General features: G+C 64.6%; 54 protein-coding genes, 4 tRNA genes and 2 pseudogenes (2 of these 60 running past the window's edge). 43 read left to right on the plus strand and 17 right to left on the minus strand.

Annotated elements, in window-relative coordinates; all coding sequences use genetic code 11:
- The 3 genes from ACTIEW_RS05515 to ACTIEW_RS05525 form a co-directional block, all read left to right on the plus strand.
- Positions 1-377, plus strand: the 3' portion of a protein-coding gene (locus tag ACTIEW_RS05515; RefSeq protein WP_439476911.1) for a hypothetical protein. The gene continues 1,114 nt to the left of window position 1, outside the view; only the last 377 of its 1,491 coding nucleotides appear in the window; its start codon lies beyond the left edge, outside the window; the stop codon is at positions 375-377.
- A gap of 198 nt (positions 378-575) precedes the next feature.
- The gene (gene msrB / locus ACTIEW_RS05520; protein WP_439476994.1) at positions 576-1,067 is read left to right on the plus strand and encodes a peptide-methionine (R)-S-oxide reductase MsrB; all 492 of its coding nucleotides are present in this window, start codon (positions 576-578) and stop codon (positions 1,065-1,067) included.
- A 49-nt stretch (positions 1,068-1,116) separates the two neighbouring features.
- Positions 1,117-1,668, plus strand: a complete 552-nt coding sequence (locus ACTIEW_RS05525; RefSeq protein WP_439476912.1) for a hypothetical protein — start codon at positions 1,117-1,119, stop codon at positions 1,666-1,668.
- 324 nt (positions 1,669-1,992) lie between these two features.
- On the opposite strand, the gene ACTIEW_RS05530 is transcribed toward ACTIEW_RS05525, so the two are convergent.
- Positions 1,993-2,067: transfer RNA gene (locus tag ACTIEW_RS05530), tRNA-Thr, on the minus strand.
- A 381-nt stretch (positions 2,068-2,448) separates the two neighbouring features.
- Between ACTIEW_RS05530 and murA the strand changes: the two genes are divergently transcribed.
- The 13 genes and pseudogenes from murA to ACTIEW_RS05595 form a co-directional block, all read left to right on the plus strand.
- On the plus strand, positions 2,449-3,738 hold the full coding sequence (murA, locus tag ACTIEW_RS05535; protein WP_439476913.1) for a UDP-N-acetylglucosamine 1-carboxyvinyltransferase: 1,290 nt from the start codon (positions 2,449-2,451) through the stop codon (positions 3,736-3,738).
- Positions 3,728-4,207, plus strand: coding sequence for a DUF2948 family protein (locus ACTIEW_RS05540; protein ID WP_439476914.1), 480 nt, complete (start codon positions 3,728-3,730; stop codon positions 4,205-4,207). The genes murA and ACTIEW_RS05540 overlap by 11 nt, the downstream gene beginning before the upstream one ends.
- Positions 4,204-4,683, plus strand: coding sequence for a UPF0262 family protein (locus ACTIEW_RS05545; RefSeq protein WP_439476915.1), 480 nt, complete (start codon positions 4,204-4,206; stop codon positions 4,681-4,683). Before ACTIEW_RS05540 ends, ACTIEW_RS05545 begins: the two co-directional genes overlap by 4 nt.
- Before the next feature lie 229 nt (positions 4,684-4,912).
- The gene (infA, locus tag ACTIEW_RS05550) at positions 4,913-5,134 is read left to right on the plus strand and encodes a translation initiation factor IF-1 (RefSeq protein ID WP_013269122.1); all 222 of its coding nucleotides are present in this window, start codon (positions 4,913-4,915) and stop codon (positions 5,132-5,134) included.
- 10 nt (positions 5,135-5,144) lie between these two features.
- Positions 5,145-5,720 (plus strand): Maf family protein, encoded by a 576-nt coding sequence (locus ACTIEW_RS05555; protein ID WP_439476916.1) that lies wholly within the window; start codon positions 5,145-5,147, stop codon positions 5,718-5,720.
- Positions 5,717-6,748 (plus strand): hypothetical protein, encoded by a 1,032-nt coding sequence (locus tag ACTIEW_RS05560; RefSeq protein WP_439476917.1) that lies wholly within the window; start codon positions 5,717-5,719, stop codon positions 6,746-6,748. Before ACTIEW_RS05555 ends, ACTIEW_RS05560 begins: the two co-directional genes overlap by 4 nt.
- Entirely contained in the window at positions 6,748-6,915 is a 168-nt protein-coding gene (locus ACTIEW_RS05565; protein WP_439476995.1) for a DNA gyrase inhibitor YacG, read from the plus strand. The genes ACTIEW_RS05560 and ACTIEW_RS05565 overlap by 1 nt, the downstream gene beginning before the upstream one ends.
- A gap of 63 nt (positions 6,916-6,978) precedes the next feature.
- Positions 6,979-7,054 (plus strand) — tRNA-Phe (locus ACTIEW_RS05570).
- 382 nt (positions 7,055-7,436) lie between these two features.
- Positions 7,437-8,333: a tonB-system energizer ExbB gene (exbB, locus tag ACTIEW_RS05575; RefSeq protein ID WP_439476918.1), complete on the plus strand. Its 897-nt coding sequence runs from the start codon at positions 7,437-7,439 to the stop codon at positions 8,331-8,333.
- A 5-nt stretch (positions 8,334-8,338) separates the two neighbouring features.
- Entirely contained in the window at positions 8,339-8,776 is a 438-nt protein-coding gene (locus ACTIEW_RS05580) for a biopolymer transporter ExbD (protein WP_439476919.1), read from the plus strand.
- 14 nt (positions 8,777-8,790) lie between these two features.
- A complete protein-coding gene (locus ACTIEW_RS05585; RefSeq protein ID WP_439476920.1) occupies positions 8,791-9,510 on the plus strand; it encodes a TonB family protein in 720 nt (239 codons plus the stop codon).
- 403 nt (positions 9,511-9,913) lie between these two features.
- A tRNA-His gene (locus tag ACTIEW_RS05590) sits at positions 9,914-9,990 on the plus strand.
- 167 nt (positions 9,991-10,157) lie between these two features.
- A pseudogene (locus ACTIEW_RS05595) lies at positions 10,158-10,583 on the plus strand (class I SAM-dependent methyltransferase); the annotation flags it as partial.
- A gap of 238 nt (positions 10,584-10,821) precedes the next feature.
- On the opposite strand, the gene ACTIEW_RS05600 reads toward ACTIEW_RS05595, so the two are convergent.
- Both ACTIEW_RS05600 and ACTIEW_RS05605 read right to left on the minus strand, forming a co-directional pair.
- Positions 10,822-12,672 carry a patatin-like phospholipase family protein gene (locus ACTIEW_RS05600; RefSeq protein WP_439476921.1) on the minus strand — a complete coding sequence of 617 codons (1,851 nt, stop codon included), beginning with the start codon at positions 12,670-12,672 and terminating at the stop codon, positions 10,822-10,824.
- 96 nt (positions 12,673-12,768) lie between these two features.
- Complete coding sequence (locus tag ACTIEW_RS05605; RefSeq protein ID WP_439476922.1) at positions 12,769-13,167, minus strand: DUF1489 family protein; 399 nt, start codon at positions 13,165-13,167, stop codon at positions 12,769-12,771.
- A 69-nt stretch (positions 13,168-13,236) separates the two neighbouring features.
- On the opposite strand from ACTIEW_RS05605, the gene ACTIEW_RS05610 reads away from it, so the two are divergent.
- Positions 13,237-13,530: a putative quinol monooxygenase gene (locus tag ACTIEW_RS05610; RefSeq protein WP_439476923.1), complete on the plus strand. Its 294-nt coding sequence runs from the start codon at positions 13,237-13,239 to the stop codon at positions 13,528-13,530.
- Positions 13,531-13,537: 7 nt separating this feature from the next.
- Here the strand turns inward: ACTIEW_RS05610 and ACTIEW_RS05615 are convergent, their stop codons facing one another.
- Positions 13,538-15,574, minus strand: a complete 2,037-nt coding sequence (locus ACTIEW_RS05615) for an acetyl/propionyl/methylcrotonyl-CoA carboxylase subunit alpha (protein WP_439476924.1) — start codon at positions 15,572-15,574, stop codon at positions 13,538-13,540.
- 97 nt (positions 15,575-15,671) lie between these two features.
- Positions 15,672-16,571 (minus strand): enoyl-CoA hydratase-related protein, encoded by a 900-nt coding sequence (locus ACTIEW_RS05620; RefSeq protein WP_439476925.1) that lies wholly within the window; start codon positions 16,569-16,571, stop codon positions 15,672-15,674.
- Positions 16,572-16,723: 152 nt separating this feature from the next.
- Here ACTIEW_RS05620 and ACTIEW_RS05625 point away from each other — a divergent pair, with 152 nt between their 5' ends.
- Positions 16,724-17,047, plus strand: a complete 324-nt coding sequence (locus ACTIEW_RS05625; RefSeq protein WP_439476926.1) for a hypothetical protein — start codon at positions 16,724-16,726, stop codon at positions 17,045-17,047.
- Here the strand turns inward: ACTIEW_RS05625 and ACTIEW_RS05630 are convergent.
- On the minus strand, positions 17,037-18,644 hold the full coding sequence (locus ACTIEW_RS05630; RefSeq protein ID WP_439476927.1) for a carboxyl transferase domain-containing protein: 1,608 nt from the start codon (positions 18,642-18,644) through the stop codon (positions 17,037-17,039). The genes ACTIEW_RS05625 and ACTIEW_RS05630 overlap by 11 nt on opposite strands.
- 256 nt (positions 18,645-18,900) lie before the next feature.
- Here ACTIEW_RS05630 and ACTIEW_RS05635 point away from each other — a divergent pair, with 256 nt between their 5' ends.
- Together ACTIEW_RS05635 and metG are read left to right on the plus strand one after the other, a co-directional pair.
- The gene (locus tag ACTIEW_RS05635) at positions 18,901-20,247 is read left to right on the plus strand and encodes an MATE family efflux transporter (protein ID WP_439476928.1); all 1,347 of its coding nucleotides are present in this window, start codon (positions 18,901-18,903) and stop codon (positions 20,245-20,247) included.
- A 102-nt stretch (positions 20,248-20,349) separates the two neighbouring features.
- The gene (gene metG / locus ACTIEW_RS05640; RefSeq protein WP_439476929.1) at positions 20,350-22,056 is read left to right on the plus strand and encodes a methionine--tRNA ligase; all 1,707 of its coding nucleotides are present in this window, start codon (positions 20,350-20,352) and stop codon (positions 22,054-22,056) included.
- Here metG and ACTIEW_RS05645 read toward each other — a convergent pair.
- The 3 genes from ACTIEW_RS05645 to rlmB form a co-directional block, all read right to left on the minus strand.
- Positions 22,053-22,283 carry a type II toxin-antitoxin system HicB family antitoxin gene (locus ACTIEW_RS05645; protein WP_439476930.1) on the minus strand — a complete coding sequence of 77 codons (231 nt, stop codon included), beginning with the start codon at positions 22,281-22,283 and terminating at the stop codon, positions 22,053-22,055. The two genes, metG and ACTIEW_RS05645, sit on opposite strands and share 4 nt — an antisense overlap.
- A 328-nt stretch (positions 22,284-22,611) precedes the next feature.
- The gene (locus tag ACTIEW_RS05650) at positions 22,612-23,445 is read right to left on the minus strand and encodes a TerC family protein (protein ID WP_439476931.1); all 834 of its coding nucleotides are present in this window, start codon (positions 23,443-23,445) and stop codon (positions 22,612-22,614) included.
- Between the two features lie 194 nt (positions 23,446-23,639).
- A complete protein-coding gene (rlmB, locus tag ACTIEW_RS05655; protein ID WP_439476932.1) occupies positions 23,640-24,557 on the minus strand; it encodes a 23S rRNA (guanosine(2251)-2'-O)-methyltransferase RlmB in 918 nt (305 codons plus the stop codon).
- Positions 24,558-24,703: 146 nt separating this feature from the next.
- Here rlmB and ACTIEW_RS05660 point away from each other — a divergent pair.
- The 6 genes from ACTIEW_RS05660 (at position 24,704) to ACTIEW_RS05685 (ending at position 30,517) form a co-directional block, all read left to right on the plus strand.
- Positions 24,704-24,787, plus strand: a tRNA-Tyr gene (locus ACTIEW_RS05660).
- Positions 24,788-25,046: 259 nt separating this feature from the next.
- Positions 25,047-26,156 carry a tyrosine-type recombinase/integrase gene (locus tag ACTIEW_RS05665; protein WP_439476933.1) on the plus strand — a complete coding sequence of 370 codons (1,110 nt, stop codon included), beginning with the start codon at positions 25,047-25,049 and terminating at the stop codon, positions 26,154-26,156.
- Between the two features lie 32 nt (positions 26,157-26,188).
- On the plus strand, positions 26,189-26,383 hold the full coding sequence (locus ACTIEW_RS05670) for a helix-turn-helix transcriptional regulator (protein ID WP_439476934.1): 195 nt from the start codon (positions 26,189-26,191) through the stop codon (positions 26,381-26,383).
- A gap of 365 nt (positions 26,384-26,748) precedes the next feature.
- A complete protein-coding gene (locus ACTIEW_RS05675; protein WP_439476935.1) occupies positions 26,749-27,486 on the plus strand; it encodes a hypothetical protein in 738 nt (245 codons plus the stop codon).
- The gene (locus tag ACTIEW_RS05680) at positions 27,486-29,465 is read left to right on the plus strand and encodes a type IV secretory system conjugative DNA transfer family protein (RefSeq protein ID WP_439476936.1); all 1,980 of its coding nucleotides are present in this window, start codon (positions 27,486-27,488) and stop codon (positions 29,463-29,465) included. The genes ACTIEW_RS05675 and ACTIEW_RS05680 overlap by 1 nt, the downstream gene beginning before the upstream one ends.
- Positions 29,466-29,566: 101 nt before the next feature.
- Complete coding sequence (locus ACTIEW_RS05685) at positions 29,567-30,517, plus strand: replication-relaxation family protein (protein ID WP_439476937.1); 951 nt, start codon at positions 29,567-29,569, stop codon at positions 30,515-30,517.
- 89 nt (positions 30,518-30,606) lie between these two features.
- Here ACTIEW_RS05685 and ACTIEW_RS05690 read toward each other — a convergent pair whose 3' ends face one another.
- Positions 30,607-31,785, minus strand: coding sequence for a type IV secretory system conjugative DNA transfer family protein (locus ACTIEW_RS05690; protein WP_439476938.1), 1,179 nt, complete (start codon positions 31,783-31,785; stop codon positions 30,607-30,609).
- A gap of 105 nt (positions 31,786-31,890) precedes the next feature.
- Positions 31,891-32,790, minus strand: coding sequence for an ArdC family protein (locus ACTIEW_RS05695; protein ID WP_439476939.1), 900 nt, complete (start codon positions 32,788-32,790; stop codon positions 31,891-31,893).
- Positions 32,791-32,986: 196 nt separating this feature from the next.
- On the opposite strand from ACTIEW_RS05695, the gene ACTIEW_RS05700 reads away from it, so the two are divergent.
- The 10 genes and pseudogenes from ACTIEW_RS05700 (at position 32,987) to ACTIEW_RS05745 (ending at position 41,857) form a co-directional block, all read left to right on the plus strand.
- Positions 32,987-33,214, plus strand: a complete 228-nt coding sequence (locus ACTIEW_RS05700) for a hypothetical protein (protein WP_439476940.1) — start codon at positions 32,987-32,989, stop codon at positions 33,212-33,214.
- Positions 33,215-33,421: 207 nt separating this feature from the next.
- The gene (locus ACTIEW_RS05705) at positions 33,422-34,465 is read left to right on the plus strand and encodes a radical SAM protein (RefSeq protein WP_439476941.1); all 1,044 of its coding nucleotides are present in this window, start codon (positions 33,422-33,424) and stop codon (positions 34,463-34,465) included.
- A gap of 1 nt (position 34,466) precedes the next feature.
- Positions 34,467-35,810, plus strand: coding sequence for a B12-binding domain-containing radical SAM protein (locus tag ACTIEW_RS05710; protein ID WP_439476942.1), 1,344 nt, complete (start codon positions 34,467-34,469; stop codon positions 35,808-35,810).
- 20 nt (positions 35,811-35,830) lie between these two features.
- Entirely contained in the window at positions 35,831-36,829 is a 999-nt protein-coding gene (locus ACTIEW_RS05715; protein ID WP_439476943.1) for an amino acid--tRNA ligase-related protein, read from the plus strand.
- Positions 36,830-36,898: 69 nt separating this feature from the next.
- Positions 36,899-37,786 carry a S66 peptidase family protein gene (locus ACTIEW_RS05720; protein WP_439476944.1) on the plus strand — a complete coding sequence of 296 codons (888 nt, stop codon included), beginning with the start codon at positions 36,899-36,901 and terminating at the stop codon, positions 37,784-37,786.
- A 20-nt stretch (positions 37,787-37,806) separates the two neighbouring features.
- Positions 37,807-38,850 (plus strand): helix-turn-helix transcriptional regulator, encoded by a 1,044-nt coding sequence (locus ACTIEW_RS05725; protein WP_439476945.1) that lies wholly within the window; start codon positions 37,807-37,809, stop codon positions 38,848-38,850.
- Positions 38,851-39,049: 199 nt separating this feature from the next.
- The gene (locus ACTIEW_RS05730) at positions 39,050-39,805 is read left to right on the plus strand and encodes a DNA-3-methyladenine glycosylase family protein (protein ID WP_439476946.1); all 756 of its coding nucleotides are present in this window, start codon (positions 39,050-39,052) and stop codon (positions 39,803-39,805) included.
- On the plus strand, positions 39,802-40,176 hold the full coding sequence (locus ACTIEW_RS05735; RefSeq protein ID WP_439476947.1) for a hypothetical protein: 375 nt from the start codon (positions 39,802-39,804) through the stop codon (positions 40,174-40,176). The genes ACTIEW_RS05730 and ACTIEW_RS05735 overlap by 4 nt, the downstream gene beginning before the upstream one ends.
- A 963-nt stretch (positions 40,177-41,139) precedes the next feature.
- Positions 41,140-41,490: pseudogene (locus tag ACTIEW_RS05740) on the plus strand (IS1 family transposase); the annotation flags it as partial.
- On the plus strand, positions 41,468-41,857 hold the full coding sequence (locus ACTIEW_RS05745) for a hypothetical protein (RefSeq protein WP_439476948.1): 390 nt from the start codon (positions 41,468-41,470) through the stop codon (positions 41,855-41,857). The pseudogene ACTIEW_RS05740 and the gene ACTIEW_RS05745, both read left to right, overlap by 23 nt.
- 100 nt (positions 41,858-41,957) lie before the next feature.
- Here ACTIEW_RS05745 and ACTIEW_RS05750 read toward each other — a convergent pair whose 3' ends face one another.
- Positions 41,958-42,158 (minus strand): hypothetical protein, encoded by a 201-nt coding sequence (locus ACTIEW_RS05750; protein WP_439476949.1) that lies wholly within the window; start codon positions 42,156-42,158, stop codon positions 41,958-41,960.
- A gap of 104 nt (positions 42,159-42,262) precedes the next feature.
- Here ACTIEW_RS05750 and ACTIEW_RS05755 point away from each other — a divergent pair, with 104 nt between their 5' ends.
- From ACTIEW_RS05755 to ACTIEW_RS05765, 3 genes are all read left to right on the plus strand, one after another.
- A complete protein-coding gene (locus tag ACTIEW_RS05755; protein ID WP_439476950.1) occupies positions 42,263-42,736 on the plus strand; it encodes a DUF1353 domain-containing protein in 474 nt (157 codons plus the stop codon).
- 66 nt (positions 42,737-42,802) lie between these two features.
- Complete coding sequence (locus ACTIEW_RS05760; RefSeq protein ID WP_439476951.1) at positions 42,803-43,789, plus strand: DNA/RNA non-specific endonuclease; 987 nt, start codon at positions 42,803-42,805, stop codon at positions 43,787-43,789.
- A 78-nt stretch (positions 43,790-43,867) separates the two neighbouring features.
- Positions 43,868-44,065, plus strand: a complete 198-nt coding sequence (locus tag ACTIEW_RS05765) for a hypothetical protein (RefSeq protein ID WP_439476952.1) — start codon at positions 43,868-43,870, stop codon at positions 44,063-44,065.
- Between the two features lie 452 nt (positions 44,066-44,517).
- On the opposite strand, the gene ACTIEW_RS05770 is transcribed toward ACTIEW_RS05765, so the two are convergent.
- A complete protein-coding gene (locus ACTIEW_RS05770; RefSeq protein WP_439476953.1) occupies positions 44,518-45,069 on the minus strand; it encodes a hypothetical protein in 552 nt (183 codons plus the stop codon).
- A gap of 354 nt (positions 45,070-45,423) precedes the next feature.
- Here ACTIEW_RS05770 and ACTIEW_RS05775 point away from each other — a divergent pair, with 354 nt between their 5' ends.
- The 3 genes from ACTIEW_RS05775 (at position 45,424) to ACTIEW_RS05785 (ending at position 46,818) form a co-directional block, all read left to right on the plus strand.
- Complete coding sequence (locus ACTIEW_RS05775) at positions 45,424-45,744, plus strand: helix-turn-helix domain-containing protein (RefSeq protein ID WP_439476954.1); 321 nt, start codon at positions 45,424-45,426, stop codon at positions 45,742-45,744.
- A gap of 270 nt (positions 45,745-46,014) precedes the next feature.
- Positions 46,015-46,143, plus strand: a complete 129-nt coding sequence (locus tag ACTIEW_RS05780; RefSeq protein ID WP_439476955.1) for a hypothetical protein — start codon at positions 46,015-46,017, stop codon at positions 46,141-46,143.
- A 492-nt stretch (positions 46,144-46,635) separates the two neighbouring features.
- Positions 46,636-46,818 carry an excalibur calcium-binding domain-containing protein gene (locus ACTIEW_RS05785; protein WP_439476956.1) on the plus strand — a complete coding sequence of 61 codons (183 nt, stop codon included), beginning with the start codon at positions 46,636-46,638 and terminating at the stop codon, positions 46,816-46,818.
- 11 nt (positions 46,819-46,829) lie between these two features.
- Here the strand turns inward: ACTIEW_RS05785 and ACTIEW_RS05790 are convergent, their stop codons facing one another.
- From ACTIEW_RS05790 to ACTIEW_RS05805, 4 genes are all read right to left on the minus strand, one after another.
- On the minus strand, positions 46,830-47,102 hold the full coding sequence (locus ACTIEW_RS05790) for a hypothetical protein (protein WP_439476957.1): 273 nt from the start codon (positions 47,100-47,102) through the stop codon (positions 46,830-46,832).
- A gap of 143 nt (positions 47,103-47,245) precedes the next feature.
- Positions 47,246-47,644, minus strand: coding sequence for a hypothetical protein (locus ACTIEW_RS05795; protein ID WP_439476958.1), 399 nt, complete (start codon positions 47,642-47,644; stop codon positions 47,246-47,248).
- Between the two features lie 62 nt (positions 47,645-47,706).
- On the minus strand, positions 47,707-49,113 hold the full coding sequence (locus ACTIEW_RS05800) for a hypothetical protein (protein ID WP_439476959.1): 1,407 nt from the start codon (positions 49,111-49,113) through the stop codon (positions 47,707-47,709).
- Complete coding sequence (locus ACTIEW_RS05805; RefSeq protein WP_439476960.1) at positions 49,104-53,456, minus strand: ATP-binding protein; 4,353 nt, start codon at positions 53,454-53,456, stop codon at positions 49,104-49,106. Before ACTIEW_RS05805 ends, ACTIEW_RS05800 begins: the two co-directional genes overlap by 10 nt.
- Positions 53,457-53,763: 307 nt before the next feature.
- Here ACTIEW_RS05805 and ACTIEW_RS05810 point away from each other — a divergent pair, with 307 nt between their 5' ends.
- Positions 53,764-55,095 carry the 5' portion of a KAP family P-loop NTPase fold protein gene (locus tag ACTIEW_RS05810; protein WP_439476961.1) on the plus strand. Its footprint extends 426 nt past the window's final position, so only the first 1,332 of its 1,758 coding nucleotides appear in the window; the start codon lies at positions 53,764-53,766; its stop codon lies beyond the right edge, outside the window.

A 55,095-nucleotide genomic window follows, 5' to 3' on the forward strand; every position in this document is an offset into this window, starting at 1 on the left:
CCGGTCGGCCGACTTTCGCCCTGGCCGGTCGCGCCGCGGTGCCGGATACGGGCGCGCCGAACCCGGTGCAGGGACCGGTGATCGTCCTGGTTGACGCCGGCTGCTCGGGCGGCTGCCTCGATACGCTGGACCTGCTGTCCAAACTGCCGAACGTGCGTATCGCCGGTTCGACCACGGCCACCGACACGATCTTCGTCGAGCCAACCGTGCTGCGGCTGCCGTCGAACTATTCGGACCTCAGCTATGGCCACAAGGCCTGGACCTCGCGTCCGCGCGCCAACAACCAGCCCTATGCGCCCGCGCAGGGTCTGACCTACACCGGCAACCCCGTCGATGAGACGGCGGTCCGGGCCTGGGTCGGGACGCTGTTCCAGTAGGCCAAAGTGCGGTCTCCCTCCCCTTCATGGGGAGGGATGTCGGCGCATAGCGACGACAGGGTGGGGAATCCCAAAGCCGGGCGCAGTCCGTTCGGGACTGGCGTACCCCACCCGGGCTCGGCTGCGCCTCGCCGTCCCTCCCCATGAAGGGGAGGGAGAAGGGTGGAACCCCCGCCCGGCCCTTCCTATTTCAGCCTCATGACCAACCCCGACACCGCCCCGACCCTGCGTTCCGCGTCCGGCTATGACCTGACGCCGCCCGACGAGAATCAGCGCGCAGCGCTGGAGGCGGACCTGTCCGCCGAGGAAAAGCGCGTGTTGCTGGCCCACGGCACCGAGGCGCCGTTCTGCGGCACGCTGCTGGGCGAGAAGCGGGCGGGGGTGTTCTGCTGCCGGGAGTGCGGCCTGCCCCTGTTCCGAACCGGGACCAAGTTCGAAAGCGGCACCGGCTGGCCCAGTTTCACCGAGCCGGTCGATCCGGCGCATGTGAAAGCGATCACCGACCGCTCCTACGGCATGAGCCGCACCGAGACCCGTTGCGCCCGATGCGACAGCCATCAGGGCCATGTCTTCCCGGACGGACCGGGACCGGACGGCCTGCGCTACTGCATCAACTCCGTGGCCCTGACCTTCGTGCCGGAAGGTGGGCGGCTGCCCGACCCCCTCGGACGCGGCGACGGAACGGCCTGACCTTGGCCTTATTTGGGGCTAGGGTGTTGTTTCGAGTGGAGTCCGTTGCATGGCCGTTTTCGCATTGATCCTGGTCACGGCGCTGCTGGCGTCGGACCCTGATGGCGTCGTCGTCACCGCTCCCGCCACCACCGTCGATCTCGACGCTGTCGCCCAGCCGCTCGCCGCCTCGACCGAAGGGGCGACCCAGAGCGCGGTGCCCCACGGCCTGTCGACCGATCAGCAGATCGACCGCTGGATCGCCGGCCGCTCGACCGCTGACAAGCCCTGGGCCGAGGCGGCGAACGAGCCTGCCGACGACCGCAAGATGCATGGCGAGGTCAGTTTCGGCATCGGCACCGGCGGCTATCGCGACTATGGCGTGGCGGTCTCCCTGCCGGTCGGCGAGCATGGCCGGCTGGATCTCAGCTACCGGCAGGTTGAGAACGGCTATCCCTACGGGGGCTACGGGTTTGATCACCCGTACTACGACGACAGCGGCTATGCCTTCCCCGGTTATCAGCCCAATGCCGCCGCTGAATACGAGAGCCGGCTCATGCGGCCGAATGGCCCGCCGCGTCGCTATCCGCTGCTCCAGCCGAATCGCGCCGATATGGACTGACAGGCCGGACCACTTGTCATCCCGGACGCCGCGCAGCGGCGATCCGGGACGGAGTGCGCCCTTTGCCGGGCCTCCCGGAAATCGCCACGCGATGGTCCGGGAGACAGGTCGCCGCCACTGTCTGTCCTGACGTGTCGCCCGGATAGCCGCTGACGCAGCTTCCGGGCGGAGGGACGTTTGTGCTCATGCGTCCCGGATCGCCGCTTTGCGGCGTCCGGGATGACAAGGTTCGGACCTTGACCAATGTGGGCGGCGTCTTGCTGACGGCCCAGGAACGGAAAAGGGCGGAGCTTGCGAAAGCTCCGCCCTTTCTGTCTTCAGAGGTGGTGCCGCCGGGGGGAATCGAACCCACGACCTCAGCCTTACCAAGGATGCGCTCTACCACTGAGCTACGGCGGCCTGATCTGAGGAAGCGGCCCTATAGCCAACCGGGGACAATGGGGAAAGCCCAGAATGCACCTGCTTGCGGAAAACTTCGGCGCGGGGTCTCATCGACCCATGGATGAGTCGAAGACCGCGTCGCCCCGACCCGACCTGCCGGCGACCCTGCCGGACCCCCTGGCGCCGGCGAAAACGCCAGCGACAGCGCGGGCCCAGCGGCTGGCCACGGCCCTGCGGGACAATCTGAAACGGCGCCGGGCGGCAGCGCGGTCCGGGAAGCCCGCAAAGCCGAGCAACTGAATGTCATCGGCGGGACCGATGTCGGCCTTTCGCAACGGTAGCCGTCCGCGCTAGAGAACCGATCCCCCTTGCGCCCTGCACGGGGTCGCAAGAGACGACATGGACAGCATCGCCATCACCGGCGGCGCCCGTCTGAACGGAACCATTCCGATCAGCGGCGCCAAGAACTCCGCCCTCAAGCTGATGGCCGCATCGATCCTGACCGATCAGCCGTTGCTGCTGACCAACATGCCACGCCTCGCGGATACGAAATTCCTCGGCCGCCTGCTGCAGGAACTCGGCGTCGAGGTTTCCGAACGCGAGGGCGCGACGGGGCAGGAGACCCTGTTCCACGCCGCCGCCCTGACCTCGACCTTCGCGCCGTATGATCTGGTCCGGCAGATGCGGGCCTCGTTCAATGTGCTGGGGCCTCTGCTGGCCCGCACCGGCGAGGCCAAGGTGTCGCTGCCCGGCGGCTGCACCATTGGCGCGCGACCGGTCGATCTGCATCTGCAGGCCCTGACGGCCATGGGCGCCGAGATCGAGCTGGACGAGGGCTATGTCATCGCCCGCACGCCCAAGGGGCTGAAGGGGGCGGAGATCGAATTTCCCTTCGTCTCGGTCGGCGCGACCGAACACGCCCTGCTGGCCGCCGTACTGGCTGACGGCGTGACCGTATTGCGCAAGGCCGCTCGTGAGCCCGAGATCGGCGACCTGGCGCGCTGCCTGACCGCCATGGGCGCGCGGATCGAGGGGATCGACACCGATGTCCTGACCATCACCGGCGTGTCATCGCTGGGCGGGGCCAGCTGGTCGGTGATCCCGGACCGGATCGAGATGGGCTCCTACGCCGTGGCCGCGGCCATGACGGGCGGCGAGGTCCGGCTGACGAAGACCCGGCCGGAGCTGATGACGGCCCTCAGCGACAAGATGATCGAGGCCGGGGTCGAGGTGACGCCGACGTCTGACGGTGTGATCGTGAAGCGTGATCCGGCCGTGCGGCTGAAGGCGGTCAATGTGGCGACCGAGGTCTATCCGGGCTTCGCCACCGACCTCCAGGCCCAGTTCATGGCCCTGATGACCACGGCCGAGGGCGACAGCGTCATCCACGAGAACATCTTCGAGAACCGCTTCATGCACGCGCCGGAGCTGGCGCGGCTTGGGGCGGACATCCATGTCCATGTCGGCGAGGCGGTGGTGAAGGGCGTGCCGATGCTGCACGGCGCCCAGGTCATGGCCACCGACCTGCGGGCCTCGGTCAGCCTTGTCATCGCCGGCATGGCGGCCCAGGGCGAGACCACGGTCGGGCGCGTGTATCACCTCGATCGCGGGTTTGAACGGCTGGAAGAAAAGTTGAGCGCATGTGGTGCCGAGATCCGCCGCGTCCGGGACGACGCCCATGAGCACTGAGGCCCGCGAAGTCGAGGCGGACACGGCGGCGCCCGCGCCGATCGAGCCTCTGCGCCTGCTGGCCGAGGACGCCGACGACCTGCACATCATCTCGGCGGCGCTGCAGGACGCCATCCTGCGGCCCGTCGACATCGTCTGGGAGCCGTCCTCGCAGAGGGTGACGCTGAAGCTCAGCCGCTTCTGCTGGGAGTGCGGCGGTGCGCGGGTAATGGCGGCCATGCAGTTCGGCGACGTCATCGCGGTCAAGAGCCGCCGCCTCCCGCGGCTGCCCGAGAGCGCGCTGGAGCTGCTGGCCATGGAGTTCGCGCCGGGCGAGGCGCCGGGCGGCCGGGTCATCCTGATGTTCGCGGGCGGGGGCGACCTGCGGATCGACGTGGAATGCCTTGACGCCGTCCTGACCGACCTGTCGGAACGTTGGCCCGCCAGACTGGCTCCGACCCACCTCGACCCACCGGCGGATCCGGCGTGAGCGAGCCCGATCCCCTCAACCACCGCCTGTCATCGGTCGATCTGGACGCCGCCACCCTGTCGGCCGCGACGGCCGAGATCGAGCACGAGCGTCGGGTCGCCATCTTCGACCTGGTGGAGAAGAACAGTTTCGAACCCGCCGGCGCCGCGGGCGGGCCCTATCGGCTGAAGCTGTCCCTGGTGGATTCGAAGCTGGTGTTCGACATCGAGGGCCCGGATTTCTCGCGCGCCCACGGCCTGTCGCTGACGCCGCTGAAGGGCGTGATCCGCGACTACATCCTGATCTGCGACAGCTATTATGAGGCCCTGCGAGGCACCTCCCCGGCCCAGATCGAGGCCGTCGACATGGGCCGGCGCGGCCTGCACAACGAAGGCGCCGACCTGCTCAAGGCCCGGCTGGACGGCAAGATCGCTATCGACCACGAGACGGCGCGGCGGCTGTTCACGCTGGTGACGGCGTTGTACCGGCGGGGGTGAGGCGGAGTGATTAGTGGTTAGTGATTAGTGGTTGCCGGCTCGAACAGGGGCGGTCGATCAACGAGCGCCGTCGTTTGCATCAGCCAACCACTATCACTAACCACTAATCACTCTCATGCCCCCCTGCCTCGACTATCCCGCCGTTTTCAGGCATACGCCCGCTCCTTAACGACGCGCGCTTTCGCCCGGCGCGCGTCCAGACTCGTATTCACAGGGCGCGAGAGGCCGCATGGCTAAGGAAGAACTGCTCGAGTTTCCCGGCGTCGTCAGCGAACTGCTGCCGAACGCGACGTTCCGCGTGCTGCTCGAGGGGAACGACCACGAGATCATCGCCCACACCGCCGGCAAGATGCGCAAGAACCGCATCCGCGTGCTGGCCGGCGACAAGGTTCTGGTCGAGATGACGCCCTATGACCTGACCAAGGGCCGCATCACCTATCGCTTCAAGTAAGGGGGCGCGCTTGTCGCGTCCTGAACTCGTGCTGGCCTCGGCCAGCCCGCGCCGCATCGAACTGCTGGCGCTGGTCGGCATCACGCCCGACCGGGTCGACCCCGCCGACATCGACGAGACCCCACTGAAGGACGAGACTCCGTCGCGCCTCGCCGCGCGTCTGGCCGTCTCCAAGGCCGAGGCCATCGCGGCCGGGGCGCCCGACGCGGTCGTGCTGGCCGCCGACACCGTGGTGGCCGTCGGCCGCCGACTGTTGGAAAAGCCCGCCGACGAAGCCGAGGCCGTCCGGTTCCTGAAGTTGCTTTCGGGCCGTAACCACCGGGTCTTCACCGGTGTGGCGGTGACGGCGGGCGTGCGGACCACGCACCGGGTCGTCGACACCCGCGTCAGCTTCAAGGTCCTGTCCGACCCCGAGATCGCCGCCTATGTCGCCTCGGGCGAATGGCGTGGCAAGGCCGGCGGCTATGGCATCCAGGGCCGGGCCGGGGCCTTCGTGACCCGGCTGGTCGGCAGCTACCCGGCGGTCATGGGCCTGCCGCTGTTTGAGACCGTAAACCTGCTGAACGGCGCGGGCTGGCGGCCGTGAGCATCGAGGTCTTCCTCGACGACACGCCCGGCGAGGTCCGCGGCGTGGTCGCTCGGGACGGCCGGTTCGAACATCTGCTGATCCAGCGCGAGGACGGAGTGGCCGAACATCGTCTCGGCGCGCGCTGCGTCGGACGAATCGCCGAGGTCCATCCGGGGCTGAAGGGCGCCTTCGTCGATCTGGGGCCGATCGTGCACGGCTTCCTGCCGTTCCGCGGGCAGGACCGCCTGGCTGTCGGCCAGAAGGTCGAGGTCGAGGTCACGGCCGAGCCGCGCGAGGGCAAGGGGCCGACCCTGCGCCTGATCGGGGCGTGGGAGGGCGCGCCGCGCCTGCTCGCGCCCGGCCCGACGGCGGCCGAGATCCTCAGCCGGCTGGCCCCCGGCGTGGAGCCCGTCACCGGCCTCGCCGCCATTCAGGCCGGTTGGGATGCGGAAGAAGAGGCGGGCTGGCCCGGCGAACTGTTCCCCGACACGGGCCTCGACCTGATGGTCCAGCGCACCCGGGCCCTTATCGCGGTCGATCTGGATCTGGCGCCCGCGCCGGGCGTGTCCTTCGGCGCGCCCGCACGAACGCGCGCGAATCGGCAGGGTCTGCACGCGGCGGCCCGCCTGATCCGGCTGAAAAGCTGGGGCGGCCTCGTGGCCATCGACCTGATCGGAACGGGCCAGGATGGCGACGTGGTCATGGCGGCCGCAAAACAGGCGTTTGGCGGTGATCCGGACGCCGTCTTCGGGCCGGTCAACCGGTTCGGCGTGCTGCAACTGGCGCTGCCATGGCGTCGGACTCCCCTGGAAGAGGTTCTGAACGGTCCCGACAGGCTGAGACGGCCCGGGCAGCGGGCGCAGGACATCGTGCGCGGTTTGAGATTCGCCCTGCTGTCCGACACGACGATCCCCCGTATCACCGCGCGGGCGGCGTCCGCAGACGTCGCGCTGGCTGCGCCGCTGGTGGCGCGTCTGGGTCCGCGGGCCCATCTGGAGGGCGATCCGGCGATGGCGCCGGGCGCGTTTGTGATCGAGGATCGGTGATCATGGCCCTCTGCCCGACCTGTCGCCGCCAGCCGGCCGACGCCAAATACAAACCCTTCTGCTCCAAGCGCTGCGCCGACGTCGATCTGCAACGCTGGTTCACCGGCGGATACGTCATCCCTGAAAGCGTCGACGACGTCTCGACAGGCGACCCGAACGAAGACTGATCTGACGGCTGGACACCCCCGAACGGCTCGCCTATAGACCGCCCTCCCGCGAGCGGATGCCTCGCCTGGGTAGCTCAGTTGGTAGAGCAGCGGATTGAAAATCCGCGTGTCGGTGGTTCGAATCCGCCCCCAGGCACCATCGCTTTTTCCCGATCGAGGAAAGCGGCGCGGTCCCATCATCAAAATGTCGCTTTCCACCGGAATCTTCGGCTTCGGGCTTGCTGGCTCCCTTGCGAGGGGAAAAGCACCGTCCCGCACTTGACGCTCTGGTATGCGTTCGCCAAAGGAGCTTGACCGCGTTCCTTTGCGGGCAGTTGATGGGGGCGGGGAAAACGGTTTCCCCAAGACCGTCGGCGCCGCGCCGGAAGCCATCAGGCAACCGGAAGCGTCAGAAGGCGTTCCAAGGATCGGGGGATTTCCCTCCGCATCGGCGGACTAGAATTTCATCGAGGGCGGTCGTCGTCTGCGGCCGTTTCTTTTGGGTTCCACAAGTCAGACCAAACAGCAGGAACTGGCGAACTATGTTCGATATCAAGAAGACCAACATCCTCCTGGCCATGGCCGCCGCTGGCGTCCTTATGGCCGGCACGCCGGTTCTCGCGCAGGATGCCCCCGCCGCCGATCCGGCCGCCGCAACAGCCGCTCCCGTGGCTGACCCGGCCGCCGCCGCCGCCCTCGCCGCGGCTCCCGCCGTCGAGGAGGCCGCACCCGCCGAAGAAGCCAAGACCGAGGGCAAGATGACCCCGGCCAGCATGTTCATTCACGCCGACCCGGTCGTTAAGGTCGTCATGATCGGCCTGGTTCTGGCCTCGATCTTCACCTGGGTCCTCCTGCTCATCAAGATCTTCGAGTTCGGCAGCCTGAACCGCCGCACCGACCAGTTCCTGGAAACCTTCCGCCAGACCCGCACCATCGCGGACATGCGCCGGGTGGCCACCTCGGACGAGTTTGACGGCAACCCGCTGGCCGACATGGCCGCCGCGGCGACTGACGAAATCGAACTGTCGCGTCAGGCGGGCCTCTCGGTCACCGGCGATCATGCCGACTCGGCCCTGGCGCGCGCCCAGCATGCCGTCGCCGCCGTTCAGGCCGGCCTGGCCCGTCGCCTTTCGGGCGGTCAGCAGTTCATGGCCTCGGTGGGTTCGACCGGCCCGTTCATCGGTCTGTTCGGCACGGTTTACGGGATCATGAACTCGTTCATCGGCATCGCGAACACCAACACGACCAACCTGGCCGTCGTCGCCCCCGGCATCGCCGAGGCGCTGCTGGCCACGGGTATCGGTCTGTTCGCCGCTATCCCGGCGGTTATCTTCTACAACTACTTCAACACCCGCATCTCGGCGTACGGCACCCGTTCGGACGGCTTCAGCGCCGAACTGACCAACGCCATCTCGCGTAACCTCGACAAGGGAGCGTAAGCTCGATGGCCGCCAAACTTTCAGGCGGCGGCGGCGGCAAGTACCAAGTCGAGCAGAACAGCGAGATCAATGTCACGCCTTTCGTGGACATCATGCTGGTTCTGCTCATCATCTTCATGGTGGCGGCCCCTCTTGCCGCACCGTCCGTGGAAGTGAAACTGCCGCGTGCCGTCGCTCCGCTCGCTCCAAACCCGCCGACTCCGATCTACATCTCGATCCAGGGCAACGGGCAGGCCTTTCTGGGCGACGGCGCCGTCGCCCTGGACCAGATCGGTCCGGAGCTGACGGCCCAGATCGGACGTCGCAATCCCGCCGACGAGCGTATCTTCATTCGTGCCGACCGCACGACCCGATACGGCGATTTCATGCAGGTCATGAACTCGCTGCAGGACAACGGCTTCTACAGCGTTGCCCTGGTCGGTGAAGATACGGATGTTCAGTAGGAAACGGTGAGATCATGACAGACATCGAATATCACCGTTCCAGATACGATGCGCCGAAGCCCAAGGGTCTGTTCGGGGTTCCCCCGGGCGTCCTGCTGGTCAGCATCCTGCTGGTCAGCCTTCTGTTCGCGATCCTGGCCTTCTACTTCATCAACGCCCAGTTCAAGCTGCGTGAGATCAACTACTCGGACGAATCGGTGGACGTGGAGCTGATCGAGCCCGTCCCGCCGCCGCCTCCGCCTCCGCCGCCGCCGCCGCCGGACACGCCCCCGCCGCCCAAGCTGCAGGTGCGTCCCCCGGTCATCGTTCCGAACGCGCCGCCGCCTCCGATGACGTTGCCGATCGAGCCGGTGAAGAAGGAGGACCGTGTCGAGTATCGCGGTCCCCCGGTCATCGTTCCTGGACCGCCGCCGCCTCCGGCTCCGGCTCCGCCGCGGCCGTCGGTTGTGACGAACCCGAGCTGGGGTCGTCAGGTCGTTCCGGAGTATCCGGAACGCGCCCAGGCCCGCGGTATCGAGGGCATCTCGACGGTCCGCGTCAGCTGCGCTCTCCAACCGAACGGCAGTCTCGCCGACTGCCGGGTGGTTTCGGAAGATCCGACCGGTATGGGCTTCGGCTCCGCCGCTCTCGCCGCCGCCCGTCGTTCGCGGGTGACGCCGGGTACGGTCGATGGCGCCGCAGTCGGCGCCCGGGTGGAATGGAACGTGCGCTTCCGTCCGCCGCCGCCGGAGTAATCCGCCGGACAGCACTATCGTCAGCGCCCCGGAGGTCCGCCTCCGGGGCGTTTTCGTGTGTGGCGTCAGCTGGAACAGGCCGGCGGGCGTTGCGAAGTTGGGGTGAAGCCCGGGGCCTGGAGATCGGGCTTTTCATGCCGGCCCTAGCGAAGCGGAGAGCCGGGACGGGACGCGTCTGAATGGACGCCCTCCCGGAAGCCGCGCAGCGGTTGTCCGGGAGACGGGCGGGGGCGGAGTCACCTTTCTCCCGGCTCAGCCTGACGGCTGTCCGGGAGCCCGAAGCGGGATTGATCCTTCATCCCGGATCGCCGCGGTGCGGCGTCCGGATGACAAAAGGGCGCAATCCCTTATCCGTCTTGATCGCCGACCGAGACCCCGCTAGACACGCCGCTCGCGAGAGCGCGCCGCCTTAGCTCAGTTGGTTAGAGCGCCGGTTTGTGGAACCGGAGGTCCTCAGTTCAAGCCTGAGAGGCGGTACCATCTCCCCATTTTCAGGTCGTCATCCTCGGGCTTGTCCCGAGGATCCATCGTTGCGCCGGTCTGGTGGTCGGTGGTGAGCGCGCCTTGGTGACCTGCGACGCGCCAAAGGCTATTGCGGCGGTGGAATGGGTCCTCGGGACAAGCCCGAGGATGACGGGGAAAATCGAATGAGGTCAGCGCCCGCCTGGGACCCCCGACAGTACAGCCGGTTCGAGGCCGAGCGCGACCGCGCCGCCCTTGACCTGCTGCTGCGCCTGCCCGGGGACATGGACCCCCGCGAGATCTGGGATCTGGGCTGCGGCGCGGGCCAGCACGCGGCCATGCTGAAGCGACGGCATCCCGGCGCGGTGGTGCACGGACTGGATTCCAGCGCCGAGATGCTCGGCAAGGCCCGGTCTCTCGGCGGCGATGTGGATTGGCGTCAGGGCGATATCGCGGACTGGCGCCCCGAAGTCCCCGCCGACCTGATTCTGGCCAACGCTTCCCTGCACTGGTTGCCCGACCATCCGGCCCTGCTGCGGCGGCTGGCGAACGCGCTGGCTCCCGGCGGCGCACTGGCGATCCAGATGCCGATGGCGCACGAGACCCGGCATCATGCCCTGATGCGCGCCGTTGCGGCCGACGGTCCATGGGCCGCGCCCCTCGCCGGGGTCGAGACCATCGCACCCCTCCTGTCGCCGGACAGCTATTACGAGGTTCTCGCCGAGACCTGCGCCGGCATCGACGTCTGGGCCACCACCTATCTGCACGCCCTGACCGGACCCGATGCGGTGCTGGAATGGATGAAGGGGACGGCGCTTCGCCCCTTCCTTGCGGCGCTGGAGGGTCCGGCTATGCGCGCGGATTTTCTTTCCGCCCTCGGCGCGCGGCTTTGCGTAGCGTTTCCACCACGTCCGGACGGCGTGACCCTGCTGCCGTTCCCGCGGCTTTTCCTGGTAGCGCGACGTTGCTGACCGAACGCCGCCGCCGCAGGCCGGTGACCGGACCGTCCAGCTTCGCCAGGGCCTCTGCAGCGGCGAGATAGCCAGCGGCGACTCCGGCGTCGAACCCCTTCCAGTCGCGGATGTCCAGCCCGTCGGGCGTCGGCTGGATCAGCACGTCGGTGGCGGCGCGCGAACTCTCGATGTCCGCATCCGTGGTCAGGGTGGCCGAGCGCATCAGGATCGAGACGATGGGCGGCCCGCGCCGCCAGGCCCCGGTCACGATCAGCCGCCAGATCGACGGCGGATGCTCGATCAGGGCGGGGTCAACGCCGCGGGCCTCGGACATGTCGATACCGATGATCGGGCCACTGTGCATCTGGCGCATTACCTCGGTCGGCAGGTTTTTCAACACCGCGCCGTCGACCAGCACCTGGCCGTCGATGACGATGGGCGGCAGCAGGCCCGGAATGGCGATGGATGCGCGCATCGCCCGGCGCATCAGGCCGCGCCGGTGCACCTCGATCTTGCCGCTGGTCAGATTGGTCGAGACCGCGAAGAAGGGCCGGACCAGGTCAGCCAGGTCGGTCTCGCCATAGGCCTCCAGCAGCAGGCAATCGACCTTGTGCGCCCGCGTCATGGCCAACATCGGGAAGGTCAGGTCCGAAAGCGGATCGCTCTCGACAAAGGATTTGTGGATGCGGGCTTCCAACTCTTCCTGCGACCAGCCCATGGCCGGGCCGGCGGCGATCACCGCGCCCATGGAGGAGCCGCCAACGAAGTCGATCGGCACCCTGGCCTCATGCAGGGCCCTGAGCACGCCGATGTGGGAATAGGCTCGCGCCCCCCCGCCGGACATGACCACCCCGACGGCCGATCCGGTGATGACCCGCGCCATCCGGTCGGCGTCGGCCTTCTCGCCCTCGACCGCCTGGAACCAGCGGCCGGGCTGGATGGCATCCAGCCAGACCGCCGTATTGGCCGGCCGGGTCATGCGCGGATCGCGCAGCAGGATAAGGTCGGTGCGGTGCTGGGCGTCCAGCACCCCGGCGTGCGGCATGGGCCGGTTCGGCGGAGCCATCACGCCGTTGCCGACCACGAAGACCCGGTCCACCTGGCGCGCGCACAGGGCGGCCCATGCGGGCTCTTCCATCTCCGCGACATAGAGGACGAAGTCGTGGGCGTCCTCGACCCGGCTGAACCATTCGGCGGCCGAGGCCAGGGCGGAGTTGTCGATGACCTGGCAGGTGAAGCCGTCAGCCTCGATCGCCGCGGCGATGCGCTCGACGAGGGCGCGGATCGGGCGTGGCCGGGCCGAAATGAAGCCGAAAACACTGGGCTCGCCGCCGCCCGAGCGCCGGTCGCGGGCGCGTTGGATCATCAGCCGGGACAGTTCGACCATCAGGTCCGGCTCGGTCCGGGCCGCCTCGAAGAAGGCGTCGCGGGGCAGGGCCAGGACCTCGCAGTCGCGCAGGGCGACCACGTCGGCGGTGTGTTCGGTGCCGGCCAGCATGGCCATTTCACCGGCCGGTTCTCCGGGCCGGATGACGCCGACGAACTGCGGCGGGCGATCCTCGCCGTGATCGCGGCGGAACACGCCCAGACGGCCGCTGCGCAGCAGATACAGGGTGTCGGCGGCGTCACCCTCGGCGAACAGGGTCTCGCCTCCGGTCAGGGCGAACCAGCTGGCGCGCGTCGTCTTCTCGCCTTCGAAGATGCGGTGCAGGGCGTCTTCCAGCCGGTCGGAACGGGGAGCGGGCATGGGAGGTTCTGGGGCCAGGTTCTAGGGGCTAGGGAATCGAAACGCGCTACCGTCGCAGTATCCCTCCCTAATCCCTAATCCCTAGAACCTGGCCCCCTACCAGGCCCCCATCTCGCGCAGCCGCTTCGCCAGATCCTCCGGCACCTCGCCCGCGTCCAGCGTCGACAGGTCCGGCGGCGCGTCCTTCGGCTCCAGATAGCGCCATCCCTGGAATGGCCGTCGGGCCTGGGGGGCGGTGCGGACGACGTCGGGGGACAGCTTGATGTGGCACATTGAGGCCTTGCCCTCGCCCTTGGTGGCGATGTCGAGGATCGGCATCCGGCAGGTCACCGAGCCCTTCATCACCCAGTACAGCGAGCCGCCGTCCTCCAGCTCCGCCGCCCGCCTGGGCGTCATCCGGGTATGGACGGTCAGCCATTCGCCCTTGGCCGCGCGGCGTTCCAGCGTTTCCACCCTGGCGACGCCGACGCACAGCTTGATCATGTGGAGGGACATGGGCGGGGCTTAGCATCATCCGCTCAGCGAGCGGGAGACTTCCCGGCGGGGGCGGCGTAGTTTGTCGCCATGTACGGACTGATCGGCAAGATGACGGCCACGCCGGGCCAACGCGACGCTCTGACCGCGATCCTGCTGGAGAGCTTCGGACGGGCGCCCGGCTGCCTCAGCTATGTGGTCGCCCACGATCCGGCGGACGCGGACACGATCTGGGTCACCGAGGTCTGGACTGACGAGGCGGCGCACCGCGCTTCGCTGCAGGTTCCGGAGGTCAAGGCCGCCATCGCCCGCGGCCTGCCGCTGATCGCGACCTTCGAGGACGCGCGGGTGACGACGCCGGTGGGCGGGGTGGGGTTCCGCTGAACGGGGGTTATGCCGCGCCAGCCGTAACCGTGGCCAGCACCGCGTCCGCCGATACCTGATCTCCGACCGAAACGTTGATCGCTCCGACCACGCCATCGAACGGGGCGACGAGGGCGTGTTCCATCTTCATCGCCTCGAGCACGACGACGGGCTGGCCTTTGGCCACCGGGGCGCCGGGCTTGGCGGGGGTGGCGACGATCTTGCCGGGCATGGGCGCGCGGAGAGAGCCGTCGGAGGCGGAGCCTGCCGTGGCGCCGCGGGGGCTGCTGGCGCTGTAGACGAGCGTGTCGCCTTCCAGGTGCAAGGCCAGGATATCCTCCCGACCCGAAACGCCGATGCGACGCCCGTCGTGGGTCAAGGACTGGGCATAGACGCCGCCGCGCGCCGCGAAGTCCCAGGTTCCCGACTGGTCCGTAATCCGCCACACGGGATCGCCGCCGGCGTCGGCGCCCGCCGATGCGGCCCGTCCGACGATGCGCCGGCCATCTTGATGGACGGCGAGCAACGCCTCGGCCGGCGCGTTGAGCCGGAAGCCGAACGAGCCAGCGGGCGGCTCGTCGTAGGGATTGGGGCGCCACGGACTCATGGGATCCGGTTGGGGCATGGCCTGGAGGCTTTCCCGGCTGTGGCGGCGGAGGAGCAGAGCCGCCAGCGCCGCCGCGTCGGCGAAGGCAGGCGTCTCTCCGCGCGTGAGGGCGTCGCCTTCCGCCTCGATCAGGGCGGTATCCACATCGCCCTGGATGAAGCGCGGATGGCGCAGGCAGCGGGTCAGGAAGCCGGCGTTGGTGCGTACCGGCCAGACCTCGACCTCGGCGCAGGCCGCGGCGAGGTCTGCCGCGGCCTCTTCGCGCGTGTCGCGATGGATGATCAGCTTGGCGATCATCGGGTCGTAGAACTGGCTGACCTCGCCGCCGTGCTCGACCCCGGCGTCCACCCGGACGAAGACCGGCAGTTCGAACCGCTCGAGCCGGCCGGTGCTCGGCAGGAAGCCGTTGGCCGGGTCCTCCGCATACAGCCGCGCCTCCATGGCCCAGCCGCTGAGCTCGATCTCGTCCTGCTCGAGCGGCAGGGGCTCGCCGGCGGCGACGCGGAACTGCCATTCGACGAGGTCGACGTCGGTGACCGCCTCGGTGACCGGGTGTTCAACCTGCAGCCGGGTGTTCATCTCCATGAACCAGATGCGGTCGGCCTTGAGCCCGTCGGAGGCGTCGGCGATGAATTCGATGGTGCCGGCGCCCTCGTAGTTCACGGCCTTCGCGGCCCGGATCGCCGCATCGGTGACGGCCTTACGGGTGGCGGCGTCCATGCCGGGGGCGGGGGCCTCCTCGATCACCTTCTGGTGCCGCCGCTGCAGCGAGCAGTCGCGCTCGTACAGGTGGACGACGTTGCCGTGCGTGTCCCCGAACACCTGCACCTCGATGTGGCGCGGGCGGGTAATGTAAGTCTCGATCAACACCCGCGGATCGCCGAACGACGATTGGCCCTCGCGCTGGGCGCTGGCGAGGCCGGCGGCGAAGTCCTCCGGCCGGTCGACGCGCTTCATACCCTTGCCGCCGCCGCCGGCGACGGCCTTGATCAGCACCGGATAACCGATGCGGGCGGCCTCGGCGGTCAGGGTTTCGACGGACTGGTCCTCGCCCTGATAGCCGGGCGTCACGGGTACGCCGGCCTCGATCATCAGTGTCTTGGCGGCGTCCTTCAGCCCCATGGCGCGGATAGCGGCGGGCGGCGGGCCGATCCAGACCAGACCGGCGGCCATGACCGCCTCGGCGAAGTCGGCGTTCTCGGACAGGAAGCCGTAGCCGGGATGGATGGCCTCGGCGCCGGTGGCCTTCGCGGCCGCCAGCACCTTCGCACCGTCCAGATAGGATTCACGGGCGGGGGCAGGGCCGATCAACACCGCCTCATCGGCTTCGCGGACGTGCAGGGCCTTTGCGTCGGCTTCGGAATAGACGGCGATGGTCCGGATGCGCATGCTGCGGGCAGTCCGGAAGACGCGACAGGCGATCTCGCCACGATTGGCGACCAGTACGGATTTGAACATGGGGCTTTTCTAGAGGGCTGAGTGGCGAGAGGCGAGGGGCGAGTTTGAGCGGTGACTCCGCCGACCTCCCTTGCCCCTCTTCCCTCGACCTTCGCCCCTATTCCGCCCAGCGGGGCTTGCGCTTGTCGAGGAAGGCCCGAACCCCCTCCTGGCCCTCTGGCGAGACGCGGGCGCGGGCGATGCGCTTGGCCGTCTCCTCCATCAGGGAATGGTCGATGCGATGGCCGGCGACCTGGTGCACCAGCCGTTTGGCGTCGCCGACGGCTCCGGGCGCGCAGGCCTTCATGCTGTCGGCGAAACTCTTGATGAAGCCGTCGATGTCGTCCGCGCTGTCCAGCACATGGCCGATCAGGCCAAAGCCCCTGGCCGCGTCGGCGTCGAACAGATCTGCGGTCATGAACAGGGCCCGGGCGGTGCGGACGCCGACGGCCTCGACGACATAGGGGGCGATGGTCGCGGGGATCAGGCCCAGCTTGACCTCGGAGAAGGCGAATTTCGCGCCCTTGACCGCCACGGCCATGTCGCAGGCCGCGACGATGCCGGCCCCGCCGCCCATGGCCGCGCCCTCGACGATGGCCACGGTCAGGGCCGGGACGTCGTGCAGGGCCTTGAGCATCTTCGCCAGGCCCATGGCGTCGTCGCGGTTGTCGCTTTCAGACCATCGGACGGCGTCGGCCATCCAGCCCAGATCGGCGCCCGCGCTGAAGGTCCCGCCGGCGCCGCGGATGAACACCACCCGCACATGGTCGGCGCCCTGCAGGGTCTCGAAGGCCTCATACAGGGCGGCGATGGTCGGCGCGTCGAAGGCGTTGCGCTTTTCGGGCCGGTTGATGGTGACGAAGACCACGCCGTCGGCGGTGGAGTCGATCCGCACCAGGTCGTCATTGGCGTCGGGAGCCGGGTCGGCCAGCAGCGGATGGGCGATGGCGTTGATCTCGGCGGCTTCGCCCGGGGTGATGTCGAGGGCGTTCAGGTCGGCTTCGGTGGGCTTGTTCATGGTCGGTCCTTCGCGGCTGCCTGTCTGTAACGCATCCCCAGGTAAATGGCAGCGTGTCGGGTTGGCAGACCGGGGTTATCTTGACAGGGCGACCCCGCTCGTCTTGATGAACAGAAGATTAATGGGAGCCGTCCCAGGGACGAGACCACCTCATGTCGCAGCCATCCACTCCCCGCAATCGCAAACCGGCCAGGCTGACGCAGGCGAAGATGAAGCTGGCGGCGGAGATCCGCGATCAACTCCAGGCCCAGGGCGGCGCGGCGCATCGCGAGGTGGTCATCGGCCGCATCCTGCGCCGCAAGGGCGTCCACGGTCCCGCCGCCGAACGCACCCGTCGCGCCCTGCTGTCGGCCTTCGAACTGCACGCTCATCCGGAACCGGGCAGCGAGGCCCCGCACCTGTTCGACCTGCCGTTCGGCCCGGACTCCTACCGCTGGGCGCTGGACGAGCCGGCGCGGCCGGCGATCACATTCTGAACACGCCGAACGTCGTCTCCGGGATCGGGGCGTTCAGCGAGGCCGAGATCGCCAGCCCCAGCACATCACGAGTCTGGACCGGGTCGATGACGCCGTCGTCCCAGAGGCGGGCGGTGGCGTGGTACGGATTGCCCTCGTCCTCGTATTTCTGACGGATGGGGGCCTTGAAGGCCTCGGCCTGTTCGGGCGTCCAGCTGTCGGCGTCGCGGTGGACGGTGGCCAGGACGGCGGCCGCCTGTTCGCCGCCCATGACGCTGATCCGGCTGTTCGGCCAGGTGAACAGGAAGCGCGGCGCGAAGGCGCGGCCGCACATGCCGTAGTTGCCGGCGCCGAAGCTGCCGCCGATCAGGACGGTGAATTTGGGCGCCTCGGCCGAGGAAACGGCGGTGACCAGTTTGGCGCCGTTCTTGGCGATGCCCTCGGCCTCGTATTTGCCGCCGACCATGAAGCCCGAGATGTTCTGCAGGAAGACCAGCGGGATCTTGCGCTTGCAGGCCAGTTCAATGAAGTGGGCGCCCTTGAGCGCGCTCTCGGAGAACAGCACGCCGTTGTTGGCCAGGATGGCGACCGGATAGCCCCAGATGCGGGCGAAGCCGCAGACCAGGGTCGTGCCGAACAGCGCCTTGAACTCGTCGAACTCGGAGCCGTCGACCAGACGCGCGATAACCTCGCGCACATCGTAGGGCGCGCGGACGTCGTCGGGGATGAGGCCGTACAGTTCCTCGGCATCGAAGGCCGGGGCGCGGGGCTCGCGCACGTCCAGCGAAACGGTCTTCAAGGTGTTGAGGCTGTCGACGATGGTGCGAACGATCTCCAGCGCGTGTTCGTCGTTCTCGGCGACATAGTCGACCACACCGGACTTGCGACCGTGGGTCTCCGAGCCGCCCAGCTCCTCGGCCGAGATGACCTCGCCGGTGGCGGCCTTCACCAGCGGCGGGCCGGCCAGGAAGATGGTGCCCTGGTTGCGGACGATGATGCTCTCGTCCGACATCGCCGGGACATAGGCGCCGCCGGCGGTGCACGATCCCATGACGCAGGCGATCTGCGGGATGGCCTTGGCCGACATCCGCGCCTGGTTGAAGAAGATGCGGCCGAAATGGTCGCGGTCGGGGAAGACCTCGGCCTGGTGGGGCAGGTTGGCCCCGCCGGAATCGACCAGATAGACGCAGGGCAGGCGGTTCTGCTCGGCGATCTCCTGCGCCCGCAGGTGCTTCTTCACCGTCATCGGGAAATAGGCGCCGCCCTTCACCGTCGGGTCGTTGGCGACGATCATCACCTCGCGGCCCGAGACCCGCCCGATGCCGCAGATCATCCCGGCGCCCGGGGCGCCGTCGGGGTCCTTCGCGTCGCCGTACATGCCGTTGGCCGCCAGCTGGCCGATCTCGAGGAAGGGCGAGCCGGGGTCCAGAAGCCGTTCGACCCGGTCGCGGGGCAGCAGCTTGCCGCGCGAGACATGGCGGTCGCGGCTGGCGTCCGACCCGCCGCGGGCCGCCCGGGCGACCCTGGCGTGGAGCTCGTCACGAAGGGCCCGGTTGTGGGCGTCCAGCGCCTTGAAGGCGGGGCTGTTCGGGTCGATGGCGGACGTCAGCTTGGGCATGGGGCTGGTTTAGGGCGGTTCAGCCGAACGCTCCATACCAAAAGCTATCGTCATTCCGGGCGAAGCGTAGCGAAGGCCCGGAACCCAGCGGCGCGCGCGAGCGCGAAACTGTCGCGGACACCCTGCCCGAACAGGTCGCCCTCGGCGCCGCTGGGTTCCGGCCTTCGCCGGAATGACGATAGCAAGGCAAACTTATGTCAGGCCGGAGAGAACCGAGGTTGACGCCGTCGCGCCTCCATGGCCCTTCCCCCCTCCCATGATCGGCTTCAACGTCCAGACCCGCGCCACCCTGAAAGACCTGCTGCACCTCGCGTGGCCGGTGGTGCTGGCGCGCATCGGCATCATGACCATGGGGCTGACCGATGTGATCGTGGTCGGCAACTGGTCGGGACTTGAGCTGGCCTACAGCTCGCTCGCACTGGCGCCGACCGCCATCGTGGTCACCACCGCCGTCGGCCTGATGATGGGGGTGCAGGTGATGACGGCCCGCTTCCTCGGCGAAGGTCGGCGGGACGAGGTCGGGGCGGTGCTGCGGCGCGGCGTGTCCTATTCGCTCCAGCTGGGCCTCGCCTCGATGTTCGGCCTGATCCTGATCGGCCCCTGGGCGCTGCAGCATATGGGATTGGCTGCCGGACTGGCGGACGGCGCCTCGCCGGTGCTGGTCGTCTTCGCCCTGTCGATGCCCGGCTATCTGGTCAGCGTCGCGGCGCAGTTCTTTCTCGAGGCCCTGCACCGGCCGCGCGCGGGCATGTGGGCCATGTGGATCGCCAATGGGGTCAATCTGGCGCTCAACCTGCTGCTGGTGCCCGACCTGCTGGGGATAGGCATGGACGGAGCCGTCGCCTCGGCCTGGGCGACCTTCGTGGCCCGGACCTCGCTGGCCGTCTTCCTGATCGTCTACATCGTGCGCCTGCCCGAAGCGCGGGCGCTGGGGATCTTCAACCGTCCGAAGCCCGACCGGCCCGCCGAGCGCGAGCAGCGCAAGATCGGCTATGGGGCGGGATCGAGCTATTTCATCGAGGTCGGGGCCTTCGCGGCCATGACCTTCATCGCCGGCCGGCTGGGGGCGATCGAGACCTCGGCCTGGGCGATCGTGCTCAACGTCTCGGCCATGGTCTTCATGATCCCGATGGGTCTGGCCTCGGCCACGGCGGTGCTGGTGGGGCGGGCCCATGGCGCGCGCGACGGACGCGGCGTGCTGCGCGCCGGTCTGGTCGGGATCGGCGTGGTCACGGCCCTGACGCTGGCGGTCGCGCTGGTGGTGTGGCCCGGAGCGCCGCTGATCGCCAGCGCCTACAACCGCGATCCGGCTCTGCTGGCCGTCGTGACCCCGGCTCTCGTCCTGACGACCCTGTTCTTCGTCGCCGACGGCATCCAGGTGGTCTCGGCCTCGGCCAACCGCGCGGCGGGCGACGTCTGGTGGCCGACGATCATGCATTTCGCCTCCTACAGCCTGATCATGATGCCGCTGGGCTGGTGGTGGGCGCATGGGATCGGCGTCAACGGTCTGGTCTGGGCGGTGATCGTCGCCAGCCTGGTGTCGTCGGTGCTGCTGACGGGGCGGTTCGTGCGAGTGGCGCGGCGGCTGGCGCCGCAGGGATGAGGGATGAGGGACCAGGGATGAGGGGCGGGGTTGCGATATGGCCTCGTACTCGCCACTAACCGTCATCCCTAGTCCCTCATCCCTAGTCCCTTCCCGGAATCCATGGCCCGCATCCTCATCACCTCGGCGCTGCCGTACATCAACGGCATCAAGCATCTGGGGAATCTGGCGGGCTCGATGCTGCCGGCGGATGTCTATGCGCGGTTCAAGCGCGCCCAGGGCCACGAGGTCCTCTACATCTGCGCCACCGACGAGCATGGAACCCCGGCCGAACTGGCCGCCGGCGCCGCCGGTCAGGATGTGCGCGCCTATTGCGACGAACAGCATGAGGTCCAGAAGTTGGCGGGTCAGGCGTTCGGCCTGAGCTACGACTGGTTCGGCCGCTCATCGAATGCGCCCAACCACCGGCTGACCCAGCATTTCGCCGACGTGCTGGAGAAGAACGGCCTGATCGAGGAGCGGGTCGACCGGATGATCTATTCCGTCGATGACGCCCGCTTCCTGCCCGACCGCTATGTCGAGGGCACCTGCCCGCACTGCGGCCACGTCGGTGCGCGCGGCGACCAGTGCGACAACTGCGGCCGGTTGCTGGATCCGACCGATCTGATCGACCCGTATTCGGCGGTGTCGGGCTCGCGGAATCTCGAGGTTCGCGACACGCGGCACCTGTATTTGCTGCAGACGAAGCTGGCAGACCGCATCCGCGCCTGGATCGGATCGAAGACGGACTGGCAGATGTTGGCGCGCTCCATCGCCCTGAAGCATCTCGACGAAGGCCTGATCGACCGCGGCATCACCCGCGACCTGAAATGGGGCGTGCCCGTGGTCGGTCCCGACGGCGGACCGCGTCCGGGTATGGAGGGCAAGGTCTTCTATGTCTGGTTCGACGCTCCGATCGAATACATCGGGGCGACCGAGGAATGGGCTGATGCGACCGGGACCACCTGGCGCAACTGGTGGCGCACGGACGAGGGGGCGGACGACGTCCGCTATGTCCAGTTCATGGGCAAGGACAATGTCGCCTTCCACACCGTCAGCTTCCCGGCCACCATCCTCGGCTCGGGCGAACCATGGAAGACGGTCGATACGCTGAAGGCCTTCAACTGGCTGAACTGGTACGGCGGGAAGTTCTCGACCAGCCAGAAGCGCGGCGTGTTCATGGATCAGGCGCTGGAGCTGCTGCCCGCCGACTACTGGCGCTGGCACCTGACGGCCTACGGGCCCGAGCATTCGGACGCGGCCTTCACCTGGGAGCAGTTTCAGTCGACGACCAACAAGGACCTGGCCGACGTGCTGGGCAATTTCGTCAACCGCATCGTCAAGTTCGCCGAGTCGAAATTCGACGGCGTCGTGCCGGACGCGGGCGAACCCGGTCCGCTTGAGGCGAAGCTGGAGGCCGACCAGCGCGCCGGCATCGCCGAGGCGACGGCCCAGTTCGAAGCCATGGAGTTCCGCAAGGCGGCCGTGGCCCTGCGCGCCGTCTGGGTGCTGGGCAATGAGTATCTGCAGGAGGCGGCGCCGTGGACCGCCTTCAAGACTGATGTGGATCGCGCCGCCGTCGGCGTGCGCACCGGCCTGAACCTGGTCGCGCTGTTCGCACGTCTGGCGGCGCCGGTGATGCCGGATTCGGCGGTGAAGATCGCGGCGGCGGTCGGGGCGACGGACCTCAGCTGGCCCAGGGCGGATGAGCCTCTGCTGGATACCCTGCCGCGCGGCCAGACGGTGGCGGCGGCCGGGGTGCTGTTCACCAAGATCGAGGACGGTCAGGTGGCGGAGTGGTCGGAACGCTTCGGCGGGGCGGGCGTCTAGGACGCGAGCTTGAGTTCCAGCGAAGGTGGTGGAACGGGGTGTCCAACATCGGCTGCGGCTTCCATCCAGGCGACAATAGCGTCCCGGACGTTGATGATGGCCTCCTCGGGCGTCTCACCGTCGCTCATGCAACCGGGCAGGTCAGGGACAATCGCTGCATAGCCGCCGCCGTCCTCCTCGGAGAGGGGCTGAACGATCACAGGGTAGTCGATTGGCGCGGCGTTCATGCGTTCAACTCGTCGATGAACCTGACAAGGTCGCGAATATACACTGGCTTGATCGGACGCGCGAACGGGATCGACAGCTTACGACGGATCGAAGGATGGGCGACCTTGTAGTGTGAACTCCCGCCGCGTGAGGGTTCGCACAGGATACCGTGTTGTCGGCACACCTGTTCGACATCCAGGATCCGCCAACCCGCTCGTGGATTGGCCCGCATGGCTTCCAGACATTTGCTCATTCGAACGCGGGCCAAAGCTCTTGTCCCGCGAAGAGTGTCTCAACTATCAAGCGCACACAACCAAAAAGAGATTTCTCCTTTGGTTGGCGTGGACCTCAAGGGACGACTGTTCTCGCCGGCGGCTCCGGCGCGGCGGACAGGGGCTGTCTGAGGCAGACCTGGAGCTTCTCGCCCGTCTCGGCCTTGCAGAATTTCGCAACCTCCTGCGGTGCGATGTCGATTAGCGATGGGACGGCGTCATTGTGCTTGCCGACATTCAATGTGCGCACCACGGACGCACGATAGCCGTCCCACACCATGTGCAAGGCCACGTATAGAACGATGACCAGGCCGACGTAGCCGATCCAGCGATGTTTGGTCAGCAGTTTGGCGATGAAGGTCGCGGCCACGCCCATCAGGGCGATGGACAGGATCAGGCCGAAGACCATGATCCAGGGGTGCTCATGCGCCGCGCCGGCCACCGCCAGCACATTGTCCAGCGACATGGTCACGTCGGCGATCATGATCTGGATCAGGGCCGCGGCGAAGGTCTTGCGCTTGAGGCCCAGCGCTTCGGGCGGCGGGCCGCCGCCGTGGTGGGCGGACATCGCGGTCTCAAGCTCGGCCTCGGCCTCGGCCTGGTCATGGGTGCGCTGCTCCTGCAGTTCGCGCCACATCTTCCAGCAGACCCACAGCAGCAGGATGCCGCCGGCCAACAACAGGCCGATGATGGCCAGCAGCTGGACGGTGATCAGGGCGAAGCCGATGCGCAGGACGACGGCGGCGGCGAGACCGATCAGGATGGCCTTCTTGCGTTGCTCCGGCGCGAGGGCGGCGGCGGCGAGGCCGACGGCGACGGCGTTGTCGCCGGCCAGCACCAGATCGATCATCAGCACCTGGCCCAGCGCGGAGAGCTGGCTGGCGAGTTCGGGAGACGAAAGGAATTCCATGGCGGCTCTCTAGCGGGGCAGGCGGGACGCGCCAAGTCTCCTCCCCATCGCTATGCGACGGGGAGGTGGATCGGCGGCGCAGCCGACGAGACGGAGGGGTTGTTGAAGCAGACGAGGTCGCGGGGCGGCAAGAGCCCCTCCACAACGCTTCGCGCGGTCCCCCTCCCCATCGCTATGCGACGGGGAGGAGACGGTCACGACGACTGTTTGCGGTTGGCCTCATAAAGCGCCACCGCGGCGGCGTTGGAGACGTTCAGACTCTCAAACCCGCCGGGCATCGGAATCTTCGCCAGCACATCGCAGTGTTCGGCCACCAGACGGCGGATGCCGTCGCCTTCCGAGCCCATGACCAGCACAGTGGGGCGGTCGTCCAGCGCCTGTTCCAGCGTCAGCTCGGCCGAGCCGTCGAGGCCCACCGCGCGCCAGCCCATATCGGCGAGCGTCTCCAGCGCCCGGCTGAGATTGGTCACCCGCGCGCAGGGCAGGCGTTCCGTCGCGCCGGCCGATGCCTTGGCGAGGACTCCGGCCAGGGCGGGCGAGTGCCGGTCCTGCACAACGACGCCCCTGGCGCCGAAGGCCAGGGCTGAGCGGAAGATGGCGCCGACGTTCTGGGGATCGGTCAGCTGGTCCAGCATGACGATGACGCCGCCGTCTCCGGCGATGTCCTCCAGCGCCACGCCTTCCAGCGGCTGGACCTTGAACGCCATGCCCTGGTGCACCGCGCCGGGAGGCAGCATCCGGTCCAGCGCCTGGACCTCGATGACCTCGATCTTGTGGCCGTTGGCCAGCCTGTCGCGTTCCAGTTCGGCGGCGCGGTCGGCGGTCGCCAGCAGCCGGCCCATGCCCTTGCGGGCCGGATTGGCCAGGGCGGCGATGACGGGATGGCGGCCCCAGACGAAATTGTCGGCGTCAGCCTTCGCGCGCGACGGGCGCGGGGCGGAATCGGAGAAGGCCTTCGGCTTGGGATTGGGGTTCCAGCCGCCACGGTCGGGGCCGCCCTCGGCCGGGCCCTTGGCGCCCGCACCGGGGCCGCCGGAACGGGCCGCGGACTTGTCGCCGAAAACCGGCTTTTTGCCCGATTTCCGGTCGTTGCGTTCTGGTTTTCTCGACACTATAAGACGCCCTCCGATTTGGAGCCCTGAGGGCTTTCGGGTCTGGCGCCCCTCCTAAACCAGGCGACGCGGGACACCGAGAGCTTTTGTTGTTTCGACGGCCGAAAGGTCGGCGAGACATCGGTCCGACGGTTCGAAAACGCGCTGGGGGAATGTCCCGAGTGGCAAAGGGGGGGGACTGTAAATCCCCTGCGTAAGCTTCGCAGGTTCGAGTCCTGCTTCCCCCACCACGCGGTTTCGAAACGAAGGTCCGGACCCCATATCGGGTCGGCTGCGGAGGGCTTAGAAGCCCGACGCAGTCTCCGTGCGGGTATAGTACAATGGTAGTACAGCAGCCTTCCAAGCGGATTTTGCAGCTTCTCATAGCTTCTCATCCCGACCCGCGACGGCCCTAAAACCCTTATGGTGCTTGGCTTCGACGTTCTCATGTGAGACTCTCTTACTCGCTCCTATTCGCATGATTGCGGAGCCAGAAAAGAGACAGATCCCATGCCGGTCCTGCATCTGACTGACATAGCGGTTCGGGCTCTCAAGCCGACAGACGGGTACGTTTCCTATTGGGATGACACGACGCCGGGCTTTGGAATCCGCGTCGGGAAGCGATCGAAGACTTGGATGGTGATGCGTGGCCGCAACCGCGAGCGCATTTCCATCGGCAAGTACGGAGACCTTTCGCTCGCCGAAGCGAGGGCAGAGGCCAAGCGGTTACTTTCGACCGCTCCCGAACCCAAGGCTGTCACTCTGACCTTTGCCAAAGCCCGCGAGCGATTCATCGAAGAGAATTATCGGGACGCCAAGCCCCGTACAAAGGCGGAGGCTGAGCGGCTCCTCAAGAAACATCTCAAGGGCCTCGACCACCGCCGGCTTCACTCGATCGACGACGCAGACGTGAAGAGGGAGCTCGACAAGCTCTCTGACACCCCGTCAGAGCAGCTACACGTCTTCCGTACGGCCCGGTGCTTCTTCCGTTGGTGCGTCCGTCCTCCAAGGCGGTACATCAAGCACAGCCCCATGGAGGGGTACGAGCCGCCGTCGAGCGACAGGCGGGGCACCCGGATCCTTTCGGATGACGAGCTCAAGGCCGTCTGGAAAGCCGCTGAGAAGCCGCCACACGCGATTATCCGGCTTTTGATACTCTGGGGGACCCGGAATACCGAAACGATCGTCACGGAGCGCAAATGGGCCTCTGACGCGGTGCTGACTATCCCTGGAGAGTTCACCAAGAACGGCAGGGATCACAGCATCCCTATCTGTCCTCTGGCGCAGGAGACGCTCGACCTGTTCCCTGAGGGGACCCATTTTTTCCGTTCCCGCTGGGGTGACGGGCACCTTTCCTTCGCCGGTCTCGCCAAGATCAAGGCGGAGGTCATGAAGGCGAGTGGCACGAAGGACTGGCAGACCCGCGATCTACGCCGGACGTTCCGCTCCAATATGGCCCGGCTCAGGGTGCCGCGGGACGTGGCAGAACTCCTCATCAACCATGCCCCGCCCGTCCTGGATGACATCTACGATCGCTACGACCGCCTTGAGGAGAAGCGGGAAGCCCTCGCCAAGTACGAGACCTTTCTGATATCGTTCCTCGCCCAGGGTCGAACCTGAGTGTCGCGACACTCCAGAAATGGAGTACCGCGATGAGGTTCTTATCGAAGAAGCAGGTGAAGGAGCTAGTCACCTACAGTCTCGCGCACACGGCGCGTCTCGAAGGCGAAGGGAAGTTCCCTAAACGGGTACGACTCGGGACCGGCAGGGTCGCTTATGTGGAGAGCGAGGTGCAGGCATGGATGGCTTCCCGCGTTGCCGACCGCGATGGACACACCGACTCCTAACGGAGTCACTAAGAGGCCCGACGGGAAACCGCCGGGTCTTTTTTTGGGCCTTCATCAGACAGTTTCCTTGGCGTCGGTACCGCATGGACGCCGCGTAGCTTCCGCCCCCAGCGGGCTTCAGAAAGCGTGCAAAAATAGCGGCACACAGGCGGGGATAGCCCCCCTTACCCTGTATGCCGGGGTCACCGTCCCGGAGACCCTTATTCCGCAACACTATTCGTCTGGCTACCCGCCACGACCCCTGAGCTTCCTAAGGGCCCATTCACGGAACCCCTGGACCTCTCCGTACCGGTCAAGGCCGACCTGCGCAGCGCTTGACTCACGCGGCCAGCGCGCCTTTCTTAAGGTTGTTCAAGGGGGTCAACATGCAACTCAAACTTCAACGCTCTCAGCGCGAGGGTGGCGTGGTGTCGAAGTCCGTCATCTTCTGTCTCGACGCGAGGGTTGAGTTCACCCCCGCCGAGCAGGCCAGCATCACGCGCTACAAACTCCACAAGCAGGTGATCTACAACAGCGAGGCCGCTCAGAAGCACCTGGCCAGCGCCGGCATGAGTATGGCGACCGGCAACATGATCGGAAGCCTCAAGGGCATGGCGTCTGTGGCCTTCGCGGCCTTGAACCTTAATATCAGCATCGAGAGCCTTCAGCGCGGCCAGCACGTCGAATGCAAGAGCATGGATGAGCTGCTCGGCGCAGAGGACGCGATCATGACCGCATGCCAGAACCTGCGCGGCTATCTGGATACTGCAGCGACGTTTGACGGCAGAGAGGTCCTCATCGACTTCAACACCCCGGAGCCCCAGGTCGTCGCCACCGCGACCGCGCCGGCTCCCATGCTTGTTGCTCCGGCCGCCGCTAGAGCCCAGGCCGGCCCTCAACCGGCCCTTGAAGCAGGCGCAACGCACCATCGCACCGCCGACGAGACGGCGGGTCTCAGCCCAGATCCTCACATCAGCATGGGCGGCGACGCCGGCGCGATGGCACAGGAGTTCAGCATCGAACCCTTCGTCCGTTGGTGGCAGAGGTTGAGCGGCGGGCAGAAGGTCGGGGTCGTCGCCGGGACCCTGTTCATCCTCTTCTTGTTGTCTCAGTGCATGGGCTGATGAGCACCTACGTCCCCTTTTTCCGGCGTTTCACCGACGAGAAGGGGAGGGACCTCGACGAGGCGCGTCAGCTCTATGCCTGGGTGAAGGCCCGACAGGACGCCTTCTCCGAGACACCGGTCACGGTGGGCAAGCGGGTCTATGCCTACCTCGATGATCTCCCCGACGACCTGGACCGACCTTTCCTGTACGCCCTCCACGACTTCATGGAGGCCGAGACCCAGATGTGGGCGCTCCCGGCTCCCGACTTCGAGCGGATGAGCCTCAAAGAGTTCGTCGAGTACCGGAACCTCCTCTACGCGAAGCAGTACTTTTTCACGAACCAGGAGGCGGTGCTTCAGAGCTTCCATGAGGCGCTGGTTCGATTGCTGTACGGCCTCGCCCGGGAGGTTCCGAAGACAGAGACCCCCTCGCCCTTCACCATCCCGCTGATCCACACGCTTGAGGAGCCGAAACTGGCGATCGAGCAACCGTTCGGCACGCTTCTGAGCGGTCCCTACGAGGATCAGGGGCTTTTCAAGGCGTTTTCGTCTCAGCTTATGCAGAACCTCTGCCGCGTCTCTGGCAAGGATTCCCCAGACAGCAAAAAGCCCTGGAAATATCCCCGCGACAGCGCGATGCCGCTCGGGGACATGGTGGACGCCTATCTCGGCGAGACGCCGCTTCAGGCGCTTTTCAAAGCGCCCGTCCCGTTGAAGCTCTCCCACGAGGACCGCTTCAATCATATGCACATCGTGGGGGGCACCGGAGCGGGCAAGACGACCCTCATCGAGAACCTGATCCTCCACGACATCGCGTCGGATGACCCGCCGTCTCTGGTCGTGATCGACCCGCACGGGGACCTGATCCAGAAGCTCACGCATGCGGACCTGGGCATCGAAGATCGGCTCGTCATCATCGACCCCAGGGACATTCGGCATCCGCCGGCCCTGAATATCTTCGCCGTCAATCAGGACCGGCTGGGAGCGTATGACGAGGCCACACGCGAGCAGGTCACAGCGGGGGTCATCCAGACCTTCGACTACCTCTTCACCGGCCTCCTGGGGGCCGACCTCACCGCCAAACAGGGCGTCTTCTTCCGGTATGTCACGCGGCTAATGCTTTCCCTCCCGGAGACGATGGGGCGCAACGCGACCATCCTCGACATGCTCCACCTGATGTCAGACGACGCCCCGTATCGGGAGGCGATCGCCGGCCTTCCCGACATCCCGCGGGAGTTCTTTCTGAGGGACTTCCCCAGCAAAACCTTCCAGCAGACCAAGGAGCAGATCCGCTATCGCCTGCAGGCCATTCTCGAGAACCCGACCATGGCCCGGCTCTTCACCAGTCCGGAGACCAAGGTCGACTTGCACGCCGAGCTCAACAAAGGCTCCATCATCCTGGTCGATACCGCCAAGGACTACCTCAAAGGTGCGTCCGATAATTTCGGCCGCATCTTCATTTCGCTCACCCTTCAAGCGATCCTGGAGCGCGCCGCGATCCCCGCGGCTGATCGCAAGGACACATTCGTCTTCGTGGACGAGGCCGCGTCCTATTTCGACAGCAATATCGATGACCTTCTGACCGACGCCCGAAAATACAGGTGCGGATTGGTGCTGGCGCACCAGTACCTCGACCAGGCGTCCGCCTCGTTGAAGGCCTCGCTCGCCGCCAACACGGGGGCCAAGTTCGCATCCGGTCTTTCCGCTTCGGACGCTCGTGCGATGGCGTCGGATATGCGGACAACCCCCGACTTCATCCTGGCCCAACCCCGGCTCCAGTTCGCCGCGCACATCCGCAACGTCACGCCCCACGCCGTGTCCATCCCGATCACGCCAGGAGCGCTTGCGGCACGGCCGAGGCTCGACGCCGAAGCCTACCAAAGGCTCATGGATCGGAACCGGGCCAAAGTCGCGCTCAGTACGATCGCGCCTCCATCAACTCCTGCAGATGAGCCGACACGCCCCGGCCCGGACGAAGATATTTCCCCGGACTGGTAGAAATTTTCGGCTTCTCAAGCGACCGCATGGCGCATCAAACCCGCTCGCCACAACCCATGGCGCACGGTTACAGCGGCGACCGAGCCGCCTAACCGGCTTGTATGAAAACCGATGCTCTCAATCGCCGCCTTCGGTTCGCCAAGCCCAACCCGATGGTGGCCCGCCTCCAACTGACCGAACGCGACCTCCTCCTTTTCGAGGCCATCAACCGTCACGGTCCGTTGCCGTCTCACTATCTGTTTGAACTGACCAGACACCTGGCGCGCAGCTTCAAACACCTCCAGTACCGCCTTACCGAGCTCTACAATGGCGATCAGGCGGGTCCGTATCTTCTGCGGCCCGAACAGCAGCACGCCGGCTACGAGGCGCGGTATCAGCATCTGGTCTATGACCTCGCGCCACGGGCCCGGAAGGCGTTGGCCGAGCGGGGCGCACTGGGGCGCTTCTCCCCCCGGCGGACCGACCCGTTTCTTCACCAACTTATGGGCGCCTGCGTCGCAGCGTCCTTCGAAATCACGGCGGCGACCAAGGGGCTTCGCTACATCCCCCGCGAAGAGATACTCGCGCATCCGCGTGGCACGGCCGCCCGCGAGACGGCCAACCCGATGGCGATCCCCCTCTCCAGTCACGGCTCTGAGACGGCGATCATCCCCGACGACCTGTTCGGCCTCGAATATCCCGGCTCAGGCTTTCGCTTCTTCGCGGTCGAAATCGATCGGAACACCGAAAGCATCGAACGCCGGGACCAGAGGCAGAACGCCTTCGGCAAGAAGATCAAGGGCTACCTCGACGTGCTGAAGAACCAGACGTTCAGATCGCATTGGGGCCTGCCCAACCTGCATGTCCTGACGATTACGACCAACGCGACGCATGGCCTGAACATCCTCGAGCACCTGAGAAGGCAAGATCAGCCCCGCTTTCAAGACAGGTTCGCGATGGCGTGCGAACCGTCGTTCGGCGCCAATTGGCGGGTGCCGCGAAGCGTGCTGTCTCACCTCCTCGACGAGCCGTGGGCGACCGCCGGAGCCTCAAAGGATTTCAGCAAGGCGTAGTCCGATTGCTGAGTGGACCGACCAGGCCGGCGAACGGTCAAGCGCACGGCAGCAACCCCGGCTCCGCAGCTTCGGGGAGCGAGCGAGTTCTACCCGGGCGGTCGACTAACCGCGCCACTGAATGGGAGACTCGGCGACCCACCAGTCATCAGTTTCAGGTAGGCGTGGTGGTTAGGCAGGCTAAGGATGTCGTGGACGTCAAACTTGCCGTGGAGTTCGTGCGAGAGGTAGGCCGCATCCTCGGCTCCTGCACGAAAGACCGCCAAGCTGCCGACATTCCCAAAGACCGCGGAACGGACAGCCGGATCCAGCTGACTCAAATATTGATGGGCCAGGATCAGCCCTGCCCCAAACTTCCGGAGTTCGGACATCATATTCGCGAGTGACAGCGTAGTTAGGCTTTGAAACTCGTCAGCGTAGATGAAGAAGGCCGCGCGCTGGTCCGGCGGAACATTCGCGCGACTGAAAGCGGCCAAGCCCAGCATCGTTACCATCAGGCCGCCGAGGATCACGCAGGCGTCTTCACCCAGCTCTCCTTTGGACAGGTTCACTATAAGCCCCCGTCTCTCGTCCATGAGCGGGCGGAGGCGGATTTCTGAGACTGGCGACACGAGGATCCGAAACAGGGTGGGGTCGGCCAGGAGCGCGCCGAGCTTGTTTTGTATGGGCGCTACCGCCTCGGCGCGGAGGCGGGCTGGGTAGTTTTCAAACTCGGTCGTCCAAAATTCCTTCACCACCGGGTTCTCGATCTTGCGCGCCACCGCTTTCCGGAATTTTTTGTCCGAGAACAGGCGCAAGATGTCCGGCAGACTCCCGTCGTCCCGCTCCAGGAGGGCATAGAGCGCGTTGCGGAGAACATGTTCCATTCGCACGCCCCAAGCCTGCGGCCACTGCTTCCTGAAGGTCTCGAGGATGCCCGCGGCGGCCAACGGAATGCGATCTGGACGAACGCGACGGAGCGGATTGTATCCGAACGGCTGCAATGGATCGGGCGCATTCAGATAGGTGATGCGGTCCCGCAGCGCGTGGGGTGTCCATTCCCAAACGCGCTCCGCCAGATCGCCATGCGGATCTATGAGGGCGAATCCTCGGCCGGCGACGATATCCTGACGGAGCAGAATCTCGAGGAGCGTAGACTTTCCGACGCCGGTCTTGCCCACGATGTACATGTGCGAAAGGCGGTCCGTCTGGGCGATGGCAAGCCGCTTCTTCGACCCATGGAAGTTCGATACGCCGAAGAATGAAGGCTGGTCGCGAGGGTCAATCATCGCTCGTATTCTCCGCCAGCCGGTCCTGAATGCACGGTGGACAATGGGCGCTGATCGGGGCCGATCAGGAGCAAAGAGGGACCCCGAGTTACCGGGGTCCAAGGGTCAGGTCGGTTCGGGTTCGCTGAAGCCCTGTAGGTAGATCGCTGCGTCATTCGCTCGCGCGGCGGCGGTGAAGACGGCGCGGCGGTCGTCGTTCAGAACCTTGAGCCAGGACGCGACATAGGCGGCGTGGTCTGGTCGCGGCTCGTTGGCGATGCCGAGATCCGCGCAGAGGAACGCCGCCCCTAGTTCGGCAATCAGTTCCTCAAAGGCATAGTCGTTGTCCCCAAACCGCGCCCCGAACGTCCGATCCAGGCGGTGAGGGGCGCCGCTCCAATGGACAAGCTCATGGAGGAGGGTGCCGTAGTAGGCTTCGCTTGCGGAGCTTGTCGGCGAGCCCCGGAACCGGTCTCGAGCAGGAAGCTCGATGCGGTCGTAGTCGCGGCGATAGCAGGCTCGTGACCCACCATGCAGGATGACTGCGTCGGTCGCGGCGACGAACGCCTCCACTTCGGCCAACGCCCCAATGATCGGCACCGACGCAGCGGGCGGCTGCCAACCGTCCACTTGGCCGAGGTTGAAGACCCGGGAGGCGCGCGCGACGAGGCGAAACCGACCCGACTCGTCAAGTTCGTCTGTAGGGGCGGTGTTGAGGCGATTGTAGAACACGATGACGGTGCCGTGCTCGCCGCGGCGGACTTGGGCTCCGAGCCGCTCCCACTGCCGGTAGCTCGCCCACCATCCGGTTGCGTATCCAGACATGACCGCCTCGGCCCAAAGGGCCACGACGTTCACACCGCGATACCCGTGGCCGGTGAGGGCATTGGTCGGTCGGCCGGTCGCGGCGCTCACATGCCACGGCATAACGAAGGCGCCGGCTCCCGCCTCTATGGCGGCGACGATCTCGTCCGTAACGGTCCGATACAGGTCGAACCGATCGTTAGAAGGTACAGAGGTTTGCATAGCTCGCTCCTTGGCGCGGAGGAGCGTCGGACCATTCCGGCGCTCCTGGAGGCCAGGGAGCGGAGCTGCATTCTGGAGCCAGTCTGTCGGGCCAAGCGAACCCGGTCACGACGGCCAACCGACACGAGCCGGGTCGACGGCAATCGAGCCAAACAACCGCCGTGCTCGACCGTCTCCCATCGGCGATCATGCCTGCATGTCGCTACCCCCCGAGGAGCTCAAAGAGTTCAAGACGCGCTACGAGCACGCGTTCAACATCCGGCTCTCCGACGGAGAGGCGCTCGACCTCGCCGATCGTCTGGAAGAGCTCTATCGCATCGTCCTGAGCCGCTCCGTAGAAGCCGGCGAGATGCCGCGTGTGCCAAGTCCGCCGTGGCATCCAAAATCGCTCATCAAGGATGGGGAAAACGCACAAGAGGAGTAGGACGCCTTGCTAGCCGGCGGCTTGACCGGAAGGTTCATGACCTAAAGACCATTCGGAACGTCTTGGTGCAGATAGCCACCTGGCAGTACGACCAGGCCGCAGCGCCCGACAAAGCTCAAGCCCGCCCGGGATGGCCAGTCGTCTAGGTGAGGGCTTGACTCGACCGAGACCCTGACAGATATATGTCAGGGTTAGGCAGTCAGAGAAATGGCACAGCAGCTTCCTCAGCTTCGAGTGACAGTGAATTCCCGGTGCGGGCGGGGGTGCTTTTACTGCCGTCCCTCCGGTGAGGCAGTCGCCACGCCCCCCAAGGCGGCGCTCTCGGCGCAAGAAGTCATTTCGGTGACCGAGATACTGGCGTCGCTGGGCCTCACCGAGGTCAAGCTGACGGGTGGCGATCCGGCGCTGTGGCTTCCGCTGATCGAGTGTGCGGGTGCACTGAAGAAGATCGAAGGACTGCGCCTCGAAGTAATTTCACGACACCCCCTCATCGGCGACCTGGCGCAGCCCCTGGTGACCGCAGGGACTGACATGATCAATGTGAGCATCGACACGCTCAAGCCCGAATTGCACCGGCTGATCACGACGAAGGACGATCTTCCCGCGTTGCTGACGGCCATTCAAAAAGTCATCGCCACCGGCGTCCCATGCAAGATCAACATGGTCGTCATGCGGGGGGTCAACGATCAAGAAGTCATGGACCTGGTGGCGTACTGCGAAGCGGCTGGAGTCCATACCCTTAAACTGCTCGACATGATCGAAGACCTCGACGATGGCACCGAGGCGTTCGGCAAAAGGCTGAAGCTGCTGAAGATCGATCCGCAGCCAAAGTCCTTGAAGGATCTATACCTCCCCCTCGGCACCATTTCCGAGACGCTGCGGAAGCGGGCAGTCGAGTCGAAGCAGGCATATCAGGGCGGCTTAGGACACCCGATGAGCCACTACGTGATGGCATCGGGCCTGAACGTGCTCGTCAAAGACCATCACGCCGGGGCATGGTTCGGCTCGGTGTGCGACGGTTGCCGGCATTTCCCCTGCCATGATGCGCTCATGGCCCTTAGGCTGACCGCCGACATGCGACTTCAATTTTGCCTGCTGCGGGAAGATGTCGTTCTCGACCTGCGGCCGGCCGTCCAAGCGGGGCCATGGGCCGTGCGCGAAATGCTTGAGGAAGCCGTCGCTGTCTACCAGGCGGCGGAGTTTCGGTCAGCTCAGCCGCCCATGCCCGAACTTACTGCGGGAGGGGCCTGACATGATCAAGCCTTTGGTGGTGCTAGCTTACCCGAAAATCGATCACGAGAAGGACTACGTCTACTACTGGATGCCCTTCTCGCTTCTCAGCATCGCCAAGGTGCTGATCGACGACGATGTCGCGGACGTTGTGCTCTTTGACGGAAATCAATCCGATGAAGCGGCATGGCATCGCCTTCTTGATGCCCACGCAGATCGCGCCGTTTGCATCGGAATTAGCGTCATGACGGGTGGGGGCCAGATTGCTCACGCCCTCAAGATGGCGGCTGCTGCCAAGGAGCGCGAAAATTGCCCGATGCTGGTATTTGGTGGCCCCCACGTAAACGTGCTGCCCGACCAAACGCTCGCCCATCCGCTTGTCGATTGCGTCCTCGTAGGCCCAGGACAGACCTCGATGCCGGCGCTGGTGGAGGCCTTGCTGGGACGTCGCTCCCTTTCGGAAGTGCCGGGCCTCATCTCGAAGGGGCTGTCCGGCGTGATCCGCGGTCCGGCCAACCCTGCCCGCACCCGCGATCTGGGCGGGTACCCGTGGCAACTTCTCGATGTGCAGAAATATGTTCGCGATGACCCCACGGTGTCGCCGCGCACCTTGAACTATGTCTCATCCCAGGGCTGCGTTTACAAGTGCAGGTTCTGTTACGAGCTTACCTACAAGCGGAAGTACAGCCGCATCCCGGTTGACGCCCTAATCGCGGACGTCACGGATCTGGTGAAGCGGTTCAATGTCGGTGGCGTCAAATTCTACGACGCGGACTGGTTCATCGACCTTCATCGCGCTGCCGGGTTCGCCCGCGCCCTTATTGACCAGAAACTCGGAATTCGCTGGGCCGCGTCGATCAACCCCAATGACATCATCAAGGCCCGACGTCTTGAACCCGATCTGCTTCCTCTCATTCGCGACAGCGGTTGTTCCCGATTGTTGATGGGTGTCGAGTCCGGGTCCGATCGCGTTTTGAGGGACGTTGTCGAGAAGGAGATTACTCGCGAACAAATCCTCGAGGTGGCCGCTCAAATTGCCGACCACGGCATCCTTGGTTCCTACACCTTCATCGTTGGTTTCCCGGGCGAAACCGCTGCTGAGCAGGCCGAGACGTACGACTTGATCGAGCAGCTGTGGAAATTGACTCCGACGCCTGAGACCCGTGTTCATGTGTTTGCGCCCTACCCAGGCACACCGCTGTTTGAGACCGCCCTGGCACAGGGGTTCAAGGCGCCAGAACGCTTTGAGGAGTGGGCCTCGTACGACTACTACGAATCTCAGACACCATGGACCGATGCCGAGACTGTTCGGAAGGCTCGCTTCCACACACGGATGGTCCTGGCCCCCAAAACTGTGGCGGCCTAGCCATGCATGGGGTGTCTCCTATGGTTACCAGGGTCGAGGACCTTCTTTTGGCGCGCCATCGGATTTTCCAGGCGATCCGGTCCGACCTAATCGAGAGCGGTCATCTGGAGGTGACAACGCCCTTCATCACGCCGTACCCAGAAATTTGTCCCACCTACCAGTTCGCCACCTCTCACCCCGAACTCGGTCAGCCGGGCTACCTGAGGATTGCCCCGACCGAATTCCTCAAGCGGTTAGTGGTCCGGGGAGCCCAGAGAATTTTTGAATTCTCGACCAATGTTCGGGTTGAGAAGGTCGACGAAACGCATTTGCCCGAATTCATCTCACTGGAGGTGATGAGCGCGGGATCGACGGTCGTCGACATGGCAAACCTAACCGAGCGCTTGGTCCGCATCGCCCTCGACCACGGTGTCCCTGAATCCAATCGGGCTTACCAGCCTCCAGGCTCCAGCCGCCCCTACCAACTTGCCGAGCCTTGGCCCCGACTGGCGTTGCCCGAGCTGTTCCGGGACCGATTTGGTGCCCAACGAGAAGATCTGTTCGACTCAAGTCGCTTGGCTGAATTCTCGCGGTCGCTTGGCCTCATACCGAACGTGGCTGCCGATTGCGCTGACCTGATGGATGACTTGGTCACCAAGCTTACGACCGAATTCGACACGCCGGTTTTCGTCGGTGAGTATCCCCGCTACTTGGGAGGGCCGGCGAAACCGACTCTCGATCCGCGGTTCAAGGAACGCACCGAATTGTTCGTCGGAGGCCTTGAGCTGGCGAACATGTCGTCAACTCTTACTGACGCTGCGGCTCTCCGTACGTGGCACGTTGAGATGTACGAACTCAAGAACGCGCGCGGCATCCAAACAAACTGCCTCGATGAACCATTGCTATTAGAAGTAGAAAATGGGCTCCCCCCTTCAGCGGTATTGGGGCTGGGGTTGGAGCGAGCAATAATGGTCTCGTTGGGCGTGTCCGATATTCGTAAAGTGAAGCCATTCAATTGGCATGACCTCTATCCAGTATAATAACCCTCTGCAAAAGCCATGACTCCTCTATTAGCAAAACACCTAGGCCCAGGCTCGACGATCGCGGTCGTGTCGCTGTCTGCTCCCGAACCGGTCGCCGAACCCGATCGTTTCAAGCGGGGCCTTCGAGCACTTGAAGCGCGCGGGTACCGCGTTGTGGTTTCCCCAAGTGCCGAGAAGCGACATGGCTATCTCAGCGCGCCCGAGCGCGAACTTGCCGCCGACTTGATGGCCGCGTTTCTCGATCCCGGTGTGGATGCGATCATCTGCGCTGGCGGCGGAACCAATGCCAATCGCCTGTTGAAACATCTCGACTACGACGCGATCCGACGCAACCCCAAGATTCTTGTGGGGTTGAGCAACCCGACCACGGTGCTGAACGCGATCCATGCCCGCACGGGGCTGGTCGTGTTCCATGGCCCTGTCGTGGTTTGGAACCTGGGCGAGCCTGGTGGCCTTGATCCATTTTCGACGGACAACATGTGGCCCATGCTTGAGCAGAAATGGCGGGAACGCCCCATTCCTCCGGAACCCACTTGGCGATGGCTTCGAGGCGGAAGCGCTTCTGGACCGTTGCTCGGCGGGAATTTGATCTCCCTGCAATGCCTGCTCGGCACCTCGCACGAGCCGAACTGGGATGGCGCAATCCTCTTTTGGGAAGACATCGCCAAACCGGTGAACCGCCTCGATCTCATGCTGACCCACTTTCGCGACGTTGGCGTCTTTGACCGTATCGCCGGAATGGTTGTCGGCCGTCTAGTCGCGTGCGACGAGCCCAAAGGCGGCCTCAGCCTCGAGCATATGTTGGAAGAGGTTCTCGAAGGGACGGAATTTCCGGTCCTCAACGCGGTAAGTCTTGGACACACCCCGGAGAAAGTGACGCTCCCGGTCGGCGCGATGGCCGAGCTCAATTCCGGAACGGAACGATTCTCAATCGTCGAGGCGGTGACGATATGACCAGCTGACGGCCGTTTTTCATGAAAAACCACGACGTATCAGTCAGCGCCGCCTCCCGAAAAGAGTCCCGTCTGAGCCGGCTGCTCGGCATCATTCTCATCTTGCGCTCAAAGGAGTGGATTTCCGCAGAAGGCCTAGCGGGGCGTTTCGACGTAAGTCTAAGGACGATTTACCGCGACGTCGGCGTGCTCCAAGCCAACGGAGTGCCCATCGAAGGTTTCCCCGGGCCTTCCGGAGGTTACCGACTTGCGGGTGAAAACCCGCTGCCGCCACTGCTATTCGGTAATAATGAAGCTTGGAGTCTGTACGCACTCGGCGAGCTTGGGACGACAGGTGGCCATCAGGCCCGCAATGCGCTTGGGCCCGAGTCCACGACCTTGCTGGAGCGGGCTAAGAGCCGATTGTATTTCGATACGTCCGATTGGTACTGGCGAACGGAGGGTACGGATCTCCTTCCTTCGATCCGAGAGGCGGTATTTCAGAGTAGTGAGCTTCGAATCTTCCACCGCGACCGAGGGCGTCACGACATCCTATCGGTAGAAATGCGGCCGCTTGGCTTGGCCTGGAAGGGCGGCCAGTGGTACGTGGTCGGGCAACGGAAGCCGGACCTGACCGTCGTCAGGATCAGGCTCAACCGGATAATTTCATCCGAGCCGGTCGGCCTATCCTTCTCCTACCCGGAGGGGTTTGACCTTCGCCAATGGTGGTCGTCGGAGATTGAGAACTTCGGCAAAGGAAACGTGCGCGTCACACTGATCGTGTCGGCAGCCGCACAAGAAGAACTGCAATCGCTCGCCATCAAAAGCACTTCGTCGATTGAGTACCGCAACGACCTAATGGTTGTTCGGCTCTACGTCGACAAATGGGACTGGCTTATTCCCTTGGTCATGAGCTTTGGCCAGAACGTCTACATCGAGGAGCCGGCGGCGCTCCGCGAGGAACTAGTCAGCCAGCTCTCGAGCGCGCTGGGGCAGTATCAGTCAGATGTAATGCGCGGGCGGCCCTTACTGCCCAACGACGACAGCAGCGCGAGAGCTTCCCGGTCGCGGGTCCCACATGACTAGCTCGTCCGGTCGATCTCAACCCCGCGCCTTGCCTGAAGTCGGACAGCTTGAGCTGGCCGCCAAGCCGCCATTCAACTTTCGCTACACCTTCTGGAAGCCGTCTCATTTTCCAACTGACTTAGAAGTTCACTCGCGTTCCACGACTTGGCGAACATTTCGTCTTGGCGAGAAGCCTGTTGGGGTAAGATTTGAGGAGGGCATGCAGGGTGTCATCGCCACCCTCTATGCCGACGAGTCTTTGGCGTCCGCCGAACGCGATAGCTTAGTCCGGCAGATCGACCGCGGATATGGGCTCAACGAAGATCTCGAAACCTTTCTACGCATCGCACAGTCGGAACCATCGACCGCTGAAGCAGCCGCGCTGATGCATGGCATGCGAATGAGCTGCCCCGAGAATCTATTCGAAATCTCGGTGGTTAGCCTCCTCCTGCAAAACACAACGATCGCCCGCACGACCCAAATGATGCGAAACATCCTTCAACGGTATGGGACTGCTGTTGAGTTCGACGGGCAATCCCTCATGACGTTTCCGGCACCATCGGCCGTAGCTGACGCATCAGAGGCTGAACTAAGAGAGGTATGCCGCTTGGGCTACCGGGCGAAATATGTGCCGGCCTTTGCAACGTTTTTCATGGATCATGACGAGGAGTCCCTCTGGGCGAATGAACCAGACCAGGTGATGGCTCTCCTTCAAACCATCAAGGGCGTCGGCCCCTATACGTCAGGCGTGATCGCCTCCCATTGCGTGCGTGACTTTAGTCGGCTGTCGCTTGACGTTTGGAACACTCCGATCGCGTCGACAGCGCTATTTGGGCATCCAGATGCGGACCACGCATCCGTTGCCGCCGGCCTTGACCAACGATTTTCCGGATTTTCTGGGCTGGCGTTGCTCTACATGACGGAGCTGATTGCACTCGAAACCCCCCTTGTTCCACTAACGGAGGCCCCGTCGTGAACGGCATGGTGATTCGTGAGTCGTTTAAATGTGAGGTTCTCCCAGAAGCGCTGAAAGCGATCGTGGTCGATCGCTACGATCACTTACTTGGAGGAACTGACCCGGTAGAAATCGTCACCGTTGATGTGGGGCAGGATCATTTGTTGAGAACACTTGTCGAGGTGTCAGGAAAGCTTAAACCTCATCATTATTATGCGCATTTCGTGGTTGAAGGCATCCTATACGTCGTGTTTCCCAACACCATTGTGCCGATCCTCGGGTTAGACGACGCGGAGGGAGTGCGGCGGTGCGAAGCTGTGGCCGGAATATTCTCAGTCCCCGCCAGCCAGTTAGAGGTCCAGATGATGTTCAGATTCGAACATAGCGATTGAGGAAGTCTCCCGCTTCCAAGAGAATCTGCCGCGCGGTTTCTGGCGGTGCGAACCCCAGCGCCCTAGCTCGGATTTCCGACACACGCGTCGGGCGAGACGCCATCACTTTGTCTACGGCGACCACTTTGCGGCAATGAAGTTCGACTCCAGCCCGGGCAAACCCTTCGTCGTGCAGCATTCGCGGGGAAACCACGGTCGCCGGCAGATCGATTGGTATGCACGGCATTGGCAGTCCTAGCGCGTGCACTAGGCTTTCCGCCGCGCGGCGGGCAGACATTATTCTCATAAGGCGGTCGGGTTCTATGGGCCATGCATAGGCCCTACCCTCGAAGAGGCATGTTAGGGCCTCATTCAAAAACGCACTTGCCCCGCGACCGTCGATCGAGCGTGGCAGAACCGTTGGTAGGCGAATGGCAGTGGCTCGAACACCGCTGGTTCGTATGAGTTGTTCTGCGATCCTTTTTTGCCATCCGTATGAGCCCGGCGAAGGGGCGGCCATCGCCGCGGTGGAACTAGCCAAGACCACACGCATGTTGGGTGCGGCGACTCGAGCTTGTCTGAGGACGTGGCTGAATGACTCTACGTCGACGATCCGTGCCGTTCTCACTGCGGCGTTCGGATCTATCCGAATTCGTGCGAGGTAGATAAGCCCGGCAAGGTCAGGTGAAACCCAGCCACCGATCCCTGCGGACCGACTTAAGTCAACGCCGTCTTCTCGTTCAATGACATAACCGTTCGAGGAATTTCTGCGGAGGAGCACCAGTCGACTAAGTCGGTGTACGACCGGCCGCTCCAAAAGAAGTTCGACCAGGCTCGTGCCAACGACGCCGGATGCTCCGACGATAAGGAGCGACGAAATGTCCGTCCCAACACGACTGTGTTTCATGAGCCGCGACTGTAGCGCCTCAGTCTGATTTAACTACTGAGCCGGAAAATTCCCGGCTCGCGCTGAGCCGGGTCGAGGGCGGTCCTGACAAGGCCCACGTCTCAACGTCATATGTTGAGCGCCAGAACCTGACCATGCGTATGTCGATGCGCCGGTTCACGCGCCTGACGAACGGCTTTTCAAAGAAGCTGAACAACCACGTTCACGCGCTGGCCCTCTACTTCGCCTTCTACAACTTCGTCCGCATCCACAAGGCCCTCCTCATGACCCCGGCCATGGCGGCGGGGATTTCGGAGCGGCTGTGGTCTCTGGAGGATATTGCGGAGCGGATCGAAGCCCGCCGCCGGCCTCCCGCAAAGCGTGCCCCTTACAAGAAGCGGGCACCCGCTGTAGTCTGGCCAGAACATGACCGACGAGCAAACCTCTAAGCCACGCCAAGTCACCGCTGTGCGCTGCTCCTTTTGTAACATGGCGATCAGAGGCGGCTTGCAGTTGGAGTCACTGGCCGAAGGGAGCGAAGCCCTTCAGGCGCAAGAGCGTTTGATCCTTCATCAAGACAGGACACACACCCTCAGGACAATCGCATCCTATGCGGTCTCCGCAATCTTTGCTGTTCTCGCTGCCAGCATGATTATGTGGGCGCCAGGAAACAGGGAGTTGGCCGCCAATATTGCAGCTGGAGCGCTGTTGATATTGGCCGCTGGGATTGCTGGCGTCACGCGGTTTCGCGTGACGGCGCCAGCTTTCTCGATTGAGGGCGACCAACAGCACAAGCGAACGGCTAAGCGCCGCTAGATTCAAACTGAGACACTACCAGGCTGGGAGTCACCGAGCTTTACGCCAGCCACGAGATCAAGGGTGGCTCCGGCCTTTTGGGTGTGGCCTCGCGGCTAACCTACAAACCCATGACGTTCAGCGTGACGGTTGAGGACTTCACGGGCGGCAAGAAGATCCAGGGAAGGACTTCCTCGAGATGCCCGCCGTTGAGAAGCAGATCAAAGAGGCAGCCGAGACCTTCGCCCAGGTGCTTGCGGCCGTACTCGATCGGAATACGGACTAGCTTGGCCGGGTGATCATTCCAGAAGCGAAAGACCAAGCGTGGACGCGGCGCGAGCGCCCGAAAGTCAGTTAGTCAAATTACGGTAGCGCTTCCGCGCGCAGCATCTTAAAGTAGTTTCGCACTCGGGTAGGGAGACTCCGATGGCGGGCAAACTTCCAGCGCGACCCAAGACCGATCGGTCCGGCCGGTTCGCTGGGAAGCTCGTCCTCGTTCTGCTCGACAACAAGGACGGACCGTCGATCCGCGCTGGCCGATCTCTCTGGGGCGTTCAGCGCGCGCTTGAATACCAAGCCGGCGACGATCCCAACGAACTCATCGTCGTGCCGCCAGGGTTCGTCACCGACCTGGCGTCGGTCCCGCGCGCGGTCTGGTCCTTCTACCCACCGGACGGCCCTTGGGCGAAGGGCGCCATCATCCATGACTTCCTCTACGAGACGAAGGGAACGGGCGAGTGGCACACGCACCGCGGCATTACGCGGGCCGCTCCGTATTCCCGGAAAGAAGCTGACGACATCCTCATGGAGGCCATGGCCGACCGGAAGGTGGGGAAGTGGGAGCAGTTCGTAATCTGGTCTTCGGTCCGCTTGGGTGGCGGAGGGGGCTGGGGCCATTGAGGTGAGGTTCGACGCGTCGCGATGAAGCGGCGGGCGGACACGCATCAGGACTTCTAGGGGGAAGCCATGTCGAACAAGAGATTTGCCTGGCTCTTCGGGGCGCTCGCCCTGATCTTCGCACTGCCGAGCGTAAGCTACGCCGCCAATTGCACTGCCACCCAGCGGGAGGCGGCGGATCGCCAGCTCTGGCTCAATCAGCGCGACCGAAATCTTGCAAGCGAGATCGTATTCCCGTGGGGAGCGCCGACCACTGCCGACACGTCAAACCAACGTCGCCTAGTTCAGCGCGACTATGTGATCGAGTACGACGATGACCTGCAGGGCCCTATCTGGGCCGCCAATGTCCTGGGATTGAAGGAGCTCCGGGGCGGTCGCATTGACTGCTTTCGGCAGGATCCCCGCATTCCCGGGCCAGTTTCCGCCCGCCCGTCAGATTACGACGAGGCGATCTTCGACCAAGGGCACATGGTCCCGAACGCGGACATGACGTTCGGACAAATCCCCATCATCAACACCTTCGTCATGTCGAACATGTCGCCCCAGTTCTGCCAGTTCAACCGAGGCGTTTGGCAGATACTCGAGACCTTCGAGCGGCACTGGGCGGAAGACGGGACGCCGGTCTACATATTCAACGGAGCCGTCTTCGATCGAAATGGCGACGGGCTTCGCGATCGCGACGACGAGAGCTTCCGGATGCGGTCGCGGTCCGGTCGCACCAACGTCGCCGTGCCTTCCGCCTACTTCAAGATCCTGGCGCGGCAGGGAAGCGACGGCCAGCTACACACCCTGACCATCCTTCTACCGCACGACCAGACGGACGTGGATGGGCAAGCCGCGGTTGACTACTTGGATGCCCACATCACGACCGTGGCGGCCGTTGAGCGCCTCACTGGGTCGGATTTCTTCCCGAGCGCATTGAGCGGTTTGGCTGAGGATAACGCGCTCTGGGATGTGTCGGACGCCTCATTCAGAAGCTTGGTGGCGGCGCCGTGCCGAAGGACTGCAGGGGCCGTGATTGAGGAGGGAAACCCCCGGGTCTTCGCGTTGCCTTAGGAGCGCAATCTGGCGGGTATACGGGTCGAGGATCCAGCCGCTGCTAACGGCGGCGGAATAGGAGGAGCCTATTCCTAGATGGTGAAAGTGCCCGCCCCCGACCAGGCATTGGTCGAAAAGAGCCCATTGCGCGAGGCGCTATCGAGGGCTGCTTTTTTCGTCTTCGCCAAAAGACACGTCAGGACCTTTTGGTTAGCCGAAAAAGCGAACGCTCAGGTGCAACAAAGGCTTGACGGAGATTCCGAGAAGGCAGTGAAGGACAACATTCCCCACTGAAGTCCGGAAATCCCAAGAACCCAGTCGTAGCCAAATTGGGGTTCTTGCCAATAGTGCGCCGTGAGTAAAAATCCACCTCAAGCTGCGCAAGGTTATTGCTAGTCCGCGAGGTTGCCGACTTCGCTTTTTCCTCTTGCCGCAAGAGCGCGGGCTTCCGTCCATGCACGCCTCCTCTGCTGTAAAAGAGGGCGAGCACTTTCCCAATGATCTGGGTCACGTTTCGAGCCGGCTTCAAAGTCACCTTTACTTGAACCCACCTCAAGCGACCGCCCTCACGGCATGCCCAGCGCGTGTCTTGGCCTGTCACCAGCCGTCATGCCGGTTCATTGCCGCTTCAGCGGAATTTTGGTACTTTGAAGGGGTGCCTGTGGGGCGTCAGCCCTATTCCGGCTGGGATCCTAAGCCGAAGGCAGGCACACGATAGACACCGCCCACTGGGCGGTGTTTTTCGTTCAGTCCGTCTCTGGATCGCCCTTCATCGTGCTCACGAACTTGACGTCTCGGTGCCTGTTGGTCGTCCAAGCCGGCACGATGCTCCAGAAGTGCAGCTGGCCATTGCCGATCTTGCGGAGGATGACCTTGATCTTCCGCTTTTCAAAGATGGCGATGATCCCCCAGTAGCGGACGAGCTTCGTCTTCAGTCGCCGCTTCTTTCGTACCTTCACCTCGTATTCCCGGCTCTTCTCCTCGAACTCCTGGAAAGTGTTGGCATGTCCGATGAGCCGAATAGCTCGCGGCAGAAGCTTGAAGCGCATGACTTGGGACGGGCGCTCGCGTTCGCTCCGGCTTCCCTTGAATAGGATGTGGTTAAAACCCTCGGCCGTGAATGACACCAGGTCGCCTAGAGCAGGCGAGAGAACCGGCTTGGTGCCGGCGTAGATACCTTGGGCAATGGCCTTCTGGCGTTCGTAGTCTGAGGCATTCTCCATACGCCCGCGCAGTTTATCACGCAGGTATTGAGGGTCATGGCGGCAGTCTGCCTCAACCGGGGCACACACCTCCATCCTCGCGTCTTGCCTGTGTTCGGCCGGGATCAGGACGGTTCCACAGCTGCCCTTTCGGCTACTCCAGCGGAACACAGCCAAGCGGGCGAGCCTGGGTCTGCGTCGCACCCCAGAAACAGGCCATCAGAGCGCCATCCGGATATTCTCGCACAACGACGACCCTGCCGCTCATTTCGACATAGGCAACGCCGACAACCCGCCCGTTCGGGCTGGGGGTCTCGTTCGGAGCAGACGCTTCGGCAGTCGGTTGGGAAGGGGTCGCGCTGTCTCGATCTGAACAGGAAGCGAGCAACATCGACCCTGCAGCAATAGCACTCAGAACTCTCATCGGGCCTCTCCATGTGAGGATCGAATATGCGATTCTCACATATCAAAGATCCACATATAGCGGAAGAGCTGGTTCTCGGTGCCAGCCTCATGCCCAAGTCAGTGTTCTCGGATGCGTACGCGATTTTTCTGCGGACCCTAGTTGCTGCCCGAAAGGGCGCTGGCGTGAGCCAGGTTGAGCTGGCCCGCCGCGTGGGCAGGGATCAGCCCTTCATCTCGTTGGTTGAGAACGGGGTGCGGCGGGTGGACCTGATAGAGTTCTACGTCCTTGCGCGCGGCATCGGCATTGATCCGGTAGCGCTGTTTGCCGCAATCGCCTCAGAGCTGCCCAACGAAATCGAGATCTGACGCCACCGCAGATGTGCGGCGGGAAGTCCCTCGCGCCTAGCGGCGAGGACAAAGGGAAAGCGTGGTGTGGCGCGAGCGTTTCGGCTCTGCGTCCGGTAGCACTCGTCGGCCGCCCTCCAGCCAATCGTTCAAGCTCGCGCTATCTCGCTTGAGATGTCTGGGGATGGTTATCGCGCCGACCGGGATAGGAATACCGTCGTGCGTTGAAACGGGACGGGAACGGTTCAAAGTGACCTAGCTGGCGCTAGTGCCGGTCAGCTGGAGCTACCCATGGCCAAGAACGAAACCACTGGAAAGAAGGCCGCGAGCAATGCGGCCAAGGTCCTTGCCGATCCGAAGTCGAGCAAGGCCGCCAAGAGCGCTGCAGGATCAGCACTTACCCAAGTCAAGAAGAAGTAGAACTGGTCAGGCCCCGCGCTCGATAGAGCGGGGGCCGCGCCTCTCGCTTCACCTGCCACCCTGCTTGGCAGGAAGATCGATTGGCCGACGCGTATTAAGCGCTCAATCCGGGCGCTAGCCGCGATACGCCTCGGGGAGGGAAGTATGGCCGCAAAAGGCGCAGTGAGTTGGGGGTGGATTGTCGCCGCTCTGCTGTTGGTTGGTCTTGTGAGCCAATGCGGCAAAGACGTTGGGTCAGGCACGGAAGCGCCAAGCAACGCGTCGGTGCCCCCGCGGACTGAGTGGCGCTACGTCCAGCCGGCTTCAGCGAACTGCCGTACAGGGCGCTCAACGAGCGACGCGGCCGTCGAGAAGTTGGACAGGAATGACTTCGTCGGGATTGTCGAGCAGCAGGACGGTTGGTCCCTCGCAGATCGATCGACAGACTGCTGGGTCCGATCTGATCTGCTTGGCGATGCCCCAACTCCCGAGCCGGCACCGGTTCGGTCTCTCATGGGGAGCTCCGGAGGCGCAGGACCTTCGACAACGCGCCGGTCACCCGGTCGCTCATCAAGCTCGACCTACTACCAGAACTGCTCAGCGGCACGCGCCGCCGGCGCGGCACCCGTCTATGCAGGCGAGCCTGGATACGCACGGCGGCTTGATAGGGACGGCGACGGGGTGGGCTGCGAGTAACCGCGCGTCACCTAGTCCCACTCAACAACCCGCAACCCGTCGTCGGTCTCAACGAGGGCCATGGGCGGTATCTCCGGCGCACCCCCGCCCTTGAGGAGATAGAGCGATCCCGCATACCCCGGACCGTCGGTCACATAGTCAAAGCGGACGCCGTAGACGAGGCTAGCCAGAAGCGCGCCCCGAACCTCCTCAGCATCATCATCAAGCCCCCAGCCCTCAACAACGTCCCGCACAGCCGCCACCTCCCCCCACTCCTGGGCGGTTAGTTCGTATGGTTTGTTCATATGCCCGGACTCTACCACAGACCGGGAAATGGCGCCGCAAGGGGAGGGGATATCGCCGGCGCGGCGGGAGGTCCCTCGCGCCGAGGGGCGAGGACAGAGGGAAGGCGGGTTGTGGCGCGAGCGCTTCCGATTCGGCTCGTCTCTCAACGGGGTACGCTTGGGTCGAGCGGCCAAGGGACCACATTGAAGCGTGGGAGGAAGGCAAAGAATGCCTCGGCCGATCCCTTATGAACCAGGAAGCGCGGCCGGAAGGGTTCGAGCGGCGTAATGTCGAACCAACCTGCACCCGCATGCTCGAGTAACGAATGCGCGACGAGTCGAAGATAGTGACCATCGTCAGCCTCGATTAACCAGCCGTGGATCGGAACGACGTCTGGAGTTTCCGCGGCCCACCGCGCGGCATTGCCATGACAGTTGTGACGGGCTGGTCGGTCACCGTTCCTGAACGTCACGTCCTGTAGTTCAACGACCCGCGCGCTGCCGCGACGGCTCCATAGCGCATTGAAGTAAGCGGCCTCAGGCTCGGTGATCCAGGTCGACACAGGTACCTCCTTGGTCTCTCCGTCAGCGGGTCCGGTGAACCAAGAGATTCCCGCGAGTAACATCAGACCGTTGGCGCGATCCATATGCCAGCTGACTGAGATTTCCATTCACCGTAGCTGTACTCCCTCGCGCCCCACGTCACCTTGCACCAGACGCCCTGCTGCACGGCGTGGCGTTCGCAATATCGTTCAATGACGGACGACTTCACCGTGGTCGCGAACCCCACCAGACCGCGGACCTCGCGCGGCGACGTCGGGTCCCAGTCCGCGTACCAGTGCCGCCACGACGCAATGACTTCGTCGTCCGTCCGGATGTCCATGTGATCGCTGGCGCAATCCACGCTGAAGGGAAGAGCGCTGATGCGCGGCGAGGGCATATGGACGTGGGTGACGAGTTCTACCGATCCACGGCCGACATCGAACACCATGGTGGTCGAACAGATTTTTCTGGCGGCCGCCTTGCCCTCGTCAGCATCCTCGCCCGGGTAGAGGCCGCCCTCGTAGCGCGCTGGGTTCGCAAGATAGGACCAAGGCCGCCCCGACGGCGACGCTCCCTCCACGAAGGTCGCCGTCGCGGCGGTGACCCGATCGAATTCGAACACGGCGTAGCCGGACCCGACGACCTCCACCGCCCTCAAGGCGGACAGGCTGTCGTCGTCCGGCACGTCCGAAGCGGCCGCGTCCCAGATATCCGCCGCGAGACGTTTGAGGTCGCGGTCCCCGGGGATGATGCCGTCGGACCAGGTCGGGCGTGAGATCGGCTCCACGCCGGCGAGACCCCGGTTCAGGGTCAGCCCTGCGCGAGAATGCTGTTCCGCCATGTCGTGGGGAAGTCCCCATTCGGCCGCTGCGAAGGCGAGCGTTCGCAGATAGGCAGAGACATAGGTTTCTCGGTCCTGGAAGTCGAACTGTCCGGTCTTCTCGCGATCTCCGTGGAAGAAGTAGGACGGGTCACCCATGCCGCGATGATCATCGACCTGCAGCCATTCCCACTCATGCCGCCAGCGATTTAGGAAGGGCAATGAGGACATTTCCTCAAGATGCTCCAAGTGGGATTGGAACATCTGGGGGACGCCGTTGAAGGCGGAAAACGTGGCCCGGATCCGGTCCGAGAGCGGTGCGTCTCCGGGCGGCGCATAGGCGTATCTGAAGGGAAAGAGCCCTGCTTCCTGATGGAAGTTCGCCTTCAGGATCCAGTCGGACAGATGAGAGGGGGCTGTGACGGCGTCCCGGACCCGGGCGAACTCGAAATGCGGCGCGAGGTCGAACGCCTCGATGATGTTTAGGCCTAGAACCGTTTCGCTTTCGTACGTCCGTTCGCTGATCCAGTTGAGCAGGCCGTCGCCGGCATTTCGATTGCCGCTGCGGATCAGGCCGGCGATGGCCCTCGCGGCTTCCAGACGAACGCGCGGCACCGGCCACAGGAGCCGGGTCAAGAGGACGTCAAGGGCGGGCGGGGTCAGGCCCATGGCGGTCGCTCCACGGGCTGTTGCGACAGTTCCGCCCGGAAGGTCTCCACCATGACGGCCGTGTGCGCCTGGGCGAGTTCGAACTCGCCCAGCTTCAGGAAGAAATAGATGAGCCGGGTGAGGCCGATGACCACACCGTTCTTGCTCTCCCTCAGATCGAGCGCGGGCTTGCTCGTCTCGCGAACGAACTCCTTCCAGCGCGCCTTGTAGTCGCGAGCGACGACATCGAGCCGCGCCTCCGCTTCCTTGCTGCTGGTGAAGAAGCTGTGCCAGCCATAACGGACGATGTGGGCGCGGATCAGCCATTTAAACGCCTCGCTACGGCCGTGGACCTTGGCCGCCAAGTCGGTGGCCGAGTCCAGGCCGCTGTCGATGTCGATATGCAGGCGGGTCTGGCTCAGGCGCTGCTCCAGATCAGCGAGCGCGTCGACGCCTCGTCCTTGCCCGTCCCAATAGGCGAGCCAGTCTCTGATCGGCGAGCGGGAACTGTTGTAGATGTGGAGCCGATTGCGCTCGTCGATGAGGGCCGCCAGCTTCCCGGGCGGATAGTCGCCCGGCTCAGGGGCCGGAGTGTCGGTCGCGGCAACGGCCGAGGCGCTTTCGTCGGTCGCGGGAGGAGGATTAGCGCTGGGCCCCACCTTGCGCCGAAGTTGATCCGCCACGGAGGCCAAGGCCTCGACCTTTTCAACTGCGGCCCTTTCATCCGGCATGATGTAGGTTGACAGGAGTGCGGCCCCTTCGGCTCCGTGCGACCACTCGAGCGCGGCGAGCGATTTGTAGAGATCCTCGGCGTAGTGCCAGTCCTCAGCCCGGGTCAGGTCCGCGAGGATGGCGGCCGCCTTCTCCGGATAGTATTTTGCGACGGCCTCGTAGTAGCTGCTTCTGATGTGGGTCGTGCCCTTGCCGTCCGTATAGTCCGTGAGGCGGTGGAAGGCGCCCGCCAGATCCAAAAGGGTGACCTTCGCATCGGCGTCGCCGGCGTCGATCATCATCTCCAGGGCGTCGAGAACTTCCGAGGCGAAGGGGTCCTTGCGCCAACCATATCCGAGGAGGCAATCCACCGACCTTTGCAGCGCGTCGGAAGCGATCGCCGGCAGGGCGTGGTCGTTGGCGGCCAACGCCATCTTCCCGAACGCGTCTGCGCGCTCATGGAACTCGGTCACGCGCCCTGCAAGATCCGCGATGCTGGCCGTCAGAAACGCTTCGGCGCTGACCGTGTCATGCAGGGCGACTCTGCGCGTGGTCAGCTTCGCGAGCCATAGTTCGTCAAGCCACAGGACGGAAGCCCGGGCCTGTGCGAGCGCGGCCGCATCGATCACGCAGGCGGCGTCGAGGCCGCGCCCGATCAGGCAGATGTCGAATGCGGCGTCGATCAACGCAAGGCGAACGGCGATGAAGCGGCTGTTGGCGTCGAAACCCTGACCCTGATCGCGCAGAGGTCCATACCAGTCGAAGACTTCGCCCAGGGTTGGCCAGCGCTTCGTCCCTGTCCAGCTCGTGGCGATCCGTTGCGCGAGCGCCTCGAACGCGCGGGCGGCTCCGGCCAGCCAGCTTCTCGCGGCGTGATCGGGAATCTTCACCCATCCCTTGACCTTCTTGCCGGCAAGACCCGCTGCGAGGGCGGACATGAAGGCCCGGTAGAGCATGCCGCGGACGTCGGTCTGGAACCGATCCTCGGGACCGTCGGCGCCTTTGAACAGACCTGCAAGGTCCCGACCGGCGTAGCTTCCCTTGAGCTTGTCTCCCTTGGCAAGCGCCAGACAGCGGATCGCCGGGTGTTTCGCACCTTTCAACGGGGCCTTGGCGGACGGCGACAAACCTTCGAGACAGAGGGCGACGAAGAGCTCTTGGTCGAACTCGGGACCGTTGAACGTCCTGGCGATCTCGAACACCAGCTCCGGGGACCCGACGAGCCGGGCGCTTTGCGCAAAGGCCGCGACGATGGAATCCGGGTCTCCCGTCCGCCTGGCGAAGGCGAGCACGCGCTTGACCGGCGCCTTGTCGCAAACGGCGACGACCGAAACAACGGCCCTCGCGAGCTCCCCCTGCCGGTCGTTGCTGACGTGTTCTTCGCGGCCGCTCTGGGTGAGCCGCCCATTCAGTTCGGCGATGGCGCGCTCCACGAGGTCGGACCTTTGGCTCGCATCCGTCATCTGCACGAGAGCGGGGATGAGCTGGGGTGGAAGATTGGGCAGATCGGCTCGAAGAACCGCGGGCACGAACGGGTCGCCGCTCAGGTTCGCGGCGATGTGCCAGACTTGGGAAAGCTCCTCATTGAGCAGATCCCGACTGTTCAGGGCGCGGGTCTTCACCATGCGGTGACGCGCCACGGCCGCCAGATCGAAGGCGTCGAAGGACGCTGTCTCCGCATGGTCCAAGACGTTAATCATGCGGTCGATCGGATATCCCGCCGCCACAAACGCCAGGGCCCAGTCTCGCGTCGGTTTCTGGATGAGGTTTTGCACATCTCCGCGTCGGGCCTGGGTGATCCAGAGCCAAGCCTCGCGCCAGTAGGGCGGCGCTTCGCCCTCGAGCCAAGCCAGGGTGGGCGCGCTGTTGGCCATGAACAGGGCGTCGTGATCGCCGGCGTCCTGGAGGAAGGCGAACAGGCTGCCGTGGAAAGGACGGACCTCCATCTCGCGGAAATCCAGAAGATGACCGACCTCCGTCAGGCCCAGGATGCTCTGGTCGTCCACTCCGAAACAGCTGTTCAGGGCGAAGGGCGGCGGGGCGAAGTCGAGCCCGGCCAAAACGTGGAGGATGGCCTTGCCCCTCGGCGACAGCTTCATGAGGAAGGTTGCGTAATAGTCCCGGATGTCGCCGGTCGGACAGGCGGGAAGCGCCCGGACCGTGTCGGCCGTGACCTCCTCGCCCGAGCGCGCGGCCGCCTCGAACGAATAGATCAGATGCAGTGGCAGACCGCCCGAAATGTCGGCGAAGGCGTCCGAGACCTCGGCGAGCGCCTTCGCCGTTGCCTGATGAGGCCATTTGAAGAGGTTCAGCCTTCCCGCCTTGTGCTGGGACCGGACCCAGGCGTGAACGGCGGGGCGGTTCATGAGGGGCAGTTCGACCCAGTCCGGCGTCGGCGCGGCGGCGAGGAGCCGGGCGGGAAGATGCGCCTCGGCAATCTTCTGGGTTCCGACGACCAGATGCATGCCCGGTACGACAGGAATGAGGGCGTTGAACAACTCTTCGGTGTGTTCCTGGGACCGGCCTTCGCGCCAGACATGGTCCAGGCCGTCGATGATGACGATGAGACGTTTGCCCTCGCGGACGATGTGCTGCGTCGCCTGCTCGATCATCTCGCCGACGCTGCGGCGCTGCACATTCAGGTCCGGGATGGCTTCCTCGAGCTGGGACTCCAGCGAGCGAGCTATGGCCTGGACGTGGAACCGGCCTTCGGACCGGTCATCCAGGCTGAGGAAGTAGTGGTGACGAATGCAGACGATCTGCTCCGGATCCAGCGAGGACGTGAAGTGACTGAGGAAGGTGCTCTTGCCTCGGCCGGGCGGGGCCCAGAGAACGGTGATCCCGTCCTCGCCGCGCACGCGCGATGAAAACTGGTCGGCGAAATCGGCGTCGGGAGCCCTGTAGTCGGCGGGCACCTTGAACCCCTGCGGCAGGGGTTTGGCTCTCTCGGTGGAGAAGGCTTGCTGCAAATGGACATGGCGGATTTTGCCGTCCGGATGCGGCCAGTTTTTCTGCGTCGCCCAGAGCTGGACCTGTCGCTGGAAGAGCGCGAAACCGGCGCGATCCGTATCGGACGATATACGGGCCCAAAGCGCGGCTTCGAGATTCTCCAACACCGGCTGGGAGTGCATGAAATCGAAATTGGCGAAGAAGGTACACGCCGACGAGGCTGAACCGAGCTGCGCCTCGATCCTGGCCTGGACCTCCGGCGGGACCTTGGCGTAGTCGACCCGATGACCGACCAAGCAGCCGGCGAAGGTCGAATCCGGCTTGCGGTCGGTTTTCAGCTGAGCGCTCGCCAGCTGCCCAGCGCCGACGTGGGGAACCACCCCGTCCGACCAGTGCTGGAGGAGGGATTTGCCCTTCGGTTTTTTGACGAGGAGCCAGTCCCAATCGAGGGCCGTGTCGGGATTATCAGGATCGACGGCGAACTTGACCTGGGTCAGTTCGTAGCGACCATCTGCCAAGCAGGCGACCACGTCGTCCACGGCCTTGAAGGAGGGCTCGGACGCCTCGATCTCAACCCACTGATACCGGTCAGGCTCCCGATAGAACGCGAGAAGCGTCTCGATGGCCACGAGATCTTGGTACTCGAACCCGATACGGGTGATGGTCGTAGGCTTGTAGTTGTGACCCATACGCTTGTCGCTCACACATTCCGCTGACTGGGCCGGACTCTGGCGGTCCCTCGATCTGACCAAAGTCGCGACTATGACGGGTTTCCCTCGTGGCTGACTACTAGACCATCTTGGCAAACGATAATCTTCTAGAGTGCGGCGAGCACGCCTAAGGTGTGCCGTCTTCATGTCGGGACGGGGTCGGTTTCCGACCCTCCAACCCCTTCACAGCGGCTAGCGCCTGAGCGGCCGTCCTTACTCGCGCCGTCATTTCGATCCGGACGCTTCCGTAGTCGCGGGTGCGGGTGCGTACGGACGAACATTGTCATGTTAAGGTTTCGGTATGTGGCGCGACAGTGAGTCGAAAGACGATTTTCTAAACTTCACGGAGCTGGCCGACCAGGTCGCCACGCTGGCGACGACGCCTGACCTCCTGCCGATATCCATCGGCGTCTTCGGCGGCTGGGGCACGGGCAAATCGACGGTGCTGACGCTGGTCGAGGGGCGCATTCCGCGTGAGGGGCCGGGCGCGCCGCTGATCGTCCATTTCGACGCCTGGCTCTATCAGGGGCTCGACGACGCCAAGGCGGCGCTTATGGAGGTCATCTCGACCGATCTCCTGCGTCTGGCGGAATCGAAGAAGACGCTTGTCGACAAGGCGAAGTCGTTCGCTGGCCGCATCAACTATTTCCGAGGTCTGGGCCTTATCGCCGATTTCGGCATCGGAATGGCGCTGGGGATCCCACCCGGCCTGATGACCCGGGCAGGGGCCGCGGTCTCGTCCATCGTGTCCGGGGGCGAGGTCAGCGCTGAGAGCTACGGCGAGCTCAAGACCGACGCAGTCGGCGCGAAAAAGGCCCTCAGCGACCTGATCCGGCCCGAGACCACCCGTACTCCGCCGGAGGAAATCGCCGCCTTCCGGCGCGAGTTCGGTGAACTGCTCGAGGGGTTGGACACGACCCTGATCGTCTTCATCGACAACCTCGACCGGTGTCTGCCGGACGTCGCCATCAGTACTCTTGAGGCGGTGCGGCTGTTCCTGTTCATGCCGCGAACGGCGTTCGTCATCGCCGCGGACGAGGACATGATCAGACACTCCGTGGCGCGGCATTTCAGCGATCCCAACGTCGCCCATGTGCGGGACTACCTGGACAAGGTGATCCAAGTTCCGCTGCGCGTGCCGCAGGTGGGGCCCGAGGATCTTCGCGCCTATATGTATTCCCTGTTCGTGGCCGAGGCTGCCCCGGACAAACTGGCTGTCGTCCAGGCGCGTCTGCTGAAGGCGCTCCAGGGCGCGTGGGCCGGCGACGGCATCGACAAGCTAGAAATCTTCGCGCTCGCAGGCGGTGCGCCGGACCTCCTCGACAAACTGTCGATGGCCGATCGATTGGCGCCTATCCTCGCATGGGCACCGAACGTCCAAGGCAATCCGCGCATCGTCAAACGGCTGTTGAACGCGGTCTCGCTGCGCCGCGTCCTGGCCGCGCATCGCGAGATGAATGTCGATTTCGCCACCTTGGCCAAGCTCGCCGTGTTCGAGCGCTGTACTGACGGCCCGGCCACGCTGGCTCTGTTTCGGGTCATCATGGACGGTGACGATCCTCACGGGATCCTCGCGGCACCCGAAACAGAGACGCCCGGGCCGCCCTTGCCGCCGGTCTGGACTGGCCATGTC

It is taken from the genome of Brevundimonas sp. (assembly GCF_051860745.1).
In the GTDB taxonomy this organism is placed as follows: Bacteria; Pseudomonadota; Alphaproteobacteria; order Caulobacterales; family Caulobacteraceae; genus Brevundimonas.

Bases quoted from the DNA above. Each gene is read 5' to 3' on its own strand.
- msrB (WP_439476994.1), top strand. From the start codon at position 576: ATGACCAACCCCGACACCGCCCCGACCCTGCGTTCCGCGTCCGGCTAT.
- ACTIEW_RS05525 (WP_439476912.1), top strand. From the start codon at position 1,117: ATGGCCGTTTTCGCATTGATCCTGGTCACGGCGCTGCTGGCGTCGGAC.
- murA (WP_439476913.1), top strand. From the start codon at position 2,449: ATGGACAGCATCGCCATCACCGGCGGCGCCCGTCTGAACGGAACCATT.
- ACTIEW_RS05540 (WP_439476914.1), top strand. From the start codon at position 3,728: ATGAGCACTGAGGCCCGCGAAGTCGAGGCGGACACGGCGGCGCCCGCG.
- infA (WP_013269122.1), top strand. From the start codon at position 4,913: ATGGCTAAGGAAGAACTGCTCGAGTTTCCCGGCGTCGTCAGCGAACTG.
- exbB (WP_439476918.1), top strand. From the start codon at position 7,437: ATGTTCGATATCAAGAAGACCAACATCCTCCTGGCCATGGCCGCCGCT.
- ACTIEW_RS05580 (WP_439476919.1), top strand. From the start codon at position 8,339: ATGGCCGCCAAACTTTCAGGCGGCGGCGGCGGCAAGTACCAAGTCGAG.
- ACTIEW_RS05585 (WP_439476920.1), top strand. From the start codon at position 8,791: ATGACAGACATCGAATATCACCGTTCCAGATACGATGCGCCGAAGCCC.
- ACTIEW_RS05600 (WP_439476921.1), bottom strand. From the start codon at position 12,672: ATGCCCGCTCCCCGTTCCGACCGGCTGGAAGACGCCCTGCACCGCATC.
- ACTIEW_RS05605 (WP_439476922.1), bottom strand. From the start codon at position 13,167: ATGTCCCTCCACATGATCAAGCTGTGCGTCGGCGTCGCCAGGGTGGAA.
- ACTIEW_RS05610 (WP_439476923.1), top strand. From the start codon at position 13,237: ATGTACGGACTGATCGGCAAGATGACGGCCACGCCGGGCCAACGCGAC.
- ACTIEW_RS05615 (WP_439476924.1), bottom strand. From the start codon at position 15,574: ATGTTCAAATCCGTACTGGTCGCCAATCGTGGCGAGATCGCCTGTCGC.
- ACTIEW_RS05620 (WP_439476925.1), bottom strand. From the start codon at position 16,571: ATGAACAAGCCCACCGAAGCCGACCTGAACGCCCTCGACATCACCCCG.
- ACTIEW_RS05625 (WP_439476926.1), top strand. From the start codon at position 16,724: ATGTCGCAGCCATCCACTCCCCGCAATCGCAAACCGGCCAGGCTGACG.
- ACTIEW_RS05630 (WP_439476927.1), bottom strand. From the start codon at position 18,644: ATGCCCAAGCTGACGTCCGCCATCGACCCGAACAGCCCCGCCTTCAAG.
- ACTIEW_RS05635 (WP_439476928.1), top strand. From the start codon at position 18,901: ATGATCGGCTTCAACGTCCAGACCCGCGCCACCCTGAAAGACCTGCTG.
- metG (WP_439476929.1), top strand. From the start codon at position 20,350: ATGGCCCGCATCCTCATCACCTCGGCGCTGCCGTACATCAACGGCATC.
- ACTIEW_RS05645 (WP_439476930.1), bottom strand. From the start codon at position 22,283: ATGAACGCCGCGCCAATCGACTACCCTGTGATCGTTCAGCCCCTCTCC.
- ACTIEW_RS05650 (WP_439476931.1), bottom strand. From the start codon at position 23,445: ATGGAATTCCTTTCGTCTCCCGAACTCGCCAGCCAGCTCTCCGCGCTG.
- ACTIEW_RS05665 (WP_439476933.1), top strand. From the start codon at position 25,047: ATGCCGGTCCTGCATCTGACTGACATAGCGGTTCGGGCTCTCAAGCCG.
- ACTIEW_RS05670 (WP_439476934.1), top strand. From the start codon at position 26,189: ATGAGGTTCTTATCGAAGAAGCAGGTGAAGGAGCTAGTCACCTACAGT.
- ACTIEW_RS05675 (WP_439476935.1), top strand. From the start codon at position 26,749: ATGCAACTCAAACTTCAACGCTCTCAGCGCGAGGGTGGCGTGGTGTCG.
- ACTIEW_RS05680 (WP_439476936.1), top strand. From the start codon at position 27,486: ATGAGCACCTACGTCCCCTTTTTCCGGCGTTTCACCGACGAGAAGGGG.
- ACTIEW_RS05685 (WP_439476937.1), top strand. From the start codon at position 29,567: ATGAAAACCGATGCTCTCAATCGCCGCCTTCGGTTCGCCAAGCCCAAC.
- ACTIEW_RS05690 (WP_439476938.1), bottom strand. From the start codon at position 31,785: ATGATTGACCCTCGCGACCAGCCTTCATTCTTCGGCGTATCGAACTTC.
- ACTIEW_RS05695 (WP_439476939.1), bottom strand. From the start codon at position 32,790: ATGCAAACCTCTGTACCTTCTAACGATCGGTTCGACCTGTATCGGACC.
- ACTIEW_RS05700 (WP_439476940.1), top strand. From the start codon at position 32,987: ATGTCGCTACCCCCCGAGGAGCTCAAAGAGTTCAAGACGCGCTACGAG.
- ACTIEW_RS05705 (WP_439476941.1), top strand. From the start codon at position 33,422: ATGGCACAGCAGCTTCCTCAGCTTCGAGTGACAGTGAATTCCCGGTGC.
- ACTIEW_RS05710 (WP_439476942.1), top strand. From the start codon at position 34,467: ATGATCAAGCCTTTGGTGGTGCTAGCTTACCCGAAAATCGATCACGAG.
- ACTIEW_RS05715 (WP_439476943.1), top strand. From the start codon at position 35,831: ATGGTTACCAGGGTCGAGGACCTTCTTTTGGCGCGCCATCGGATTTTC.
- ACTIEW_RS05725 (WP_439476945.1), top strand. From the start codon at position 37,807: ATGAAAAACCACGACGTATCAGTCAGCGCCGCCTCCCGAAAAGAGTCC.
- ACTIEW_RS05730 (WP_439476946.1), top strand. From the start codon at position 39,050: ATGCAGGGTGTCATCGCCACCCTCTATGCCGACGAGTCTTTGGCGTCC.
- ACTIEW_RS05745 (WP_439476948.1), top strand. From the start codon at position 41,468: ATGACCGACGAGCAAACCTCTAAGCCACGCCAAGTCACCGCTGTGCGC.
- ACTIEW_RS05755 (WP_439476950.1), top strand. From the start codon at position 42,263: ATGGCGGGCAAACTTCCAGCGCGACCCAAGACCGATCGGTCCGGCCGG.
- ACTIEW_RS05760 (WP_439476951.1), top strand. From the start codon at position 42,803: ATGTCGAACAAGAGATTTGCCTGGCTCTTCGGGGCGCTCGCCCTGATC.
- ACTIEW_RS05765 (WP_439476952.1), top strand. From the start codon at position 43,868: ATGGTGAAAGTGCCCGCCCCCGACCAGGCATTGGTCGAAAAGAGCCCA.
- ACTIEW_RS05770 (WP_439476953.1), bottom strand. From the start codon at position 45,069: ATGGAGGTGTGTGCCCCGGTTGAGGCAGACTGCCGCCATGACCCTCAA.
- ACTIEW_RS05775 (WP_439476954.1), top strand. From the start codon at position 45,424: ATGCGATTCTCACATATCAAAGATCCACATATAGCGGAAGAGCTGGTT.
- ACTIEW_RS05780 (WP_439476955.1), top strand. From the start codon at position 46,015: ATGGCCAAGAACGAAACCACTGGAAAGAAGGCCGCGAGCAATGCGGCC.
- ACTIEW_RS05785 (WP_439476956.1), top strand. From the start codon at position 46,636: ATGGGGAGCTCCGGAGGCGCAGGACCTTCGACAACGCGCCGGTCACCC.
- ACTIEW_RS05790 (WP_439476957.1), bottom strand. From the start codon at position 47,102: ATGAACAAACCATACGAACTAACCGCCCAGGAGTGGGGGGAGGTGGCG.
- ACTIEW_RS05800 (WP_439476959.1), bottom strand. From the start codon at position 49,113: ATGGGCCTGACCCCGCCCGCCCTTGACGTCCTCTTGACCCGGCTCCTG.